The organism is Vibrio sp. TRT 21S02 (genome assembly GCF_050113675.1).
Classification (GTDB): Bacteria; Pseudomonadota; Gammaproteobacteria; order Enterobacterales; family Vibrionaceae; genus Vibrio.
Map to the genome: position 1 here is coordinate 1 of NZ_JBNJOI010000009.1, position 57,671 is coordinate 57,671.

Below are 57,671 nucleotides of genomic sequence, written 5' to 3' on the forward strand. Positions count from 1 at the left end.
GTCAACCTTGCAAGCCAAACTGGCTCAGCAAGCAGCGACGACTTTGGCACCATGGTGGTGACCACCGCTGATGGCACCGTTGTCAATCCAAATACAGATGGCAGCTACACCATCCCTGCGGGTGAAACCAACCTAACGGTGACCATCCCTACGACTAACGATACGGTCTTCGAAGGTAACGAAGACTTTACGGTTACCGCAACAGCGGGCACCGGCACTGTGGGTAGTGATACCGGCACCGCGACCATCACCGATGGTGGTGAGAACGGCGGTAATGACGATCGCCCAACTGTCTCAATCACAGAGACGGTGTCTGTCAGCGAAGGCGATGACGCGGTCTTTACCGTGAGCCTTTCACAAGCGGCGGATACCGATGTGACGGTCAACCTGGCAAGCCAAACAGGCACTGCAAGTAGTGACGACTTTGGCACCATGGTGGTGACCACGGCTGATGGCACGGTGGTGAATCCAAACACAGATGGCAGCTACACCATTCCAGCGGGTCAAACGAACCTAACAGTCACTATCCCAACCACGGATGACACCGTATTCGAAGGTAACGAAGACTTTACGGTTACCGCAACCGCGGGCGACGGTACTGTGGGCAGTGATACTGGCACGGCGACCATCACTGATGGCGGTGAGAACGGCGGTAATGATGACCGTCCGACCATTAGCATCACGGAAACCGTTTCTGTCAGCGAAGGTGATGATGCGGTCTTTACTGTGAGCTTGTCACAAGCGGCGGATACGGATGTGACGGTCAACCTGGGAAGCCAAACTGGCACTGCAAGTAGTGACGACTTCGGCACCATGGTGGTGACTACCGCTGATGGCACGGTTGTCAATCCAAATACAGATGGCAGCTACACCATCCCAGCAGGTCAAACGAACCTAACAGTCACTATCCCAACGACTAACGATACAGTATTTGAAGGTAACGAAGACTTTACGGTTACCGCAACCGCGGGCGATGGCACGGTGGGCAGTGATACTGGCACCGCGACCATTACTGATGGTGGTGAGGGCGGTAATGACGATCGCCCAACTGTCTCAATTACTGAAACCGTTTCTGTCAGCGAAGGCGATGACGCGGTCTTTACTGTGAGCTTGTCACAAGCCGCGGATACGGATGTGACCGTCAACCTTGCAAGCCAAACTGGCTCAGCAAGCAGCGACGACTTTGGCACTATGGTGGTGACCACCTCTGATGGTACGGTGGTGAATCCAAATACAGATGGCAGTTACACCATCCCAGCGGGTGAAACGAACCTAACGGTGACCATTCCAACGACTAACGATACGGTGTTTGAAGGCAATGAAGACTTCACGGTAACCGCAACAGCGGGCGACGGCACGGTCGGCAGTGATACCGGCACGGCGACCATCACTGATGGTGGTGAGAACGGCGGCAATGACGATCGCCCAACTGTCTCAATTACTGAAACTGTATCTGTAAGTGAAGGCGATGACGCGGTCTTTACCGTAAGCTTGTCACAAGCCGCGGATACGGATGTGACCGTCAATCTTGCAAGCCAGACTGGCTCAGCAAGCAGCGACGACTTTGGCGCCATGGTGGTGACCACCTCTGATGGCACAGTGGTGAATCCAAATACAGACGGCAGTTACACCATCCCAGCGGGTGAAACGAACCTAACGGTGACCATTCCAACGACTAACGATACGGTCTTTGAAGGTAACGAAGACTTTACCGTGACCGCAACTGCGGGCGACGGTACGGTAGGCAGTGATACTGGCACCGCGACGATTGTAGATAATGACGCGCCACCAACAATCACATCGATTCAAGGTAGTGTTGTTTCTGAAGAGGGATTGGCCGACGGTATTGCAGACAGTCAGGGTTCTTCTGATACGACTAACTCAGCCTCAGCAAGCGGTTCGTTTGTAGTAGGAGACGTTGATAGTGACACACTTTCTGTGTCTCTAACTGGTCCTACAGGATTAATGAGTGGTGGTGAATCTATCGTATGGAGTTGGGATGCGACATCTCAAACACTTGTCGGTTCGACAAGTAGTTTAGGAACCGTGGCAGAAATTTCATTATCTGAGCCAAATACGTCAGGTAAAGGGACGTGGAATTACGATATAGCTCTTTCTCACCCGATTGATCATCCAGATGCTACGGTTGAGGATACTGTTACATTTAACCTTGGCATCGTTGTTTCAGATGGGCAGGTCGCTTCTACGGGTGACTTAACCATTGTGGTAGAAGACGATAGACCAGTAGTAACAGACAGCTCTGCAGTTAATGTTTCCTTATTGGGGCCAAACGAAACACCTATAGCAAGTTCTGAGGGGAGCTTGCAGGTTGAATTTGGTGCAGATGGTTTTGGAAGCCTTAAGTTAACGGGTGCTGAAAGTGGTTTGCAAACTGCTGATGGTTCTAATATCACTATTTCAATCGACTCTCAAAACCCGAATCGTTTACTTGGTCGCGATGAAAACGGAGAATTGGTATTTGACGTCCAATTAACTCCAGCGACAGGTAAATGGGAATATCTCCAGTATAAACCTATGACCAATCCACAAGGTGATGGGGATATTGATTTTACGTTTACTGTAGTTGATGGTGATGGAGATAGTGTCACAGGAGCGTTTGCGGTTAATCCGTATATGCCTCCTTCAGTTGGTGATCTTGAGCTAAACGTCTCTGAAGAAGGGTTATCACTTGGAATCGTGGATGGTCAAGCATTGGAAGGTCATTCTGATACGACAAATAGTGTAACAGATGCTGGAACAGTTAGTTTAAGCGGTCATATTGCTGACGTTACGTTAGGCACTCCAACAGATACACTGACAAGTGATGGTGCTACGGTAACATGGACATTGTCATCGGATGGTAAAACGCTAACAGGTAGTGCGTCAGGTGAAGATGTTATTACTATTAGTGTTGACAATAATGGCCAAGTTTCTACGCAGCTAAGTGGCGGTATTGATCATTCTAACGCCAATGGTGAAGATTCATTAACCATTAATGTGCCTATTAATGTGGAAGATCAGGCTGGTATCAATGCTTCTGGTAATATTGCGATTAATGTCGAAGACGATTCGCCTGTTGCTGAGCGAATTCACCATGATGTTGATGCAGAAACCAAGGTTGGCGCAAATGTACAGCTTGTACTAGATACGTCCGGTTCAATGAAATTTGATGCTGGTAATGGAAAGACGCGATTGAGTGTAATGAAAGAAGCAGTTTCAGATTTATTACATCAGTATGAAGCATTAGGTGATGTTCAGGTTCAAATCATAATTTTTCATACCGCAAACAGGATATTTTACAATGGAGATAGTACGTGGTTTAGTGTTGATGAGGCTCTAGAACTTATAAATACGTTTGGTGCTTGGGGTAATACAGATTATGATGGAGCTCTAGCCTCTGCAGAGTTTGCATGGGAGCAAGGGATGCATGATAAAATTCCCAATGCTACTAATGTGAGTTATTTTATGTCTGATGGAGATCCCACGGGATATAATGCTCTTAACTCTGCTGAAGTTGCTAATTGGACAGAACACTTAAAAGAAAACGATGTCACTGCATTATCCTATGGAATAGGAACAGATTTGTATACTAGTCAACTAGATCTAGTCGCTTATGATGGCTTCTTAGAAGTTGATAGCGACGCAATTATGGTTCCAGATGTTAATGACTTACCTCCAGTCTTACTTCAGTCCGTAGTTCAAGACGTAGGTGGTAACTTGTTGTCTTCTCACTCTGGTGGTGATGGGGCTATCGTGAAATCAATTACGATTGAAGGGGTAACATTTACTTTTAATGGCTCTTCTGTATCGCAATCTGGAACGAGTTCGATGATTTCGTCGCACTTTGATAGCACGACAAACACACTTTCTATTTATGTTGACTCTAAGCATTCATTAGTAATCGATATGGACGATGGTAACTACACGTTCTATGGCGCAGCTGATGATAGACCTGTTGAAGTTAACTTCAATTACAAACTGGAAGATAACGACGGTGACAGCAGTGAAAGTATATTATCCTTCGAAATTGATGGCGTGAACGTTACGCCTGATATTAAGTCTGAAGGTGATGTAGTTGATACCGTTCAAATTGTTCACGCAAACTCGTCAAGCGAGTATGCGTATTGGTCAACTTCAGGAATCAGTGGCACAGGTGCGACAACTGAAAGCTTCACACATCAAGAAACGATCAATGGAATGGTGGTTGATGTGGGTGCTGCGGGTGATGACGTCTTTATGGGTTCGGGTGATGACACCATTTATCTTGGTGATAGCCATGCAAATATTGATGACCATGAACAAGCCAAAATCAAACAAGATAATGCCCAAACTGTGTTGGAAACATTCTCGAAAGGTAACGATAGTGATTTCCTTGAAGACTCCAATGTCGAAGACAGTGCTATGAGCATTTCCGGAACCAGCAATGCCTTTGTCGACTTAGGTCATGGAGGCGGTGGCGATGACCATATTTATGGTCAAGGCGGCGTTGACATTATGTTTGGTGGTTCGGGTGACGATGTGCTCGATGGCGGTGAAGGCAACGACGGTTTACGTGGTGGCAGTGGTAACGACAGGCTCGTTGGAGGAGCAGGTAACGACATCTTAATTGGTGGAACGGGTGATGACCTGCTCACTGGTGGTGAAGGGTACGACATTTTCAAATGGGTAGATGAACCATTCTCTGTTCATGAAGATGTCATCACAGACTTCAATCGTCAGCAAGATCAAATAGATTTGTCTGAACTTCTAACTGAAGACGAGACCATGGATGATCTATTGGCGAGTACTAATGTTTCTGTAGAAGGTGATATTAACTCATCATCAGCAGATCTGAAGTTAACGGTTGAACATGATGGGGATACACAAGTTATTGTTCTTCAAGATGCTGCGAGCCAATTCTCTGATTATATCAGTAGTAATGATATGGCTGGTTTGTTAAACGAACTGGTTTCAGTCAAAAATGTAGACTAAATAAAAAGGGCCGAAAGGCCCTTTTTATTGTTTATTCGTTCACTGCAACTTCCATTAAAGAACTTTGCACGCGAAGCCTTTTAGGTAAAAGCCTTCTGGATATGCGGAATCAGTCAAATGATCAGCCGCTTGTTCAAAACGTTCAACAAACTTAACACTTCTTCCTGCATCAACGGCGGCATCGGCGATAACTTTTTGGAACAGATCTGCACCCATCAAGCCCGAGCATGAGTAGGTTAGGAGGGTACCGCCAGGCTTTAGGATTTGCATAGCAAGCATGTTGATATCTTTATAACCATTAGCGCCTGATGTTAGGTTTTGTTTTCCTGAAACAAACTTTGGTGGGTCCATGATGACAACATCAAACTTAGTACCTTGATCTCGATATTCACGTAGCAGTTTAAATACATCAGCATTTAAGAACACAGCACGTTTTTTTGAAATATCAAATTCGTTCAGCTCGGCATTGTATTTTGCAGTATCAAGGGCTGGTTGAGATACGTCCGCATTAATAACACGTTTTGCTCCACCTTTAAGAGCATAGAGGCCAAAGCCACCCGTATAAGAGAAGCAGTTTAGTACTTCTTTACCTTCAACATATTTCATTGATTGCTGACGGCTGTCTCGCTGATCTAAATAGAAGCCAGTCTTGTGTCCCTCAACGATATCAACGCTAATCTTTACGCCATTTTCTTCGATAACAACAGATTTTGGGGGCTCATCGCCAAATAGTACGCCAGTCGTTTCTTTCAGTCCTTCTTTCTTACGTACTGCAACATCAGAACGTTCATAAACACTACAACTTGGGAAAACTTCTTTTAATGCTTCAACCAGTAGAGACTTATTGTACTCAGCGCCTGCACTTAGTAATTGGCAAACTAAAAAATCTTGGTACTTATCAATGGTTATCCCTGGTAAGCCATCAGATTCTGCTGCTATCAATCGGTATCCTGTTAGCCCATCTCGTTGAATAATATCTTCACGAAGAAGCTGTGCATCATGAATCCGTTTGATAAAAAATGCCTTATCGATTTGGCATTTTTCAAAACTCCATACGCGAGCTCGAATTTGTGAATGGGGTGAGTATGCTGCTTTTGCAAGCCACTTTCCGTCATGAGCAAAAACATCGACGGTTTGGCCTAATACAGGTTCGCCTTCGACTTTACTAATACCTCTTGAGAAAACCCATGGGTGTTTGCGACGAAGAGATTTATCACGGCCTTTTACTAGGTAGATTGCTGGCGTCATTGTTATGCTCGGTTGGTTGTTCGAAAAGGTGGGGTATTTTCATTGAACTGCTTATGAAAAGCAAATAAAAGAGCCACCTTAGCGGTGGCTCTTTTAGTTATGCTCGTAGTCCGGTTAAAAGTGATTCCATGGAATTGCTCTGAGCTCTTAGCTGCTCAATGTTATTGTTCGTGGAGCTGATCATGTCACAAATCATATTAGATTGATTCCGCACTTCTTCGACACTTGCTGCAATGTTGTCTGCTACGACGCCTTGCTCTTCTGCGGCAGTAGCAATTTGGATACTGCTATCAGAAATACTCTGGTTTTTATCTGCTAGTGAACCTATTTCAGTGTTAACTTCACTCATCAATTTTTGGCCAGTATTAGCACTCGTGACAGTTGTTTCCATTAAACGTGTCAGTGACTGACTGTTACGCTGAAGCGCCTCGATCATCGATTGGATTTCAACCGTTGACTGTTGAGTTCTACCTGCAAGCGCGCGAACTTCGTCTGCAACGACTGCAAATCCGCGCCCTTGTTCACCTGCTCGTGCTGCTTCTATTGCGGCATTAAGAGCCAGAAGGTTAGTTTGTTCTGAAATACCATTAATTGCTGTGATGACTTCATCGATTTGGGCTGCATTTGCATCAAGCTCTGCGACTGCTTCTGAGGCTGATTGTATTTCGCGAGACAGTTCTGAAATGGACCCTAAAGTGTGGCCGACTTTTTCTTGGCCTTGCTCAGCGACACGGCGAGCATCATCCGTTTGAGAGCTTGAATCATGCGCTAAGTTAGCCACTTCTCGTATGGTTGAAGCCATTTGCTCCGTTGCACTTGCTAGTGAATTGAGATGTTCCTGCTGATGGTTTGATACCTCGGAACTTTGTTGTGTCGATACATTTAAATCTGAACTAATTTGTTGCATCAATGCAATGGATTCTTGAATTGAACGGACTAAGTTCTGTTCGCGGTTTGCTACTTTATCAATGGTAATAGCGATGGTGCTGAATTCATCTCTGACAGCAAAATAGTTCATGCGATTTGTGAGATCACCTTCAGCCAATGTGTTGAGAGCTTTGTTCATCGCAAACATTGCACCACCAATGAATGTCATGATGTAGTAAACACCCATTGCGATGATACTTAGTGTAACGAGAATTATAGCGATATGTGTGGTATTCAGTGCACCCCATAAACTTTGTTTATGACTGGCAACTATACTAAAAGCACCATTGGAAACTGAAATTGCACCGGAACCACTACCAAGAGAAATCGTATCTGAAGTGGCTAAGATGTTTACAACTTGTTGTTTTGTCAGATCGCCAGCTTCAATGAGATCGCGCATCAATATGAGTTCATCTTTATACAGATAATCAATGAGTCCATTTGTGGCATTGTTTAGTACGGCAGTTAATATGATGAGCGCCAATACAGGGAGCAAGAAGAGCAAATAAAACTTTTCTTGTATTTTAAGATGAATGAGGTATTTGTCGATCCAACGAAACGATATTTCTTTCATAATATTTACTTCCAGGAGAGGCCCGCTTTCCTTCGCGGGTATTGATAAACGAAGCAAATATATCAAAGACTTATTCAGAGAGGTATACGGAATGGTTCAAAAGTGTGAAAAATTTATCGTATCAGGTCTAGTTCAGGGGGTGGGGTTTCGTTATCACACGTCGTATGAGGGAATGCGCCTTGGTTTAGTAGGCTACGCAAAGAATTTAAGTAATGGTGACGTAGAAGTTATAGTGAATGGTGATTCAGGGGCGATAGAGCAAATGGCAAAGTGGTTAGAGGCTGGACCACGAACCGCAAGGGTTGATACGGTCACAAGAGAATCAATAGATTTTATGACATTCAAAGGGTTTGAAATCCTGTAGCTACCAAGAGCTACAGGACCATATTATAAACACTTCGCTGGTTTTGGCAGACCTGCAAGTTTTGTTGCTTGTTTAGCTGGTCCTTGCTTAAACAGCTTGAATAAGTATTTGCTGTTGCCTTTCTCTGGACCATGTGCTTTTTCCATTGCTTTGACCAGCATTCGAACAGCAGGTGATGTATTAAATTCTTCATAGAAGTCACGCACAAAATGAATAACTTCAAGATGCGCTTCTGTTAACTCAATACCTTCTTCTTGAGCCAGCACCTCGATCATGCCTTCTTCCCATTGCGTATAGTCAAGTAAATAGCCTTGAGCATCCGTTTTGATTTGTTTGCCGTTGTATTCGAACATCTTCTTAAACCTAAAATCAACGATATGGAATAGGGTAGCTTAGCCAAGACCAGTTTCACAATATGCAAATAAAGAAAAAGCCCGAAAGAGTATTCTTTCGGGCTTTGTTTAATCAGTAAGACGTTAATCAGTCATCATTCATGATACCTAAAATACTAAGTAGGCTTGTGAACAGGTTCAGAATATTTAGGTACATAGAGATTGTTGCGCTAACGTAGTTGGTTTCTTCACCACGGACAATACGGCTTGTGTCATATAGAATGAAACCAGAAAACACTAGTGCAGACATGCTACTGATAGCAAGTTGGCCAATTGTCGAACCAACGAAGATGTTGATGATTGCCGCAACAATAACAATGATCAGACCTGCAATTAGGAAGTTACGCATGAAAGAGAAGTCTTTCTTACTGCTGATGGTGTAAGCAGATAGACCAAGAAACACCATACCCGTCAAACCTAGAGCCTGAGCGATAATTGTTGGGCCACTAGGAATAGATGCATAGTAGTTAAGCATTGGGCCTAAAGCACCACCCATAAGTGTTGTGAAGACAAATGTCCAAACAATACCCATTGATGAATTGATACTACGAGGTAGTGCAAAGAATAGAATACCAATTGCAGCAACTTGCATAACAATTGCCATTAGCGGAGAAATACCGATAGCCATCGTTGCCATAGCTGCTACCGCACTTGTTACTAACGTCATTGAAAGTAAGAAGTAGGTGTTCTTTAACGTTTTGTTGATCTCAAGTGTATTTGAAACACTCGCAGAGCGGGTAAACATAGGACTGTTCATAATCTTCCTCGTAAGGGTTTTATGTTTATATCTACATTTATGAGGTCGAAAGGCAAAAAAATCAAGCCCCAATTGGTGTAGCTGTAGATAAAATAATAATAGAAATAAAAACTTAAGTATTTTGAAAGATGTAACACAATATAACAATGCAAAAGGGGCGACATAAGTCACCCCTTGAGAGCAAATTCAATATTAGTGATGTAAGATTTGTGCCAAGAAGTTTTGAGTGCGGTCGGATTGAGGGTTCTCAAAGAAATCAACCGGGTTGTTCTCTTCAATAATCTCACCGGCATCCATAAAAATAACCCGATCAGCGACTTCCTTTGCAAATCCCATTTCGTGTGTCACACACAACATAGTCATGCCTTCTTCTGCAAGCTCTACCATAACATCTAGTACTTCACGTACCATTTCAGGATCGAGTGCTGAAGTGGGTTCGTCAAACAGCATGACTTGTGGGTTCATACACAGTGAACGTGCAATAGCTACGCGTTGCTGCTGACCACCAGAGAGTTGACCTGGGTATTTGTCTGCTTGCTCAGGAATCTTTACACGTTCCAAATACTTCATCGCAATGGCTTCAGCTTCGTCTTTAGGCATCTTCTTAACCCAGATTGGTGCTAGAGTGCAGTTCTCAAGCACCGTAAGGTGAGGGAAGAGGTTAAAGTGTTGGAAACACATGCCGACTTCACGGCGAACTGCTTCGATGTTTTTGAGATCGTCAGTAAGCTCATTACCTGAGACAATGATTTGTCCTTTTTGATGCTCTTCTAAACGGTTGATACAGCGAATCATCGTTGATTTGCCAGAACCAGAAGGGCCGCAGATAACTATTTTTTCGCCTTTCTTTACGTCGAGATTAATGTTTTTAAGGACATGGAACTCTCCATACCACTTATTCATGTCTTTAATTTGGATCATGTGTTCTTGTTGTTGCGTCATAATACGTCCTTGAGCTTTATGATTATCGTTTGTGACCGGTATGAAGTTTGTTCTCTAGCCATATCGAGTATCTCGACATGCCGAAACAAAATACCCAGAACACTAACGCGACAAATATGTAACTTTCAGTAGCAAAACCAAGCCATTCGGGATCTGTATTCGCAGCTTGTCCAATACCCAGTACATCAAACATACCGATAATAAGGACAAGGCTCGTATCTTTAAAGAGTCCGATAAAAGTATTTACAATCGATGGAATCGTGATTTTAAGCGCTTGTGGCAAAATAATAAGTCCCATCTTTTTCCAATAACTCAATCCAAGGGCATCTGCCGCTTCATATTGTCCTTTTGGAATCGCCTGAAGGCCACCACGTACAACTTCTGCCATATACGCTGCGCTGAACATAACGACACCAATTAGCGCTCGAATCAGCTTATCGGTCTCAGAACCTTCTGCGAGGAATAGTGGCAACATCACTGACGCCATAAACAGAACTGTGATCAACGGAACACCTCGCCAGATCTCAATATAGACCGTACAGATGCTGCGTATGATAGGCATTTCTGAGCGTCGACCTAGTGCCAGAGCGACGCCGATAGGCAGTGATACCACAATACCAACAAGGGCGATAATAAGTGTAACTAGTAATCCACCCCATTTATGCGTATCGACTACTTCTAATCCGAAGACGCCGCCATATAAAAGTGCGCCAATGATAAAGGGGTAGATATTGACGAAGAATAACCATATCCACATGCGTTTTGGCGTTTTTTCATAGGCTAGTAGTACGGTAAATATGGCAAGCGTGATATAGAACAAACGGGGGCGCCACAGCTCTTCTTGTGGGTAGAACCCATACATGAACTGTTCCCATCGAACGCTAATAAATACCCAACACGCGCCTTCACGACTACAAGCATCTCGTGTCGTTCCAATCCAGTCAGCTTTTAAAAATGCCCAATCAATAATTGCCCAAATTCCCATGAAGGCAAAATAAGCAATAATGACGGTCAAAACGGAGTTAATGGGTCCATTAAAAAGATTCTTACGCAACCACCCCACAAGTCCAACTGTATTTGATGGAGGTGGTAAATCAGGTTGAAATTGATGTACGTTCATATTACCTCTCCACCAGTGCGACTTTACGGTTATAGATATTCATCAGTGCAGATGTAAGCAGGCTTAACGTCAAATAAACACCCATTGTCATTGCAATGATCTCTATTGCTTGACCCGTTTGGTTGAGTGTTGTTCCTGCAAACACCGAAACCAAATCGGGGTAACCGATAGCCATGGCGAGTGAGGAATTTTTTGTCAAATTAAGATACTGACTGGTTAGTGGAGGAATGATAATCCGGAGGGCTTGTGGAATGACAACAAGCTTCAAAGTACGTGAGCGTGGCAGGCCCAGCGACATCGCTGCTTCTGTTTGTCCATGGCTCACCGCATTGATACCTGATCGCACAATTTCAGCAATGAATGATGCTGTATAAATGCTTAGAGCGATGAATAAGGCAGCAAGCTCAGGAATGATGCTTATGCCTCCACGGAAGTTAAACCCTTTTAAAACAGGGTACTCAGCGCTAATTGGAGATCCTGATAAGAAGTACACGACGGCAGGTAATGCGAAGCATAATCCGAAGATTATTCGCCCCATCGGAGTTTGTTGTCCGGTCAACCGTTGTTTGTTCTTGGCCCAAATTCCAATAAGGATCGAAGCAATTACTCCAATAATGAACGCGGTCAGTACGTATACTGAACCTTGCTCGAATACAGGAGCAGGGAAGTATAAGCCACGTACATTAAGGAAGATGGCTTCACCCAAACTCATACTTTGACGCGGGGAAGGGAGCGCTTGTAAGACAGCGAAATACCAAAAGAATATCTGTAAGAGTAGCGGTATGTTTCGGAATGTCTCGATATAGATTGCAGCAAATCGGCTCACTAACCAGTTCGACGATAATCTTGCAATACCCATAATGAAGCCGAGTATTGTGGCAAATATGATCCCCAATACTGACACGAGAGCGGTATTCAGTAATCCGACTACAAATGTGCGGCCATAAGAAAATGTTTCATCGTATTCAATTAGAGTTAGGCCAATCCCAAAGCCTGCTTCTTGTTGGAGGAAACCAAACCCCGTAGCGATGCCGCGAGATTCTAAGTTAGTAAGGGCGTTGTTGACGATTGTATAGAAGAAAAAGACTAATGCCGCGATGGCAACAATCTGAAATACAACCGAACGAAAGGCGGGATTATAAATAAGGCTAGCGTTTTTCACCGGTTTGTTTTCCGGCGTAGACGCAACTTTATCAGCAGGTTTCATACAGCTATAACCTCAAATCCATTTGTGTAAAAAAGGGCGGCCAATACCGCCCATTTTCTGATAATAGTTTTATTAGCGAATTGGTGGCGCGTACATGAAGCCACCCGCATTCCATAGCGCATTTACACCACGAGAAATTTGTAGCGGTGAGCCTTTACCGACTGTGCGCTCAAAGCTCTCGCCATAGTTACCTACTTGTTTGACGATCTGATAACCCCAGTCATCGCGAATACCTAAGCCTTGTCCTTTTGGACCATCAACACCAAGGATACGCTTAATGTTTGGATCTTTTGACTTCAGCATTTCATCTGCATTTTTTGAATTGATGCCATATTCTTCAGCATTCACCATTGCATTTAATGTCCATTTTGCAATGTTGAACCATTGGTCATCACCTTGGCGTACAACAGGACCAAGAGGTTCTTTAGAAATGATTTCAGGAAGAACTGCAGCAGACTTTGGATCTTGAAGGTTTAGGCGCAGGGCATAAAGGCCTGATTGGTCAGTGGTGAGAACATCACAACGGCCCGCATCAAAACCTTTAGAGGTTTGAGCTGCGGTATCAAATACCACTGGTTTATAGGTCATACCGCTATTACGGAAGTAGTCCGCAAGGTTTAATTCAGTCGTTGTGCCGGATTGAACACAAACGGATGCACCATCAAGCTCTTTCGCACTTGAGATGCCTAGATCTTTCTTAACCATGAAACCTTGGCCGTCATAATAGTTTACGCCGACAAAGTTGAGTCCAAGAGCAGTATCACGGTGTAATGTCCACGTCGTGTTGCGTGATAAAACATCAATCTCACCCGATTGAAGTGCAGTGAAACGCTCTTTTGCTGTTAGTGGTACATATTTTACTTTTGATTTGTCACCAAGCACAGCGGCAGCTAACGCCTGACAATACTCAACATCAATTCCTTCCCATTCACCTTTTGAGTTTGGGTTAGAAAACCCTGGTAGGCCGGTACTGACACCACAAGTTATAAAGCCTTGTTTGGTTACTTTATCCAGAGTGCTGTCTGCAGCCGCTGCATTTGTAGACATCAGAGCAGTAGATGCAGCTACAACCGAAGCTAGAAGTGTTAGTTTGTTTGTCATTTGTATCCTTCCTGTATGATCCGTGTTAAACCAGGTGACACCTGATACAACGTATAAAATATGTTGTGTTTTGTTGTTGGTTGATTCAAATCAGTGCATTACACACCCGTTAAATCAAACATTTATAAGCGTAGGTAAGGTTTTGAGTTTTCTCAAATGTATAATTTAAAAAGATTTTTGACTAAACTCACAAACCGCACAGTAGTTAGGATGACGAAATGTTACGTAAATGTAAATAGCAATGGGGTAGTGCCCAGCTTCAATTAGAATAGAAGGGTATAATCATGGTATTGTGTTAGTTGTTATTAAGGGTTTTTTACTACCTTTCCAAAATAATGTTTCGTAATGAAGTGTAAATTTGGTGTTATATTGCTTACTGGGCAAAAAGTTAGTGAGAATGATGTCCTAGCTTTGTTAAGCTAGCGTGAATAGTTATTTTTCTTTAACAGGGATAGAAATGCAGTATTTTCCACTTTTTTTAGATCTGAATAATAAGCCTGTTTTGGTTGTTGGTGGTGGGGAAGTTGCCTGCAGAAAAGTAGATAGTTTAGTAAGGGCAGGAGCAAGAGTTACATTAATCTCACCGAAAGTAGAATCACATTTACGGTCTCTGTCAGAACATGGCGAGATAGAATGGGTGCAGAATTTTTATTCAAAAGAACTGCTTAACTTTCGATATGTTCAGGTTTGGGCGACGACTGATAATCCAGATTTAAATCATCAGGTATATCATGATGCGAAAGCGTTAGGCATTTTGGTTAACGTGGTTGATGATCAACCTTATTGTGATTTTATTACTCCTTCAATGATTAACCGCGGTCGAATTCAACTGGCAATTTCAAGTGGCGGAGCGTCTCCCATTTTAGTGAGAAACATCAGACAGCAGTTGGAAAGTGTTTTACCACAAAATTTGTCATTACTCGCTGAGTTTGGCGCGTCTAAAAGAAATGATATAAAACAGTCTTTACCTGATGTTGATTCACGGCGCAAGTTTTGGGAAGTATTTTTTGCGACTTCAGAAGTTGAGCATGCGACGAATCGAGAATCATTGGAGGCGGTTTATCAAGCTCAGTTGGCAGGAAAGCAGGTGCACAGTCATTTTGTTACTTGGTTAGAGTATGGGAGTGATGTGGAACTTCTCTCGTTAAAGGCACTGCGATTGATGCAGCAGGCTGAACTGGTATTTTATGAAAAAGATTGTCCGTTTGAATTTGTCGATCTTGTTCGAAGGGATGCTGAACGTCAGAGTTTTAATGATGAAGGTGAACTCTCATCTAAGTTATCTTTGGCTAGAGAAGAGCAATTAAGGGTTTGTATATTTATACCCGCTTCAGTATCGAGATATCGCCTGTTGCAAGGAGACGACCTCTACTTACAACTGGCAAAATAAAAAAAACCGCTCATTGAGCGGTTTTTTGCCACTAGTCGCGGAAGTTTTCGAACTGGAAAGGTTGCCCCAGTTCTGCATCTCGCATTAGAGCAATGACAGATTGTAAGTCATCACGTTTCTTTCCAGTAACACGAACTTTCTCGCCTTGGATGGAAGCTTGGACTTTAAGCTTGGCATCCTTGATGAGTTTCACTACTTTCTTCGCTGTTGGTGTGTCAATACCTTGTTTGAAAACGACGATTTGATGCCAGTTTTTACCTGTTGCTTCTGCATCTTTAGATTCCATCGCGTTTACATCGACACCACGTTTAGTCAGGTTTGAACGCAGAATATCTCGCATTTGCTGGAGCTGAAAGTCACCCTCAGCGCTCATTTTAACTGAGTCGTCTTTTTGTAGCTCGAAGCTTGCTTCCACATTGCGGAAGTCAAAACGAGTAGATAGTTCACGTGCTGCATTGTCTACTGCATTGCGTAGTTCGACAGCATCGATTTCAGAAATAATGTCAAATGATGGCATTGGTTAGTTCCTCTACAAATTAACGGCTAGCTTTTACAGCGTCTGCTAGCAACTCAAGCATAGTCTCGGTATCTTTCCAGCTAAGACATGGATCGGTAATAGACTGGCCATACTTTAATGCGCCGATGTCATCCATCGGCTGGTTGCCTTCTTCAATAAAGCTTTCGGCCATGATGCCAGCGATGTAGCTTTTGCCGGATCTAAGCTGCTCACAAATATCTTTTGCAACGTCCAGCTGCTTTCGATGTTGCTTTTGGCAATTGGCGTGGCTGAAATCAACAATTAGCTTTTGTGGCAGATCAAACTCTGCAAGTTGCTTACACGCTAATTCTACAGATTCTGCATCAAAGTTTGGCCCTTTATCACCACCTCGGAGGATCACATGACCATAAGGGTTACCACTAGTGCGATAGACCGTCATTCGGCCATTCTTATCAGGAGAATAGAAGTAATGCGAAGCTTTAGATGCACGGATAGCATCGATTGCTATTTTGATATTACCGTTTGTGCCATTCTTAAAACCAACAGGGCAAGAAAGCGCAGAAGCCATTTCACGGTGAATTTGAGACTCTGTAGTACGAGCGCCAATTGCACCCCAAGTAATAAGGTCTGCGATATATTGGCCAGTGATCATATCTAGAAACTCAGTCGCAGTAGCTAAGCCAAGTTTGTTGATATCAAGTAGCAGTTTACGTGCCTTGTGTAAACCAGCTTCCAGTGCATAAGAACCATCGAGATTAGGGTCTGTAATGAGACCTTTCCAACCAACTACAGTACGAGGTTTTTCAAAGTACGTACGCATAACGATGAAAAGTTCATCTTTATACTGGTCTTGGATTGCAGCTAAACGCGCTGCGTAGTCGAGTGCGGCATCTGGATCGTGAACGGAACAAGGGCCTACGATAACCAGTAGACGTTCATCTTGCCCGATAAGAATTTTTTCGATTTGTTTACGAGATTGAGCTATGCGTTCTGCTACATCTTCCGTGATTGGATGTGCGCTTCCTAGCTCTGCCGGAGTAGGCATCGGACCCAAAGGTTGGGTTCTTAATTCATCGGTTTTAAGTGGCATACCATAGCCTGTTCTTTTTATTGCGAAGCGGTAAAGATAGCGGAAACGGCTAAAGGAATAAACTACTTATCTATAAACTTCTTTTCTTGCAGCTGTAAAAGTGAAAATTTATGCACTAATCCGTTGTAATAATGCGATTTTCTCTTGTGTTCGGTTATCTCAATCGGTATGTTCGAGTTAGGATCTCAATAATAATATCAATGGAGCAATAATGAGTTACGAGAATCATGGCGGTTTGCATCCTGATTTAGTGTTAGGCCAAGCATTGCCTTCGACTGAAACAACGATTACTGGTAAGCACCTATACGTTTCGATTGCAGACTTGATTATGGAGCATATTTTTTATCACCCAGCTTATGATCATGCCTCTTTGACTGACATTGAGCGTTCATCAATTGACGCAATACTTGGCTCACAGTCAGCATCAGAACATTTTGTCAGTACTTTAGTTACCAGCATTTCTAGCCAAATATCTGATGCTTATCAAGCGATTCGAGTTAGTTTAAATAATGCAGATAGCCTTGCCATGCGGTCATTACTTGGTGGCGGTGTTGAAGAAACAGAAGACAACCCAGCTCTTGGTGTTCGTGGTGTTTCTCGTTATGCATCTCTTTCATACAACAAAATTTTTGCATTGGAATGTAATGTTATCAAACAGCTTCAATCTCTTGGTCATCAGATTGAAATTGTTGTCCCTTTTGTTCGAACACTATCCGATGCGGCAAAGGTGATTGATTTACTTGCAGAGCAGGGGTTACCTAGAGGGTTGAATGGTCTGAAAGTACTTTATGTTGCAGAAGTTCCAGCAGCGGCTTTATTAACCGAACGATTATTGCATTACTTTGATGGTGTAGTGATCAATTTAGAGAACCTTACGCAATATGCATTGGGTGTAGATAGGCACTCAGAAAATCTTCAGTACCTGTTTGATCCACAAAATGAAGCTGTACTCTCATTGCTTGAACAAGTATTTAAAACGTCAAGCAGTAATAATAAACCAGCGATTTTGCTCAGTACTAACCTCGCTGAGTATCCTAAAGTACAAGAACTCGCTTTAGAATATAACAACATCCAAGTTGTTGTTACGATGTAACTTAGTGCGCAGCTTCAAAGTTATGTTAGGAATATGTTGATCTAATAAACTAAAAGCATTGAACTGGTCTTATTGTCACATGACATCGGACCAGTTTATGCTTTCACCGTTGAATAAAGCCAACTTATATCTCAAGTGTTTTGGATTCTTTAAAGTTCCTCTTATTTGGCTATGCCGGCCAAAGATTATTAAATTAAATTCGCAATCTGTTGAAGTGAAAATTCCTCTACGTCGCCGGACTAAAAATCATCTGAATAGCATGTATTTTGGTGTATTGGCGGTTGGTGCAGATGTTGCCGGTGGTTTTATGGCGATGAGTAAAGCACAGTCTAGAGGGAGCAAGGTTTCCCTTGCATTTAAGGTTGTGGAAGGACATTTTTTGAAACGACCTGAAGCTGATGTTCATTTTATTTGTAACGATGGCGCACTTATCGACGACATGTTGGATCAAACGATAAGCTCAGGAGAAAGGGTAAACGAAGTGGTAAAAATTACGGCCATTTGCCCCACACTACATGGTATGGAACCAATGGCCGAGTTTGATCTTACTTTGTCACTGAAGCGAATGGATTAAATGGGTCTTCAACCTCCATCTGCTCGATAGCGACAATCTTGCTTCGGTTAAGTACGATTTTCCAACGATAAAATTTTGGTTTACCGTCATGGTTGTCTTCTTTGGCAATTAGGTTAATCAGATGGCGTTTTTCTACAGATTCTTTGGTTACTTGCCCATTATTCAATGTATAAATCTTGCTTGAACCCTTATCCATCAGGCGAGTCAATGGGCGCATGCTGACCATTAATGATTCGCGTGTTTCTTCATAACCACTCAAAAACTTAGAGGTCGACATTTCAGCTTCAGATCGGTAATGCAGGATTTGCTCTTCTCGTTGAACGACTCGTTTCTTACGAATGGTTTTGATTCTATCAGGCAGTTTTGACAGCGAGGTATACTCTAGCCACTCCAGTTTCTGCCCAACGGCTTTATTGGTTGTTGGATCTTTATACCGCTTGCGCCATTTAGGTTTTCCTTTTCGAATAACGCGCCAAAGAACATCGCGCAGATCATCTTTGAATATTTCTCTCAGCGCGTAAACAAATGACATAGCAACAATGAAAGAAGCAGTAATTTCCCCCCAGTAATCTCGGGCGAGAATCACTGTAATGGTGACAAATAACATTACGAATCCAGTTGCTAAACCTTTCACCATCCGCTTCATGTTATTGCCAAGAGAAATCGTTTTCTCCTTCAAAACGATAGGGTGCTCAATTAAGCGTCTAAGGAGTCGCATTTTATTGCTCATTCGCGTTACGTCGTCACGTACACTTTGAGAATTATAGTTATTGAGTTTACGATGCGCTTTCTCACGCTCCACAATAGTGATGAGACGCTCTTTTACCGTCTTATAATCACCTTCACGCGGCATATGAGCAACAAGCGACATAAAACGCTGCTCTGTATACCAAGAGAGGTAATTGTCAATATTGGCATAGTAGCGTTTAAGACTCTCTTCGTAGGGAATACTACGTCTTAAACGTTTAAGAATATCGAGAGCAAGCTCTATGACTTCGTCGACTTCTTCGGTGGTGACACTGTCCTTATTGTGTTTATTAAGTTCATTAACCGCTTTGTCTAGCGCAATCACATATTGATAGGCGAACAAACTCAAACTGACTCGGTATTGAGTGGATGATAGCTGGCCACGTTTCGCTAATCGGCTGTGTACTAAGGGAAGTAGTGTTTTGTCACTGTAATATGCTCGTTTTTGGGTTATTGAGCTGTAGTAGAAATCGCTTTCCTTGAGAACTTCTGGTGAAAGTCCAAGTTCGCCTGGAATAAAAAAGTAGAGATCGAGGTCGGACTCCTTGGTCGAAGCCATGGCATGAGCGATTTTTAGTGTTATGCCGTCATGCTTGTCAACGGTGATCAATGAAAGCTCCAGAAAATATAGAATTATCTTTCGAAAGCATATCAGACTTTAGGTATAATCACCGCAAATTTGTAGCGTATAACCTTCCGCCTTCTAAGCACTTTTTAATATTTGAATGATCATGCATCGACAGACTGGATCGGTGGAATAAATGGGTAGAACGCTATAGTCAATGTAAGAGCTGCGATAGAGCTTTTTGAGAATTACCTTGTTGGTAGCAATGCTACGGACAAAAAAAGAGATAAATTGAAATGATTAAAGTAGGTCAGATAAATCATCTGGAAGTTGTGAAACGTGCTGATTTTGGCGTGTTTCTAGAAGCTGGCGACTATGGGATGACGCTGCTACCAAACCGATTTGTGCCTGAAGGGACCGAAGTCGGCCAATCACTTGATGCTTTCTTGTATTTTGACTCTGACAATCAGTTGGTTGCAACCACTGAAACACCTATTGCCCAAGTTGGAGAGTGGGGGCTAATGAAAATTGAAGGGGTTAATAGTACCGGTGCGTTCGTGAATTGGGGAATTAAGGGTAAAGACCTATTAGTGCCTTTTAGTGAACAACGTGGTCGGTTGAGTGCGGGCCAGAACATTCTTGTGTATGTCTATACGGATAAGGCTTCGGGGCGTATTGTTGGTACAACAAAATTCAACAAACTGTTGGATAAAACCCCTGCAAATTACCAACAAAACCAGCAGGTTGATTTACTTATTGCTGAACGAAGTGACCTTGGTTATAAAGCGATCATCAATGGTCAGCATTGGGGTGTGATTTTCAAATCGGATGTCTTTGGTAAGCTGTTCATTGGTAAAAAGGTAAAGGGTTATATCAAGCAAGTTCGTGAAGACGGTAAAATCGATTTGGCGTTGCAGAAAGTCGGTGTCGATAAAATGGATGATCTAAGCAGCAAAATTGTAGAGTTGTTAGAAAAGAAAGGTGGCTTCTTACCACTTAATGATAAATCTACACCGGAAGCGATCTTCTCTGCATTTCGTACCAGCAAGGGAACATTCAAGAAAACAATTGGTGGTCTGTACAAACAAGGTAAAATTGTCATCGAGAAAGATGGCATTCGCCTTGTTTAGAATTGATTAAGTTGAAAGGGCGCATTTAGCGCCTTTTTTATTGTTAAAAAAAGACCCAAAACGTCTTTGTTCTGGGTCTAGGGGAAGGGCTCCTACAGAGCCTGCGCTAACTTTTTGATATACTTCATGTAACCATGATTTAATTGTAGTACATCATATAGCGTATGCTGGCTTATGTAAGAATTTCATACTAACGTTTATCGATTAGAAAAGATTTTTATCTCTAACTAGCTCTCTTGGTAGACCGTTTTTTACACGATTTCCTACCCATTTACCTAAACCAATCACATCGTTACCGAGTTTAACAATCACTTCCCCTTTACCTGATTGCTGTTCTGGTCGAACATCTCGCCCCATATACCATTCTCTGGCTTCATCAACTGAAAGTGCTATAGCACAAGGCTCATTACCGGTTGCTAACGTTGTGGCTACTTGGTGCTGCCAACGGTAACCTTTCTTATGTGCTTCTGCGATTTTTATCCCCATCCGTGAGAAACGCAGTTCGCCAAGCATAGGTTCTAAATCTTCAGGAAACAGCCAAACATCATTGTCTCTTAACCAGACTGAGCTATTTGCTGGTAAAGCAATACCTAGTGTTTGCTCCAGCTGTGTCGCGATCTCTGAATGGATTTTTTTGGAAGCTTTTTCAAATGGGAATTTACCTAAACGCTTTTTTACTGCGGGAGGTGTCACGGATTGTTTTTTATTGATTTTAGCGACGAAAAATCCTTCACAGTCGTACACCTGAGGGAATATGTGCAAAAACCCTTCATCTGTTAACGCTTTTTCTGCTTGTGGGAATAAGCCTGTTAGAGGTTCAAAATCAACCGCTTCTCCAAACGTTTCTTTTAAGTGATTACAAACTTGTTGGTTCTCTTCTACGCTCAACGTACAGGTTGAATATACAAGGCTACCACCGGGTTTTAACGCGTGAAATGCACTTTCTATCAACGCTTTTTGAGTGTCTGAGATCGAAAGAACGGATGCTTTACTCCAATTTTTCATGGCGTCTGCGTCTTTACGCACAGTACCTTCACCAGAGCAAGGTGCATCGATAAGTACGGCATCAAATTGTTCAGGTAGCCACCCGCCAAAGACTCTTCCATCAAAGTTCGTCAGCGCGGCATTGCGGATGCCGCAGCGTTCGATATTCGCGTGGAGAACTTTGACACGGCTTGATGAAAACTCGTTCGCAACTAAAATGCCGTTGTTTTCCATCAACGCTGCTATTTGCGTTGTTTTGGAACCGGGAGCGGCTGCCATATCCAACACCGCGGTAAAATGTGCATCATCTGAGTTAAAAAGTGCCGAGACGGGCATCATCGAGCTGGCTTCCTGGATATAAAAAAGGCCTGCCATATGTTCTGCGGTATTACCCAGTGGTACCTTTGATTCATCTGCTTCAATCCAGAAACCTTCTTTACACCAAGGAACTGGGGACAACAGCCAACCTTTTAATTCCGCGCGTTGACAAAACTCCTCGACCGATATTTTTAAGGTGTTTACGCGGATACTTTTACGTAATGGGCGCTGACATGCCTGAATAAAGTCCTCCATATTTAGCTGTGATGGCAAGATGGACTCGATCATGGTGAGGAAGTCGTCTGGCAGATAAACGTTTTGGTGCACTGAGTTAATCTCGATTAGGTGTAAAGGAGTGGGATTATAGCGAAATGGATAAAAAAACGCAGCGGATATGCTGCGTTTTTAGTAACAATGAAGCGTGGCTTACGGCTTAGGAATTGCGGTTCGCCATTTAGGCCAACTTTCTTCCGGTGTTGGATACAAGTAGAAAGCATGACCTGAACGAGCAGGAGATTGCAGGTGTGCATTTTCCGGTGTTCCAAAGGTGATCCCACCTCGGACAATACTATCTAATGTGCCTGCTTTGATGTTTGCTCCAGACAAACCGATCGAAACATCAACGCCAGAGGTATTCCAGAACACACTGTTTTGTCTTACAAGGTATGCGTATTCAGGTTTAATAATAATGGTAGAGATAACGCGATCTGCGAAATCACCTAATTTAACATCCGCAACTTTTCCAACTTCAATTTCACGGTAAAGAACTGGCGTACCTACGGTGACAGAGCCTCGGCTTTCACTTTGAAGGGTAAATTTAACCCCTTTTGTAATTTGAGCTTGATGATGGAGCTCAAACTCACTGTGGGCAGCACCAGTGCCGGGAAGAACATTAATTGATTGCGATAACAAGTTCTGTAAATTCTTCACGCCATCTAAGCCAACTTTTGTCTTGGGAACCCAGAAATAGGAGCCTGCTTTTGCAAGTTTGGCGGCGTACTCCGGCATAATTCGGGCTTTAATCTCCACTTTATCATTTGTAAAGTTTGGAATGACAAGCGTGACTTCACCAACTTTTACACCGTTATATTTGATTGCGGTGCCTTGAGTGATGGTATTTTCACCCTTCGACATTAATGTAATCAGATGGCCAAATTTTCTTGCGGTATTGAAGTCTTCATAAAGTAGCCACTTTCCGTTTTGCTTGTTTTCCACACCCGGTAGGGAGTCGAAGGCAATTCCACCTTGAATCATGGTTTTTAATGGCGCAGCTTTGACACTTACACCAGCAAGGCTCGCGTTCACTTCCACACCGGAGCGGTTCCAAAACACGGTTTGTGCTGTAATTAAGTGCTGGTATTGTTTTTCGATACTTGCGGTGATATAGACGCCGCCATCAACCAAATGGAAGTCTGCCACATTACCCACTTGAAGGTTTCGGTAGAGTAGAGGACTGCCTTTCGAAATTGGTGGAAGCTCATGAGCAAACAGCGTGATTTTTGTTGATCCTGATAGGTTGTATTTGGCTAGCTCAGCTAGGGATTTACTTTGGAATAGACGGTATTCTTCCAGTGCGCTATTACTGCCTTCACTAACAAAGCTGATTGAACCAGTTAAAAGCTGTTTGGCTGGTGGAACAGTAATATTAAGTCCAGATTCAGTGAGCTCAGCGCTTGCACTGCCTGTCACAAAGAATCGGTTCTGTGACTTGATAAGATGAGCGTACTGGTTGTCAATGAGTGTGTCGAATCGAACCTTATCACCATCAAGTGAAACCTTAGTGATTGAACCAACAGTGATCCCTCGGTAGAGAATATTTGCCCCAACATCTAAACCAAATGAGTTATCAGAAACCAAGCTAACGCTTGTTGAGCGAGCTTGTTGCTTAGCGAAATCATTTTTGCGGACGGCAGTGAAGTATCTTGAACGGTCACCTTTACCCGGTACGAGTGTTAGGAAGTTACCTTTGACTAGATTGGATAAATTTTCTACCCCAGAAAGAGAAACTTTGGCTTCTTCGAGGATAAATCGGCTGCCTTTATTTAACATATCGTTAAATGCAGGTTGGATTGCTGCTGAAGCGATGATTTCTTTACGACCTTCACTGAGTTGCAAATCAGTCACTTGGCCAATTTCAATGCCGCGATACATGATCGGTGCACCTGAAGCACTAATTTGGTTTTCATCAGGTAAGGTGATTTTGATTGGAATACCGCGCCCAGCTGTTTTCAAATCTCGGTAGAGGCGAAATTGAGTATTATCTGCGACTGGTTGGCCGTCATCAGGAGAGTCAACAGCGATAGAGCCACCAATGAGAGCACTTAGGCTTTCAAGACGCACGTCAACGCCTTCGAACCCAATTTGCGCACCGATGCCACTGACGTTCCAAAAACGGCTTTCGTCGGTAATGATCTTACGATATTCATCTTTGATTGATGCTTGAATAATAACGCTCTTCGCATCGTTATTTAGCTGATAGTTGTATACTTCACCGATAGGGATCTTTTTGTACACAATCTGAGAGCCGACGGATATTCCACCAAGGTCACGTGCTTTCAGCGTAATGTTGAGCCCATTTTTAGTTAGAATGTCTGAAGGAGCACGTTCAAGAGCATGGAACACCGTTTCTGGCTCCGACTCTTCGGCTGAATCGCTTGGTTGAATGGCAATATAGTTACCCGAGACAAGCGTATCAAGGCCGGAAATACCCGATAAACTTGCGGTTGGCTTAACCATCCAAAATCGAGTTTCTTTTGAAAGCAATTTAGTCGCTTCAGGGTAGATATCGGCATCGACATAGATGCTTTCCAGATCTTCAGTCAGGTTAATTTCTCTTACCATCCCAACTTCTAAACCCTGATAGCGAATGGTCGTGCGACCAGCCACCAGCCCTTGCGCATCTGAGAAGTAGATTTGAACTCGTTGACCTGCGTCATGAATGGCCTTTGCCACGAGCCAGCCAGCCAGTAGCATCGTTAATATCGGGAGAATCCACAATGGAGATATGCCACGATTTCGTTTGATATCTGGCATATGGGATTTTTGGTTAGAAGATTGGTTACTCATTCAAAGTCTCTTCTTTTTCTGACGGTTGGGGATAGTTATCCCAAATAAATCTTGGGTCGATACTTTCAGCAGCAAGCATTGTAAGAACGACCACCATGCCAAAGGCTACGGCTCCGTATCCCGGCGTAAAGTCGAGTATTTGGCCTCTGTCGAGCAGGGTCATCATAATCGAGATCACAAACAGATCCATCATTGACCATTTACCTATCCATTTCACAAGGAAATAGATGGTCATGCGTTGTCTGTGGTATACCGAACGTTTGAATTTAATTGCGAGTAAGATGTAAGCCAAACCACAAATTTTAGCGACAGGGACAACGATACTTGCAACAAAAATAATGATAGCGATGCCTGTCATACCACTTTTTACAAGTGAGGCAACACCGGAAAAAATAGTGTCTTGCAGCCTTTGCCCATTCGTCAGCAACACAGATATGGCGATAAGGTTGGCTGGAAAAATAGCGATGGTAGCCGCGATTAAATAGGCCCATGTTTTTTGTAATGAACGGGGCTTACGGTGGTGAAGAGGGCTGTGGCATCGTATACATTGTTCCCCTTCAGGCTGTGACAGGTGACAGCTATGGCAATGGATTTCTTTCTTTTCGAACTGGTAGTTTTTCTCTTGATCCCAAGCTTCCCAATATCGCCTTACACTGACGCGACTGAGTAACAATACAGTAAATAGTTGCAGTAATAATAAACTGTATAACCCAGGCCCAACAAAAATATCGGAATAATCTTGCAGTTTAAAACAGCTGATAGCCACGCTCACTAAGAAAACATCAATCATTACCCAGTGTTTGAGGTGGTGGACTGTTTTTAGTGACCATTTGAGTAACTTGAAAGAGCGTATTTTAAGTGCGAAGTGCGCCCCAGTAACCGAAGAGCAGACCAAAAATGGTGCAATAGAGCTACAGAAAATAATGAGTAGAGATAGGAAGTAGAAACCTTCCTGAAGTAGGGTGAATACACCCGATGGGAGTGTTGCCGGTATCATCACTCCAAATAAACGAATTTTAATGAAATCAAAAAAGTGCGCTGGGAATAAAAGCAAAAGACAGGTGATGGATATTGCCAAGTTACCTGACAAGGATGGGCTGCCACCTCGATAGAGTTGGGTGCCGCATCGTGGACAATGAGCGCTTTTACCTTGCTTTACATCCAACACATCAACGGGTAATTCACAACCCTGACAAAGGCGAATGGAGGTAGGTGTGGCTTCATGAGAAACCAAAGGAGAACTATAGCGCTTCATAGTGCTGAAGCGCCTAAATAGATAGTTACATTGTCACAATTAAGCGTGAGATTGTGCACTGCCGTATAAGGTTTGATATAAGCCTTCTTGTTCAACTAGCTCTCCATGTGTACCAGCCTGACTCACTTGACCGTCTTCTAGTACATAAATTAAATCTGCTTGTTTTACCGCTGAAAGGCGGTGCGCCACAATCAATGTGGTTCTACCTTTCAAAAACTCCGATAGGGCTGTGTGTAAGGCTGCTTCTGTTGCAGTGTCCAAAGCGGAAGTTGCTTCATCTAGAATAACAAACTGAGGATTGCTCAAAATCATTCGAGCGATCGCTAAACGTTGTCGTTGACCACCAGATAGACGGATACCGCTTCGTCCTATTTGTGTATTAAGCCCATCACTCAGTTGAGTGATTACATCTTGCATTTGCGCAACTTCTAACGCTCGCCACAATTCAAGATCGCTGTAGTCGGAACCTAAGGTCAGATTATGCCTCAGGCTATCGTTAAATAGTATAGGTTGCTGTAATACGACAGCTATTTTATCGCGAATAATATCAAAAGTGATATCGTCGCTTGTTTCACCGTTGAAGCGAATTAAGCCTGAATCAGGTCTATAAACACCAATAAGTAGTTGAATTAATGTGGACTTACCACCACCACTTGCCCCGACTAATGCCACCTTCTTTCCTGCAGGAATAGTTAAGCTGAGGTTATTTAGTACTTTATGATCTTGGTTGTAGGAGAAATTTACGTTTTCTACTCGAACATCGACCTCTTTCTCTGGAGAGAACGGGTTCACTTTGCTATTAGGCCGGTACTCTTCTTCCAACTCCAACAGAGTATTGATTCTCGTTAACGCAGCTTTTGCACTATACCAAGAAAACTGGATACTTAAGATCTCTTGAACAGGACCGAGCATAAACCAAAGGTATCCAAAGACCGCAAAAATCTGGCCAATGGTTAAGTCGCTAAATAATACCATCAGCATTGCGACGGCTCGGAATAATTCGAAGCCTAGCAAAAAGAGTAAAAATGAAACCCGTCCCGCCGCTTCAGACTGCCACGCATATTTGTCTGCATCGGAGCGAATTTGGTCTGCATGAGCATTTAATTGGTTGAGAAATTCACGCTCTTTGTTTGCAGCGCGCAGCTGATAGATACCATCAAGCGTTTCAACTAAACGATTTTGAAAACGCTCGAAAGACTGGTTTTCTCTCTTTTTTAAGTGTTTAACCTTATTCCCAAGTTTGCGTGAGAAGTAGACGACGATTGGGTTGACCAGCAAAATGAACAGACCTAACCGCCATTCTAACCAAAGCAACACAGCAGCGGTGCCAATAACGGTTAACAGACTGATCAGAAATTTGCTTAATGTTGAGCCAATGAACTGATCAATTGTTTCGATGTCTGTAACCAAGTGGGCGTTGATACCACCGCTTCCTCTCGTTTCATATTGGCGAATACTGATCTTACCAAGCTTCTCGATCATTTTCTGACGCATACGACAGGTAATGGTTTTGGAAACAAGTGTAAACTGGCGGCTTTGTAGAATATTTAATGCTTGGCTAGCGCTACGCATTAAGATGACGAGGAAAAGAGTAAAAAAGATATATCCGGTTGGTGTGTGCCATGAAGCTGGGAGTACAGCATTCATGATTTCCAACCCAGTAGCGGGTTGGTTTAGTAGCACTTCATCAACCATTAATGGCATCATTAATGGAATCGGGACACTGATAAGCGTCGCGATGATGGCGATGATATTCGCTCCAATCAGTTTGCGCTTGTGTAATTTCACTTGTGTAATCAGCCAAGAGCGGCTAATTGTGTTATCGTTTTTATTCATTACTTAAATGAGAATGCTTAGTATTTAATGTCTGCGAGGGATTGTACGCACATCCGGCATGCAAGTCTCTCGTTTTCAAATGGAAGTTATTATGAAAATAGAGCATTACCAGCGCTTAACCAAGCAGGCTTTAGCATTGCTGGAAGATGAAACTGACTTAATCGCTAATTTATCTAACTTGAGCGCTTTGCTAAATATGGAACTCGAAGATCTCAATTGGGTTGGTTTTTACCTGATGAAAGAAGATGAGCTTGTTCTTGGTCCTTTTCAGGGGAAGCCAGCTTGTGTACGAATTCCTGTAGGTCGAGGTGTATGTGGTACTGCTGTCGCGTCTAATCAGGTGCAGCGTGTTCATGATGTGCATGAGTTTGAAGGTCACATTGCTTGTGATGCTGAAAGTAATTCTGAGATCGTGATTCCTTTTTCATTAAAAGGCACCGTTGCTGGAGTGCTCGATATAGACAGCCCAAAAGTTGGCCGATTCTCACAAGTTGATGAAGAAGGACTGACATTTTTGATGAAGGAAGTAGAAAACCTGCTTAATTCACACGCTATCAAGGCATAAATTAACCTTTCCCTGTGGTTTTTCGCTTGCAGGTCACTATAATACCTGAAATATTTATCTTAATGCTCGCGGAAAGGCCGCTATAACCAGGAATCCTCATGGAAAACACTGAAAAGTTAAAAAACAGCAAAGAAGTTATCGCATATATTGCTGAATGTTTCCCTAAGTGCTTTACTTTAGAAGGTGAAGCAAAACCACTTAAAATTGGTATTTTTCAAGATCTTGCGGAGCGTCTAACCGACGACCCGAAAGTAAGCAAGACACAGCTTCGTGCAGCGTTAAGACAGTACACTTCATCATGGCGTTACCTACACGGTGTTAAACCGGGTGTTGTACGTGTTGATCTAGATGGTAACCCATGTGGTGAACTTGAAGCAGAACATGTTGAACACGCGCAAACTGCACTAGCTGAAAGTAAAGCAAAGGTGCAAGCTCGTCGTAAAGAGCAAGCACAGAAGGCTCGTGAAGAAGGTAAGGCGAAAGCGAAACCAGCTAAAAAGCCACAAAACCGTCGCCCACAAGCGAATAAAGCACCAAAGGCCAAACAGCCAGTAGAAACACGTGCACTTAATGCTGATGAAATTACCATTGGTAACGAAGTGAACGTGAATATGGGCAAAGGAAATATGGCTGCGACTATCGTTGAAATTAATAAGGAAGATGTGCGCGTTCAACTGACTAACGGCCTACAAATGGTTGTTAAAGCGGAGCACCTGCGCGCATAAAGGAGATACTCCTACGCATGAAATGCCGTTCAAAAATGTCGCTGATTGCTGCTAGCCTATGGCTAGCAGCGTCTTCAGCTCACGCCGTTGATGCTAAAATCAAACTAGAGGACCTTCCGGTTCTTGTTCCTGAAGCTCAACACCAGACTGCTAGTAAGCGAGTTACTTCTCGTTTTACCCGTTCTCATTACAAACACTTTTCCCTTGACGACAAGTTTTCTCAAGCCATTTTCGAGCGTTATATCGAAATGTTGGATTACAATCGAAATGTGTTTACGCAAGCTGATGTCAATTCGTTTAATAAATACGCGGTTGCTATTGATGATCAATTGAAATCTGGTGATAACCAGATCGCATTTGATGTGTACAATTTATCAATGAAGCGTCGTTATGAACGCTTTAAATATGCGTTATCGTTACTCGACAAAGAAATGTCGTTTGATATCGATGAGTCCATCCAGCTCGATCGTAGTGAAGCGAATTGGCCGAAAGATAAAGCAGAGCTTGATGAGTTGTGGCGTAAGCGGGTGAAGTATGACGCGTTGAATCTCAAACTGACTGGCAAAGACTGGAAAGAAATCAAAGAGATTTTAGGCAAACGTTATAACAACGCATTAAAACGCTTGAGCCAAACGCATAACGAAGATGTATTTCAGCTCTACATGAATGCGTTTGCGCGTGAAGTCGATCCTCATACCAGTTACTTAAGTCCTCGAAGCGCAGATCAATTCCAAACAGAAATGAATTTGTCTTTAGAAGGGATTGGTGCTGTATTGCAAATGACGGACGATTATACCGTTATTCGTTCATTAGTTGCTGGTGGTCCTGCTTCTAAGAGCAAGCAGCTCGCTGAGGGCGATCGCATTATCGGTGTTGGTCAAGAAGGCGAAGAGCTTGTTGATGTCATTGGTTGGCGATTGGATGATGTTGTTCAGCTTATCAAAGGGCCTAAAGGTACAAAAGTTAACTTGCAGGTGCTACCTGAGGGTAAAGATGCGAAGGCGGAAGTGATTACGCTGATTCGCGACAAGATTCGACTGGAAGATCGCGCCGTTAAATCTGAAGTCTTTGAGAAGGACGGCAAAAAGGTTGGTGTCTTAGAGGTACCAAGCTTTTATGTTGGACTAGCAAAAGATACAGATAAACTGATCACTAAACTTAAATCAGATGGTGTTGAAGGCATTATTGTTGATTTGCGAAATAACGGTGGTGGTGCATTAACAGAAGCGACTGCATTATCTGGACTGTTTATCGAGAGTGGTCCTGTTGTGCAAGTCCGTGATAGTTACGGCCGGGTTAATGTTAACAGCGATACCGATGGCAAAATCAGCTACACAGGACCGCTAATGGTCTTGGTTAACCGTTATAGTGCTTCGGCTTCAGAGATTTTTGCGGCGGCAATGCAAGATTACGGTCGTGGCATTATTTTGGGTGAGAACTCATTTGGTAAAGGAACCGTACAGCAACATCGTTCTTTGAATCATATTTATGACCTGTTTGATAACGAATTAGGCTATGTTCAGTATACGATTCAGAAGTTCTACCGTATTAATGGTGGAAGTACACAGAACAAAGGTGTGGCTCCGGATATTGCATTCCCTACAGCAGTGGATCCAAGTGAAACTGGTGAAAGTGTGGAGGACAATGCATTACCGTGGGACAGTATTGATCATGCCAAGTATCTTAAGTTACAAGGTAACGAAGCACTTATTGGCAAACTGACGGCTAAGCATCAGGTACGAATTGCTAAAGATTTAGAGTTCCGATTTATTGCTGAAGATATCAAGCGCTACAAAGCAGAAAAAGACGACAATATGTTGTCTTTAAATGAAAAAATGCGCAAAGAAGAGAGTGATAAAGCGGATGATGAACGTTTAGAACGCATTAACCAGCGTCAAAAAGCACAGGGACTGAAAGCCTTTAAAACGCTTGATGACGTGCCAAAAGACTATGAAGCACCAGATGCGTATCTGGATGAGTCAGTTGCGATTATGGTTGATATGATTCGTTAATCTCTAACTTATTGAAATACAAAGCGAGCTTATATAGCTCGCTTTTTTTATGCCAATAATTAATGTGATTTAGATCGAAAATTTAGCGTTATTCAGAACGGCAACCTACGCTTAAAAGGTAAGTGAGGGATGCGCTATGAGATTCATTATTATTGTTTTAGCTTGCTTAAGCTTTTCGCTTTCAGCGAATGACACAAAGAAAAAGAATGATTTAACACAATTTGACTCGCCATTCTTGATTGGGGATTGGTATTTGATAAATCCAGAACCTGAAAAGTCTTCTGAGAATTTTTTGGCGATCAAATTAACACTGGACTCAAACTATAACTTCAAGATCGATATCCAGAAGAAAGATTATAGTGTGGATCATTGGGAAGGGCTCTACACTGCAAACGAGAATACAATTATCTTGGGAGTGGATTCATCAGAACCACAACTGTATGAATACTCAGTCAACCACAACTTGCTGAATCTGAATGGTGTAACGTTTACTAAAGCGTTATCCAACTCATTAGCAGGGATCTGGTCAAGTAAGCACCTTTCTGGCGAGGATATCCATGATGCACATCGGATGGATTTAGTGTTGCAACCAGACTTTATTTTTATGTTCAAAGTGAGAAATCAATCCGGTGATGAAGCGGTACATAGAGGTGTTTATTACACCGAAGGTAACCACTTGGTACTGCTGTATGAAAATGGAGAGCATGATACTCGCTACACTTTAAACAGTGATACTTTAACGCTAGAGATTGAGGAAGGCGGTATGTACGCAGTCCTAAATAGGATACGTTAACTATCTACAGTTGGATTAAAAAATAGTCAATATGATTGTTTGATAGAGCTTTGATAGCAAAATAACGAGGTATTTAAGGTTTATACCTCGTTTTTTTGCATTTAGAGTTGTAAGCTTCTTTGACATACTTTGTGTTCAGAAGGATTTAGACATGGCTCTAACACCACAAGCCAAATATCGTAAAGATTATCAATCACCAAGTCACACGATTACCGATATCGATCTAACATTTGATTTGCATGATACGGCAACAACCGTCACGGCAGTTTCTAACGTCAAACAAGTATCAGATAAGACCTCACTGAAATTAGACGGTGAAGGTCTTGTATTAAAGCGCGTAGAAGTTGATGGTGAAGAGTGGACGAACTACCAAGAGGCTGAAGGGTGTTTAGAGTTACACCAGTTACCTGAGCAGTTTAATTTAACCATTATTACTGAAATAAACCCTGAAGCGAACACGGCTTTAGAAGGGCTCTATAAATCAGGTGGCGCATTCTGTACTCAGTGTGAAGCCGAAGGCTTCCGCCGTATCACTTATTATATGGACCGTCCGGATGTGCTAGCAAAGTACACAACGAAAGTGATTGCTGATAAAGCTGAGTATCCATTTCTATTAAGTAACGGTAACCGAATTGCAGAAGGTGAACTTGAAGAAGGTCGTCATTGGGTTCAATGGCAAGATCCGCACCCTAAACCAGCTTATTTGTTTGCCCTAGTTGCTGGCGATTTTGATGTATTACGTGACAAATACATCACACGATCTGGTCGTAATGTTGAGCTTGAAATCTTCGTTGATAAAGGGAATTTAGACCGTGCTCCACACGCAATGACATCGCTGATTAACTCGATGAAGTGGGACGAAGAACGATTTGGCCTAGAGTACGATCTCGACATCTATATGATTGTTGCTGTCGATTTCTTCAACATGGGCGCAATGGAGAATAAAGGGTTAAACATCTTTAACTCTAAATTTGTCCTAGCAAATGATAAAACGGCAACAGATACGGATTATTTAGGCATTGAAGCGGTTATTGGCCATGAGTATTTCCATAACTGGACAGGGAACCGAGTGACATGTCGAGATTGGTTCCAGCTAAGCCTTAAAGAAGGTTTAACCGTATTCCGTGACCAAGAGTTTTCTTCTGACCTCGGTTCAAGGGCTGTGAATCGAATTAACAATGTTCGCATTATTCGTGGTCCTCAGTTTGCCGAGGATGCTAGCCCGATGTCTCATCCAATTCGACCTGAGAAAGTGATTGAGATGAACAACTTCTACACGCTAACCGTGTACGAAAAAGGCAGCGAAGTCATTCGAATGATGCACACTTTGCTTGGTGAAGAAGGGTTCCAGAAAGGCATGAAGTTGTACTTCGAGCGTCACGATGGTACGGCGGCTACTTGTGAAGACTTTGTTTCTGCGATGGAAGATGCTTCTGGTGTGGACTTAAAACAATTCCGTTTATGGTATAGCCAATCGGGTACACCAAAGCTAAAAGTGTCGAGTGAATACAATGAACTGGATAAAACTTATTCGCTGACGGTTGAGCAATCAACGGAAGCGACACAAGACCAAAATGACAAACAAGCATTACATATTCCGTTTGATATTGAACTGTATCAAGCAAATGGTGATGTAGTTGAGTTACGTCGTAACAATTCTCTAGTAAACAATGTTTTGAATGTGACTAAAGACAAGCAAACATTTGTTTTTGAAAACGTGAATGAAAAACCAATTCCATCAATGCTTAGAGAATTCTCAGCACCAGTCGTTATGGAATATGATTACAGTGATGAAGAGCTGACTTTCCTAATGGTTCACGCGCGTAATGAATTTGCGCGATGGGATGCAGGGCAGATGCTCTTGGCAAAATACATTCGCAGTAATGTACAAGCCGTTCAAAATGATGAACAATTTGATTTGCCAGACTCTGTTATCGATGCATTCCGCGGTGTTCTATTAAACGAAAACCTCGAACATGCGTTCATCGCGGAAATGTTATCGCTTCCAAGTCACAATGAAGTTTTCGGTTGGTATAAGCAAGTTGATGTTGATGCTGTAGCATCCGTCCTAAAGTCAATCAAAGTTAAATTGGCAACTGAGCTGGAAGACGAGTTCAGTGCAATTTACCACAGCTTGAAACAAGCGAACTATTCGATAGAACACTCAGCAATTGGTCAACGTTCGCTACGTAACACCGCACTTTCTTATCTTGCGTATACCGAGCAAGGAAATCAGTTAGCGAAAGCTCAATATGAGCAAGCAAACAATATGACAGATACGATTGCCGCAATGTCAGCAGTGAACAGCGCACAGCTTGAATGTCGTGAAGCGTTGATGGCAGATTACAGTGCAAAATGGAAACATGATGGTTTAGTCATGGATAAATGGTTTGCGTTACAAGGTGCAAACCCTTCAGAAGATGTTTTGGATGTTATTAAACAAACGATGGGCCATGAAGCATTCAGTTTGAAAAACCCAAATCGTACGAGAAGTTTAATTGGCTCATTCTTGAATATGAACCCTGTTCGTTTCCATGCGAAAAGTGGTGAAGGTTATAAGTTCGCGGGCGAAATTCTACGTGAACTTAACAGCAGCAACCCACAAGTGGCGTCACGTTTAATCGATCCATTGTTGAAATTCCGCAAATATGATGAAGAGCGTCAAGTTCTCATCAAGGCTGAGTTGGAATCACTGAAAGCATTAGATAACCTAGCTAAGGACTTGTTTGAAAAAGTGTCTAAAGCATTAGAATCTTAAAATATGACAGCCGGTAACTAAGGCAGTTACCGGCTCTTTATCTCGATGAACTATTACTATTTCTCACTGAACATTTCATATCAAACCTTCCTTTCTCATTATTCAGGGGCAGCAAGCTCAGTATTAGTGATTACAGACAATGGGTTACGGCTACAGCTTCCTGCAACCCGCTTTCGGCCTTTTTTAACCCAAATCGGAGTTAAAGGGCGTTTTCGACTGACAACTGACCAAGAAAACAAATTTATTAAGTTAGAAGTTCTGTGAGCAACTGATTTAATAGAGCTTTAAATAGAACCTTAATCACATTCTCAAACATTTCATCTTCTTAAAGGTTTAAATAATTAACCTTTTGTCAATAAAGCTTTTACAATAACCCTGCATTACCCGTGTTAAGCACTATGCTTACAACATCCCCAACAAAAACATACAATTCTAATTGTGGAGTGTGATTATGACCGCGCGTGAAACACTGATGCCGGTTCTGCTTGAAAAAGTATATAAGCTTATTCAAGACAAACTCGAGCTTGCTCATCAGCCTTTAGTCACTCAACTTGCTCAGCATCTTTTCAGCAATATTTCTCAAGATGATCTTGTGGAAAGAAATGAATCTGATTTGTATGGTGCCGTTGTTAGTCTTTGGCATCATATAAATGAAAAAAAACCGGAAGATATTTCCGTTCGAGTATTTAACCCATCAGTCAGTCGTCAAGGTTGGCAATCGACTCATACTATCGTTGAAATCGTCGTACCTGACAGCCCGTTCCTTGTTGACTCAACCAAAATGGCATTAAGCCGCCTTGGATTAGACTCTCACTTAATGTTGCATGGTCCAACACAAGTTGAGCGTTCAAAGCAGGGAGAGATCATCAACCTGAATAATGGTACTGGTGTAATGCAGTCCTTATTCCACGTAGAAGTGGATCGCTTAACGGATAAATCAGAAATGGCTTCTCTGAAAGAAGAGCTGTTATCCATTTTGCTTGATACGGGCCTTGTCGTTCAAGATTGGCTGCTGATGGTTGAAAAACTGGAAGAAGTAACGAACCAAGTTGAATCGAAACAAGGTAAGTTTGATATTGAGCGAGATCGTTGGGATGAAACTATCCAGTTTTTACGTTGGCTAGGGAATCACAACTTTACCTTTATGGGTTACAAAGAATATGACTTGGTTACGGTTGATGGTGACACCGAATTGCGCCCAACCAAAGAGAAAGGGCTAGGTCTTTTCGCGAATGAACATCGTGTTCGTAGCGTTAAACTTTCAAATTTCCCTGACTCAGCCAGACTTGAAGCGAAAAAGCCATTCTTACTTATTGTGACTAAAGGCAATACACCGAGTCGCATTCATCGTCCAGCGTATACCGATTATATCGGAATTAAAAAGTTTGATAAGAACGGTAAAGTGGTTGGGGAACATCGATTCACTGGTTTATACACGTCTGCGGTATATAACCAAAGTGTGTCCGGTATTCCGCTGATACGTGAAAAAGTAGGGCGAATTCTTGAAGCGAGTGGTTATCGTGAAGGTTCATATTCTTATAAAGCGTTACACAATATCTTAGAAAACTATCCAAGGGACGAACTGCTGCAAGCAAAAGAAGAAGAGCTGCTAGAAGTCGGCATGGGTGTCGTTCAGATGCAGGATCGTGACTTGCTTCGTTTGTTCGTACGAAAAGATCCGTTTGGTCGTTTCTTTAGCTGCATGGTTTATGTCACCAAAGATCGTTACAACACCGAATTACGACGTCAGACTCAGCGTATTTTGCAGCAGTATTTTGGTTGTGAACAAGAAGTTGAGTTCACCACATATTTTTCTGAAAGTCCTTTAGCTAGAACGCATTACATCGTCCGTGTCGATAATAACAACATGGATATCGACGTAAAAACAATTGAGCAAAACTTAATGGAAGCATCTTCTACATGGGATGATCGTTTGAAAGAAGCGATCATTGCGAACTTTGGTGAAAGCAAAGGATTACCGCTATCGAAAGATTATATGCGTGCTTTCCCCCGATCGTATAAAGAAGATGTGATGCCGGGATCGGCGGTTGCCGACATTGAACGACTTGAGTCACTAAGCGATGACAACAAATTGGGCATGTTGTTCTATCGTCCGCAGGAGTTGGGTAGTGATTCCAAAGCCGTCCGATTGAAACTCTATCATCGCGACGAACCTATCCATTTATCTGATGTCATGCCGATGTTGGAGAATTTAGGTCTTCGAGTGATTGGTGAATCACCTTATGAAGTAAGAAGTGCGAATGGACAGATTTATTGGATCCTAGATTTTTCTATGCTTCATAAGAGCGATAAGAGTGTTGATCTACGTGAAGCTCGCGATCGTTTCCAACAAGCTTTTGCTGCTATTTGGGCTGGTGAGCTTGAGAGCGATGGATTTAACCGCTTGGTGCTAGGTGCATCACTTACAGGAAGAGAGATCTCGATTCTTCGAGCTTATGCTCGCTACATGCGCCAAGTTGGTTTCCCGTTTAGTCAACATTATATCGAGGAAACCTTAAGTCATTATCCTGATCTTGCTAAAGGGTTGGTGGATCTTTTCGTTAAGCGTTTTGATCCGAAACACAAAGGAAGTGAGAAAGGACAAAAAGACCTGATCAAGAAAATGATGGAACAGCTTGATCATGTAGAAAGTCTTGATGATGACCGGATCATTCGCCGTTACATGGAAATGATTACGGCGACATTACGTACCAACTATTATCAGCTCGACACGAATAAACAGAATAAGCCTTGGTTGGCATTGAAAATGAAGCCAAGTGACATTCCTGAAATTCCTCAACCAGTGCCTGCATTTGAGATCTTCGTTTATGCTCCAGATATTGAAGGTGTGCATTTACGTGGTGGTAAAGTTGCTCGTGGTGGCTTGCGTTGGTCTGATCGCCAAGAAGATTTCCGTACAGAAATCCTCGGGCTGGTGAAAGCACAGCAAGTTAAGAATACGGTTATTGTCCCGGTTGGTGCTAAAGGGGGCTTTGTCTGCAAACGCCAACACATGCTGACATCCCGAGATGAGATTTTTGCTGAAGGACAACGCTGCTACAAGCGCTTTATCCGCGCATTGCTTGATGTGTCAGACAACATCATTGAAGGCGAAGTGATCCCTCCTAAAAATGTTGTTCGTCATGATGAAGATGATCCATACCTCGTGGTGGCGGCGGATAAAGGAACCGCAACGTTTTCTGATCTCGCTAACTCTGTGTCGGAAGAATACAATTTCTGGCTAGGAGATGCATTTGCCTCTGGTGGCTCAAATGGTTATGACCATAAAGCCATGGGCATCACGGCAAAAGGTGGTTGGGAGTCCGTTAAACGCCATTTCAGAGAAATGGGAATTAACTGCCAAACAACGGACTTTACTGCGGTAGGTGTCGGAGACATGGCCGGTGATGTGTTTGGTAACGGAATGCTGTTGTCGAAACATATTCGATTGCAAGCTGCGTTTAACCATTTACATATTTTCATCGATCCAAATCCAGATTCTGCTAAAGGTTGGGAAGAGCGTAACCGCTTGTTTAACTTGCCACGTTCGAGCTGGGAAGATTACAACCAAGAATTGATTTCAAAAGGTGGTGGCGTATTTTCTCGTAGAGCGAAGTCGATCAGTTTGACTCCAGAAATTCAGAAAATGATCGGTACGAAGAAGGCGTCGTTAGCTCCAAATGATCTTATTAAAATGATCTTAAAAATGGAGGTCGATCTTCTTTGGAATGGTGGTATCGGTACATACGTTAAAGCTTCCACTGAAACTCACACCGATGTAGGGGATCGTGCGAACGATGTCCTTCGTATTGACGGAAAAGAGCTAAAAGCCAAGGTTGTTGGCGAAGGTGGTAACTTGGGTATGACTCAGCTTGGGCGTATTGAATACGCGTTGACTGGTGGCCGAGTAAATACCGACTTTGTCGATAATGTGGGTGGTGTAGATTGCTCAGATAATGAAGTGAATATTAAGATCTTCCTGAATACCTTAGTTGCGCATGGTGATCTCACCGTTAAACAGCGTAACCAGATACTGGAATCAATGGAAGATGAAGTGGGTGAAATCGTTCTAGATGATGCGTACTGCCAATCAGAGTCAATTTCAGTCACTGAACAACAAGGGGTTTCTTTAGTTAAGGAACAAATCCGCTTTATCCATACAATGGAGAAAGCAGGGCATCTTGATCGTGCATTGGAGTATATTCCTGATGATGAAACGCTTCTTGAACGCGAAAAACAAGGCTTTGCTTTAACAAGACCTGAACTTTCTGTACTGGTTGCATACGGTAAGATGGTATTGAAAGAGGAGCTAGTCCACGATGACATCGCAAATGATGAATATCACGGTCAGCAACTCATTAATTACTTCCCAACCGAGTTACGCCGTAACTATTCTGTTCATATGCAAGAACATCCATTGCGTTCAGAGATCATTGCTACTGCGCTAGCAAACCAAATGGTTAATGAAATGGGCTGCAACTTTGTTACTCGGCTTCAAGAAGAGACAGGAGCAAATGTTGTTGATATCGCCAATGCGTATGCGGCATCCCGTGAAATATATGGGTTAGGGCGAATATTGGAGCAGGTCCGTGAATTAGATAACGACGCGGAAACCTCAGCGCAGTACGATATGATGTTTTATGTTCGACGCACTTTGAGAAGACTTTCTCGTTGGTTGTTGCGTAACCGAACTGGTAAGCAAAGTGTCAGGGAGTTAATTGAGTTGTACCAATCTGATGTTCATGCCATTACTGACAAACTGGATGACATGTTAGTTCCTGCTGAAGTAGAGGAGCACAATGACATGGCTAAAGCATGGATTGAGAAAGGTATCAGTGCCAATATTGCGAGTTATGTGGCTCGTCTATCAAGTCTGTATTCAGTACTGGATATATCTACAGTATCTCGTGAAAAAGGCAAGTCCATCGAGCAGAGTGCAAAACTCTACTACAATCTTGGTGATCGATTGTCCCTGCATTGGTTCCTAAAACAAATCAATACTCAAGCCGTTGATAACCATTGGCAGGCATTGGCAAGAGCGGCCTTTAGAGAAGATTTAGATTGGCAACAGCGTCAATTGACAGGTCAGGTGTTAAGCTGCAGTTGCTCGGCAGAAGATCTTGATGTGATGAAAGAACTGGAGCAATGGATCTCGAATAACGAACTCTCACTTCATCGTTGGGAAAATATTCTTAATGAATTTAAAGTGGGTTCCGTCCATGAATTTGCAAAATTCTCAGTCGCATTACGTGAATTAATGCTATTAAATTTGAATTGTTCCTCAAATGAGTAAATAATAAGGCCCCGTTTATACGGGGCTTTTTTCTTTCGGAGGCACAATGCTTTACCGCTTAGCCAGAACTGGCTTTTTCCAACTTGATGCCGAAAAGGCACATGATCTAGCAATTCAAAACTTCAAACGCTTTACCGGCACACCTCTTGATATTTTCTACCGTCAACAACTACCAAATCGACCAGTCGAATGTATGGGCATTACATTTCGTAACCCTGTAGGGCTTGCTGCGGGTTTGGATAAAAACGGCGAATGTATTGAAGCATTTGATGCGATGGGGTTTGGCTTCGTTGAAGTCGGGACTGTAACACCACGTCCTCAATCAGGAAATGATAAACCACGTTTGTTCCGCCTTGTTGAAGCGGAAGGAATTATTAATCGCATGGGTTTTAACAACCTTGGTGTAGATAACCTGATTGAGAATGTTAAGAAAGCTAAGTTTGATTGCGTACTTGGCATTAACATTGGCAAGAATAAAGATACTCCAATAGAAAAGGGCGCTGAAGATTATTTAATCTGCATGGAAAAAGTGTACGAGTATGCCGGTTATATTGCAGTGAATATTTCTTCACCCAATACTCCTGGATTACGTTCACTACAGTATGGTGAAGCTTTAGATGAACTTCTATCTGCGCTAAAAGAGAAACAAGCGGAATTAGCCGAGAAACACGATAAATATGTTCCACTTGCATTAAAGATCGCGCCGGATCTTAGTGATGATGAAATTAGTCAGATTTGTGAGTCTTTGATCAAAAACAACATTGATGGTGTGATCGCAACAAATACAACATTAGATCGCACAATGGTCGAAGGTATGAAGCATGCTTCAGAAGCTGGTGGTTTAAGTGGACGACCAGTACAGTCTCGCAGCACCGAAGTTGTGCGTAAACTTCATGAGGAATTGGGTGATAAGTTACCTATCATTGGTGTAGGTGGGGTAGATTCATTTGTGTCTGCAAAAGAGAAACTGCTTGCGGGTGCAAAACTTGTGCAAGTGTACTCTGGCTTTATTTACCATGGTCCTGGTCTAGTACGTGATATCGTCAAAAACCTAAATTAAATTGGTGACGCCGTCACACTGGCGTAACTATTAAAATCTAAGTATTTTCGAGAGGAAATGAGTAATCATTTCCTCTTTTTTTTTATTAATTCACCAATAGAATCTTCAGTACATTTGGAAAGGTAATTAAGCGTTTCAACCTTATAACGCACAATCAGGATATTGGAATTATGCTTAAACCCAGTGAACGATGGACATGGTATTACGAAGACAGGGAAGGCCACTTGATGCTGGACCTGGGCAATGACATGGTCTTCAAAACTAACCTTTCCAGAAAATTGATAGTCGATTGTGCGATCGGCATTAACGAATTCTCTGTTGATGATGCAGCTGCTTTCGAAGTATACAAAGAGCAAATTGCTCTATTAGATATTAGTGAGCCTCGTCAGGCAGAGTTGGCGTTGTATTGTGTCGCAGCTAAACGCTTTCATAAGCCTGTCCAACCTAAGAGCTGGTTTTTTGATTGCATTTCAGATGGTGCCGTTCCACAAGAAGGGGATTTCATTTATTTAAGCAATTCCTATGGTGGTGGCTACTTCTTAGTATTGGAAGTAGGAGAGAGTGCGAGTCTTTGTGCGTCAATTAATTTGGACACTTTTGTGCTCAGCAGCGCAAAAGAATTGGTTTTTGGTGAAGCAATTAAAGTCATGCATGATCGCATGGTTATCGCAAATCAGGATTTTATAGCAAGCCCGATGGCTCTCGTCGGGTAAACAGTTCCCTTTAAATGAACAATCGTTCCTTTGTTTCATTTCATTTCCCAGTCGGCCTTAGCGCCGACTTTTTTTTGCTTTATAAACTTTCCATCTTGGGGGAGTTGTTTACTCACTTATCAAACCAATTCGCTGGAGACCTAGTGTTTCATATGTGAGATAGATTCAATTATCTAAAGTCTAAAGCAGAAACATTTGCTTCATTTGCTGTTCATTTTATCTTCTAATTTATCCAAAATTCCTCTATTCAGGTGTTTCTGTAATTAACTTACATCCAAATTAGTCCGTTGGTATAGACCAATTTCAAGGTAAATAAGTATTCACTTTCTCCAGGAGTTTAGGAAAAAGGTTGTGATTACTCTTGAAGACCAAAAAATGAACTTTGTTGGTTGTTTTCAAAAAGCTGTTGAATTGATGAGCAGTTGAATGAGTGTTTTTCGAGATTTTCAGACTTTCGGTAACGATATTTATGTTTGTCAGGTATAATGCGGGGTCATTTTTTATCTAAATAAGAACGCTATGCATCAATATCTTGCGGTGACTTCAAACGGTCTGGAAAATCTATTAGTTGAAGAACTCACTTCGTTGGGAATTTCAAATGCTAAACCTGTGCAGGCAGGGGTGAAGTTCAAAGCTACAAATGAACAGGTTTATCGCTGTTGTTTATGGAGTCGTTTGGCGTCTCGTTTTGTTCGAATCTTGTCTGAATTTACATGTCAAGATGACATGGATCTTTACTTGGCGACATCAGCAGTCAACTGGGTGAATCACTTCCATAGCTCAAAGAAATTTGTTGTGGATTTCAACGGAACGAACCGCGAGATTCGGAATAGCCAATACGGGGCTATGAAAGTAAAAGATGCAATAGTTGATTGTTATAACAAAAAGAATCTACCTAGGCCGACGATCAGCAAAGATCATGCAGATCTTCGAATTCACGTTAGATTACATAAAGATAAAGCGCTGCTTGGTATTGATATGGTGGGTGGAGGCTTACATCAACGTGGTTACCGCCCAGCATCAGGCAAAGCTCCACTAAGAGAAACACTTGCAGCAGCAATAATCCTGCGTTCTGGTTGGGACTTTAGTAAATCATTACTCGACCCAATGTGTGGTTCAGGAACATTACTGATTGAAGCAGCAATGATGGCTGCAAACATGGCTCCTGGCGTTAATCGCAAGAAATGGGGCTTTGAAGCTCTCGAAGATTTTGAGCCAGAAACATGGGCTGAAATCAAATCTGAAGCTGCTGTGCAGGCACGAAAGGGTGTCAAAAAAGTTGACGCTAAGTTCTTTGGTTTTGATAACGATGAACGAGTTTTGCAAACAGCGAAAGATAATGCGCGTAGAGCTGGTGTTGAAACCTTAATTGAATTTCAACTTGGCGATGCAGCAAAAGTGGCTAAGCCAAAAGAGTTTAACTCTGGAGTTATCGTATGTAATCCTCCATACGGCGAACGTTTAGGAACACATCCCGGGCTTATCGCTTTATACACAGCGTTTGGCGCTCAATTAAAAGCTGAATTTGGGGGCTGCCAAGCGTCGATCTTCTCAAGTTCTGATGAATTGCTTAGTTGTTTAAGAATGAGGGCAGATAAGCAGTTCAAATTAAATAACGGTGCGTTACCGTGTCACCAAAAAAACTACAGTATTTCTGAACGATCAATAGAATCAAAAAGTGACGTTGTCACCGAATCTGTAATTGCACCAGACTTTTCTAATCGATTGAAAAAGAATATCGGTAAGATTGGCAAATGGGCGCGCAAAGAAGAGCTCGATTGCTACCGAATTTATGACGCAGACTTACCTGAATACAATGTTGCGATAGATATCTATCAAGACCATTTGGTAATTCAGGAATATGCAGCACCTAAAAACATCCCTGAAGAAAAAGCGAAGAGACGCCTAACTGATATTATTCGTGCTGCAATTCAAGTGACAGGCACTGAAGCGAATAAAGTGGTTTTAAAAGTTCGAGAGAAGCAAAAGGGTCGCTCTCAATACCAAAAGCTATCACAACAATCAGAAACACTAGTTGTGAATGAATATGGTGTAAACCTTACCGTTAATTTGCACGACTATCTGGATACGGGGCTGTTTTTAGATCACAAGATCACACGTCGTAAACTTGGTGAAATGGCACACGGAAAAGATTTTCTTAATCTCTTTGCTTATACCGGATCTGCCACAGTACATGCTGCGTGTGGCGGTGCTAAATCAACAACGACGGTTGATATGTCTAAGACTTATTTAGACTGGGCGAAAGAGAACATGAAGCTCAATGGCCAAGTTGGTCGCCAACATCAGTATGTACAGGCCGATTGTTTACAATGGCTTGAAAATGAGAAAGGAACTTACGACCTTATTTTTATCGATCCGCCAACGTTTTCTAACTCAAAGCGTATGGAGCAGAGTTTTGATGTTCAAAGAGATCATATCCAGCTCATGACGAATCTAAAGCGTTTGTTGCGTCCAAATGGGACAATTGTTTTTTCGAACAACAAACGTCATTTTAAGATGGATTTTGAACAGCTTCAGCAGTTGGGATTGCATGCCCAGAATATTTCCAGTCAAACGCTACCGTTAGACTTTTCGCGTAATAAACACATCCACAATTGCTGGTTAGTGAGCCATATAGAAGGGTAAATTTAACGTGTCTATCAAGCTATACAGTACTGAAGGATGCCATCTGTGTGAAAATGCATATGAGTTGACGAAGCAAGCAGGAATCGCTGAACTTATTGAAATCGTTGATATTGCACATGATGACACATTGTTTTCTCGTTACGGCGTCACGATTCCCGTGTTAAATACTAACGGTTCTGAGTTAAATTGGCCGTTTGACCTTGAAGAATTGCAGAAATGGTTAGAAGAAAATGGCATTACTTACCATAAATAATGGATTACTTGCGTTCGGTGATCATCCGTTGTTGGACAATGCAGATTTTGCACTGCAAGAGAACGAACGTGTTTGTCTCGTAGGACGAAATGGCGCTGGCAAATCAACACTGATGAAAGTGTTAGCTGGCGAGGTTTTGTTAGATGATGGCAAATTAACGGTTACCCAAGACGTAGTTGTGTCTCGATTGGAGCAAGATCCTCCACGAAATGAAGATGGAACGGTTTATGATTATGTTGCTGGTGGACTTGCGGAAGTAGGCGAACAGCTGAAGATCTACCAAGATCTGCTTGATTTAGTTGCTAATGAGCCATCAGAACAAAATATCAACAAGCTTGCTCGTACTCAGGAAAAGCTTGAGCATTCTGGTGCATGGCGATTTGAAGATCGGATCAAAAATGTTTTAACCGCATTGAAACTGGACGGTCACCCCAAACTTACCGATCTATCCGGTGGATGGCAAAGAAAAGCGGCTTTAGCCCGAGCATTAGCACGAGACCCTGATGTTTTATTGCTGGATGAACCAACGAACCACCTTGATGTTACAACCATCGAGTGGCTAGAAGGCTTTTTAAAAGATTTCCGTGGTTCGATTATCTTTATTTCTCACGACCGTGCGTTTATTAAATCAATGGCCACACGTATTGTGGATTTAGATCGTGGGGAATTGGCATCTTTTCCAGGGAACTATGAAAATTACTTAGTTGAAAAGGAAGAGATGTTACGTGTCGAAGAAATGCAAAATGCAGAGTTCGATAAGAAGTTAGCACAAGAAGAAGTTTGGATCCGTCAAGGGATCAAAGCGCGTCGCACTCGTAATGAAGGTCGTGTTAGGGCTCTTAAAAAGCTTCGAGAAGAGCGCCAGAACCGTCGTGAGGTTCAGGGCAAAGCAAATATCCAAATTGATGATGCCGCCCGTTCAGGCAAGATCGTCTTTGAAGCTGAGAACGTGAGTTATTCTATCGATGGTAAGTCAATTATTTCAGATTTTTCGTTTAACGTTCAGCGAGGCGACCGTATTGCCTTAATTGGTGCCAATGGTTGTGGTAAAAGCACACTGCTAAGACTAATGCTTGGAGAACTACAACCGGATTCCGGTAAGTTACATTGCGGTACAAAGATAGAAGTTGCTTATTTCGACCAATATCGTGAAGTGCTAGATCCAGAAAAGTCGGTGATTGATAACCTAGCTGATGGTAAGCAAGAAGTTATGGTCGGTGGGCGCCAGCGTCATGCTTTGAGCTACTTGCAAGACTTCTTATTCGCACCAAAACGCGCGCGTACGCCAGTCAAAGCGCTTTCTGGTGGTGAAAAAAACCGTCTTCTTCTTGCTCGGATCTTTTTAAAATCTAACAACTTGTTAGTTCTCGATGAACCGACCAATGATTTAGACATCGAAACATTGGAACTTTTAGAAGATTTGCTTGCCAATTACCAAGGCACATTGCTATTGGTTAGCCACGATCGTCAGTTTGTCGATAATACCGTAATGACAAGCTGGATTTTTGAAGGTGAAGGCAAAGTCGAGGAATTTGTTGGTGGGTATCATGATGCTCAGCAACAACGTGAGCAAGTGATTAAGTCTCGTGAGGCAGAAAAAGTTGTCTCAAAGACGAAAGTGGTTGAGGAAACTCCCAAAACTGTATCTCAGAAGACAAAACCTAAGAAGTTGTCTTATAAACTACAGCGTGAACTTGAGGTCCTGCCAGCTAAATTAGAACAGCTGGAAGTAGAAATTGAAACACTGCAAGAGCAGGTAAACAGTTCCGATTTCTTTAGTCAGTCTGTTGAGCACACACAACCCGTTTTAGATAAGTTAACTGCGCTAGAGCAGGAACTTGAAATTGCTTTCGAGCGCTGGGAAGAGCTTGAAGCAATGCAACAGGAAAGTTAAGAACAATGAGTAGTCAATTATTTAAAGTATCGACAATCGCAGCAACGGTTTTCTCTGCATTAAGTGCAAATGCTGCTATTTATCAAGTTGAAGATTTTGCTCCAGAAGGTGCATCAGTAAGCACATATGGCGTTGCAGTTCAGGCGTCTTCAGGTTCTGAGGATTGTTGGAACGGTACGTGTGGTAATTATGAAATCGCTGCAGAAACAAAAAAGAAAGAAGAAGGATACAACTATCGCGATGAAGCGCCTTTCTTCATGCCTTTTGGTTTCGATTATCTTAATGATAACAGGGATGGCTTCAGAAACTACTGTCGTTCATTCTTAGGATATTCAGATTCTTTGTGTGACAGTTGGGCTGATAAGCAATGGGACGGTTACTCTTATGAAGAAAGTGGTAACTATAATAATTCTCTTGCTTTCGTTAGCCCGTCGCAAAGTGAGATTTACCCAGAAAACACAGCAGTGAATGCATTGGACAGTGCGGGCAATGCGATCGGTAACCGCCGTGATAACACCAATAGAAATGTAGGTTTTGTTGAAGGAACCTATAGTGCTAGAGAATTGCTACCATCGGGTGCAGAAGCTTCTCATGTATGGGCTGAATTGGATGTTTCAGGCAAATCTTTTATTACAGGCAGTGTTTCTCGTAAACATAAGACTTCTGAGACTGAAGTAACCTCGAAAGCTACGGTTTGGGTAGATGGCGTCGCAAAGGAAATTTCGTGGCAACAAGGCGCAGAAGCCCGTGATTCTGTTCGACCACAAGGCAGTGCACGAGACTTAATGTCTGATGGTACAAATGTGTATGCCGTTGGTTACAACACGGATAGTGACGAGCGTTTTTTTGCATCTGTATTTAAATCTACAAACTCTGGGGCTACTTGGACCAATAAATTTGTTACAGGGTACCCATACGAAACCGACAAATATTTGAATTCTGTATTGAGCTCAGTAAACGACAACAATGTTGCAATTGGTACTGCTAAGTTAAGAGAAGCACAAAATGGTGCTTACGCGAATGGCTTATTCTACGTTACAAGCTTAACTTCTCCAGTTTATCGCTCATTTTCAGGCCCAATCTTCTTTACAGGAGCAAATGGGAAGGCTGGAGCGATCAACAACTTCAATGAAGTCGTTGGCCAGATTGATTTCGAAGATCACCGTGAAGTGAATGGTAAGCCACGGGCTCACCGAGGCTTTATTGCTCCGTTAAATGCTAGCAGCACGGATGATTCTCGAATGAGTCGCTTACAGTCACGTGCATGGTATTTAGATGACTTGACCAATGATGGCGTTGCTTCATCAACCAACAACCAGTACCGTATTATTGATGCCACAGACATCAACGATGCTGGTGTGATTTCAGGTACTGCATATAAATGTGCTGGTGGTTATGAAACAACAAATATTGACTCGCGTTGTGCGGGAACAGAATCTGTTGTTGCTGTGAAATTAACCCCAATCACAGGTGCTGCATCTTCCGATATTCAACCTCGTGGAATTACTCAAGAAACTGTAGAACGTAAGGGCGGAACCATTAGTTTATTGCTCTTAAGTGTTCTTGGTTTTATTGGGTTCCGTAGAAAATAGGTTAAATTTCATTCTATGGCGCAGGCTCACAAAAATGGGTCTGCGCTTTTTTTATGCCTTGAGAAAGGGAGCCATTTGATCGATTCTTAAAGGTGGAGTCATTAAATCTCCATAAAAATTTAATAGTAGTACGTTAGACACAATATATGTATGAGGACGACACTATGAAGAGACAAAAGCGTGACCGCTTGGAAAGAGCTCAATCTCAAGGATACAAAGCAGGTCTGAATGGCCGGTCCATGGAAACTTGCCCGTATCAACAGATGGATGCTCGATCCTATTGGCTAGGCGGTTGGCGTGATGCCAGAGAAGACAAACATATGGGTCTCTACAAATAAAACGACACTCTCCACATACACTAGAAGGAATACCGAGCCCCGAAAGGGGCTCACATTTTAAATCTTAATGCACTATAACTAAATCTATCGCGTACAAAAAAGCGACTCTATTGAGTCGCTTTATCATTAAAACTTGTATTAAAACGCAGAAGTGTCTTGGAACAGACCAACTTTTAGGTCTTTTGCTACGTAAATCTCTTTACCATCCACTAGAACGCGACCATCAGCTAATCCCATTACTAGCTTACGGTTAACAACACGTTTCATGTGAATTTCATAGGTAACTTTTTTCGCTGTTGGTAGGATTTGGCCAGTAAATTTCACTTCACCAACACCTAGCGCACGACCTTTGCCTTTGCCGCCAACCCAACCAAGGAAGAATCCAACCAATTGCCACATTGCATCAAGGCCTAAACAACCCGGCATTACTGGGTCACCAGGGAAGTGGCAGTCAAAGAACCATAAATCAGGTGTAATATCTAGCTCAGCAAGAATAAGACCTTTACCGTAGTCACCTTCAGTTTCAGACATCTTAGAGATGCGATCCATCATCAGCATATTTGGTGCTGGTAATTGAGGATAACCCGGGCCAAATAACTCACCTTGGCTTGAAGCTAGAAGATCTTCACGGTTATATGATTCACGTTTGTTTTGCATTATCAATGACTCCAATTTTTGATAGCAGCATGTTAGTGAACACGTGTACGCTAAACAACTCCGATCAGTACTAAACAAACCAGTTTTTGATACGGTCCACAATTCCTTGTGGTTGCTCATGAGCTGCAAAGTTTTCAATACGTTGTGCAATTTTAGCGATGACGCTGCTCTCGTCATCACCACGGAAAGGTTTATCCATTATGATTGGTATTGCTTCATCCACATTTGAAACTGACCAGATATGAAACTCGCCTTTTTTGATGCTTTCAGCAACATCTTTATGCAATGCAAGGTTCTTCAAGTTTGAGTTCGGCAGAATAACTCCTTGATTGCCGGTAAAGCCTTGGTGTTTACAGACATGATAAAAACCTTCAATCTTCTCATTTAAGCCGCCAACAGCTTGCACTCGACCAAATTGGTCAACAGCACCAGTAACGGCAATTTGCTGATTAATTGGATACTCAGATAGTGCACTTACAAAAGAGCAAAGCTCTGCAAGTGATGCACTGTCTCCATCAACTTCGCAGTAGGATTGTTCAAAAACAACGGATGCTGAATAAGGTAAAGGTTCATCCAAATTAAGCGCAGAACTTACAAAAGCTTGCATGATCATCATACCTTTGGCGTGCAAGTTTCCGCCTAATTCAGCTTTACGCTCAACGTCGGAGATATCGCCATCTCCAAAGTGGATAACGCAAGAGATACGAGCTGGCTCACCATAAGAAAGAGGGTGCCCAGGTAAATCTATAACCGTCAACCCATTCACTTGGCCAACACATTCCCCCTCAGTTTCGATAACAACTTGACCATCAAAAATATCAGAAAGAGCACGTTCTGGAAGGTAGGACTCTCTGTAGTAACGTTGGTCTATTGCTTTATCCAATGTATGGAAATCCAACTTGTCACTACTGCAGACGACTCTGGCTTCTTCGAAAAGAGCTCGGTACCAAAGGATGTCCAATGGCATATAGTTTTGATCTTCGGTGTGTCTAGCACCAGCGATCATCAAACGGTGAATTGCTTCAGAAGATAGGCTAGGTAAGTTGTAGTACTTGGTTAACCAGTTTAAGAAGGCAAGGTATGAACTTATGGTACGATTATTTAGAGCAATTTCAGTTTCAATTTCACTAAACAGTGACAAACCAGTGTGTAGCTCAGACTCTAAATACTCTAACTCAGACAGCTGATCGCGATCTCCAAGAACAATGATTTTGCCTTTAAAGTGATAGTCTAATGAAGTTGTTATTGGTTTCTTTAGATCTAAGTTTAATGGACTGATTGTTTGGCCAAGCAATGCGCTTTTGAGCTGTAGCCAACAAGTAGGGTTTGCGAGTAACAAATTTGCAGAAATAACGACATAACTATTTTCTTCCGATTGCAGAAACCCTGGATTGAAAAATTCAATTTCACCCTTACTGTCGGCTCGGTAGCTGCCTAAAAGCACTTTTTCGTCAATCGAATCAGTAGCAATTGCGCTAAGTTTCGTTTTATGAGTTATCGTGTTGGCAATTAGTTGACGATAAACCGAATTATCTGGACCATTTACAACGAGGAGCTTGTTAAACCCTTGTAATGATACAAAACAGTTTAATGCTTCATTTAAGCGAGGTTGAACGTTAATGAAGGAAGAGGGAGTGATGCCAATGACATCTTCTATTATTTCATTAAAGTGTGTGTACTGCGGAGTAACGGCTTCCCAGCTTTCTTGTATCATTAGCAACGTAGAGTTTTGTATAAAGGTGCAAGATTATATATACAAAGTTATACGAATAACACCTGAATCCTTTGAGTCACTCCCAAAAAGCAAATTAGACATAAGATAAGATGGTCAAAGCAAAAGTAGGGCGAGTGTATTGATCTTCCTCTGATTTTAAAGATCCTAATAATTGTATCACTTGTCAATTTGGGTTACGCTGTCACCATAATGAATGGAGTTTGCTTAAGACATGAAATATCAACAACTCGAGAACTTAGAATGTGGCTGGAAATGGAACTATCTGGTAAAGAAATGGAAAGATGGTGAGCAAATTACTCGTCATATAGACACGAGTGAGATTGATTCTGCAGTTCAATTGCTTAGGCAGTTAGAACATGAACCAACAAAGGTTCTTGAGTGGATAGATAATCACATGTCTCCGGAACTTGATAATAAACTTAAACAAGCGATTCGGGCAAAGCGTAAACGCCATTTTAATGCAGAGCAGGTTCATACTAAGAAAAAGTCGATTGATCTCGACTATCGTGTTTGGGAAAAATTATCGCAACGTGCGAATGACTTAGGTTGTACATTGTCTGATGCCATTGAATACTTGCTTTCTGAAGCGTCTCGTAGTGAAAAAGCGAGTAAAACGGTTAGTAGTCTGCGTGAAGATCTGTCTAAGCTTTTATCCGACTAAGGGGACGGTATGTTATATGTGATTTTGATAGCGGCAGGTGTTATTTTTTGGCTTGTTGCTATAGATCGACCAGTTTTGAAAGTTAAGTTTAAAGGCGGTGCAATAACAGAAGTGAAAGGGCACTTTCCTCCAAAATTCAAACACAACGTTACAGAGATTGGTGAAATCGTTCCTTTTGATGGAGAATTTAAAGTTTATCAAACTCGAAATGGCGCGAAATTGGTTTTTTCCAAAATTGTTCCTAAAAAGGTTCAGCAAAGGATTCGAAATGTCTTTCCTCACCAAGGTTTTAAAAAGGATCAGGGCAAAGTAAAAACAAGATAACAAACTTATCATTTCCATTCATTTATATACTCGCTCTCAAAAGGCTCTCTTCCTAGAGAAAGGCTGCACAAGCGCTGTTATCCTAAATAACAATAGGAGGCGCTATGAAACATCCAACATTTCTTATACTCATCTTATTTCTTCTGATCCCTGTTACTGGCCTTGCGAATGGTGATGACGCAACACGAAACGAAGTCGCTAAGAAACTTAAAGCAACAGCACTTAAGAAACTAAAAAATAAAGACTTAAATGGGTTTTGTGACATCTTTATAGAGATGGAATATGGCCACAAATATGGTCATGTAGTGAAGGTTACTAGTACAGGGAGTAGTCTATATTGCGCTAAAGTAAAGAAGTTTATAGATAAGCGAACACGTTATAAGTATGAGTATCCCGAAAAAATAATTCATCTACATATTTCAAGTTGATTGTTAGCCATACATCTACGGTGTGCTAGCCTTAAAATATGGCTTTTTTCCGAGTAAACGCACTTGCTAATAACTAATAAAACATATAATCAAGAAGCGAATGAGTTGGCTGATAAAATCACTTTAATGACGAAAGAGAGATATTCTAAGTGGTTGATAAGTCATAAATATATAGTTGATCAGTCTGATGTTGATGGCGTGTTAAGCCGACAAAGTGAATTTTGTGACACTGTAATTATAAAAGAGGCGGAAAGAGTTACAGAGAACCAAAGGTTATTACTAGAGTGTGAGAGTGCTCGTGTAGAAGAAAAGCAGAAAGCTTTGATCGATCGTCAAAAGGTTTTTCAATCTGTAGTTGATGAAGTGACACGCTATACAGAAGAATTAATGATCAACAGGTTGTCGGAACTTAATGTATTAAGGCTATTCGGTAAGTTCCCTGATTTTTCTTACTTTCTAGAGATGGCGTATTCTCCATCTTTAACGTACTCAAAACTAAGTACTTTAATAACTAACGATAATCAATTGAAGAACAACGTTGTAGAGCTCGTAAACAATCCTAAATTCTGTTCAAGAATTGGAAAGTCAGTTAGAGGAATAGCTGATCCTAAGGTGGCTTTGGGGGTTTTAGGTATCGATAATTGCAAAGTCCTTTTCCCAATCTTAATGGCCAAACCATTGTTGCGTTGGCATGAAAAAGTAACGAAAGCCATCGCACCTAAGCTATGGCAGCACATGATTTTAACCGCCAACGTGACGAAGTTAAGGCTACAGGACGCTGAATTAAAAAACTCTGAGCAAGGCATTGCGCTAGGTGTTTTGCGTACAATTAGTTATTTCGCGATCGTGAATCAATTTCCACAGCTTTTTGAAGATGCCTTGATCGAAAAGATGCAGGATTTTAGAAATAAAGACCAACGTGAACAATATTACGCTTGTGCGGAAATCAAGCCGACGTTAAAAGTTCTACCAAATGTCATCATCAAACTTGAAGAAAACCTGACGAGAAAGGTAGTTGAAAGTATTGAATGGACACCATTTAATATCCATTTGAAAAATGCATTGCTTGAAGATTTAGATCATGTGCCAGTGAAAGAACGCAGTGATCACGGTAAGGCATTGGCGCAAGCATTAGCGTATTCAGTGTATGACTCAATGGACAGAAGTAACGCATTTGTGGAAAAACATAAGCCGTTTTGGTTTGCAAGCGTACTGATGCCACCAGAGTCTTTGAAAAAGCTCCGAGCTGTTGGTGCTGGAAAAATTGAGTTAGTTAAGTAGCAAAAAGCTACTACAACGAGCCACATTTAAGTGCGTATTATTCTGTTTTATGTGAAATTAGTTTAAATACTGATTAAATACTCACTATGCCATTGGTAGACATTTTTTAACGCTGTCACACTTAATTAAAGTTAAGAAAATGCCTATACTGCTGTTTATTGTCACCAAAAGCCTTGAAAAATATGATTTTTGTTCCCTTTATAAGAATGAGAACAAGATCACATGAAAAAAGCAGTAAAAGACGAACTTTTCGACAATGGCCTATACAAAAATCAAATAAAGGATCTTCTCCTTTGGCACTTTGACGACCACAAAGAGGCCGCGGAATACTTCGGCGTTCATCCTAATACGGTTAAAAACTGGCTGGCTAAAGGCACATGGCCTTTGTCTGTCGTGCGCTTGCTCCTGATTATTCATCGAGGTTATTTGCCTACCTCTAAGGCTTGGCGAGGCTTTAAGATTCGTGGCGATAAGATGTTTACGCCAGGAGGCAGGGAGCTAACGGCGTATGATCTAATGGAGTTAGATATCAGGGTGTGTTTAAAGACGACTTCGAATGTGATCGAGTTCAGGCGTAAAAAAAAGAAACGTTATAGGCTTAAAAGTAAACAGGGCGGTCGTCGCCCTGTTTCTAGTGGTTAGCGGCTTATTTACGCTTTTTGCGTTTAGCCGGCTTTTTCTTGGCTTCGATGATTCGTCCACCTTTGCCCCAACGAAATCCCTTTTTCAGTGTTCCGTCTTTCTTCAGTGCTTCTTTCTTAGTCGCCATCTGGTTTCTGTCCTTTTTCAAGTAGTGTAATTCGTAGGTTGTGATTGCTTGTTACTCTGGTGAGCTGAAATGCTAGCCACAGACTGATTAATGTGTCGGGCGTTATTGTCCACCCGTTTAGAAAATCCATTTCTTATTTTCCCCTGAATTTGTGTGAGAAGAATTCGAGCAAGTAGCGAAGCATTGCGCGCATTCCGAGTGTATCTATCACTACCGCAGCTACCACGTACCAGTAATAATCAGGGATAGCTTGTAGTGCTTCGAATCCAGCGGCTACGGTCGGGGCGTAATTGGGGAAGAACGAGAGTACAAGAGGAATGAATACGGCCAATAGTATAAATTCATCTTTCCAGCCCCGGTCTTTGATAGAGAGTTCGTCCAGGTCTGCGGCTTTTTCTTCACCACTTGCTAAGCGTTTGACTTTAGCCTGGTGCTTGGCTTGCTCGATTTCATCTTTGCGTTTAAGTGCTTCAGCTTTGTTTTTGCCGTGCTGCTTGTACGCATCGATGCCGCCAGTAATGAGGTTTGCTATTGCTCCAATCATATGCTGTCCTCTGTGAGTGGTCGCCCAATCAAGTGCCGGTACTGAGGTTTCATGGCTCGGCCTTTGGTGCCAAATAGTTTGTAGAGAATTCCCTGGTATTCGGGAACTTTCCAAAATACGCGCTCCGCTTCACTGGTCAGGGTGTAATCCCAGTTAAGATGATGATCATCGATGACCAGGGCGGTCAGCTCGACGGGCTGATGTCCGTTGATACTGGACGTGATGTCACTAAGAACGTCACCCGCGGGTTTTGTCACATTATTTGCTGCACTGTCCAGGGCCTTAAAAGTACCTTTGGCCAGACTGCGCGCAATTAGATAAATGATGGTGATGATGGCAAGCACCATCACCAGGTTTAGCGTTGTACTACGCTGCTTCAATACCATCGCGAATAACCTTGCTATCGTATGGTTGAACTCCGTTCTCGTGCTTGATGATCACCTTAATTAATGGCTCATAATGTTGATAACCAATTGGGGTGTGCCGCGAAATCTTTAGGACTTTCTCCGCATGTGTGATGTAAGCATCTGTATCATTTTCATGAGGAGGTGCCCAACGATTGATGATGCCTTCAAGTGTATTGATGTTGTACTTGCTTTGGTATGTGTTGAGAATACGAGCTATGGCTCGAATACCATTTTCTGGTTTATCGAAGATGATAAAGCGACCATCGTTCCCAAGTCGGCCACGCCAAGGGGTTCCGTTGTCTTCAATGTTGCCAGGGTTCTTGTTTCGGATACCTCGTGGTGAGCTACCTGGCAATTTGTCAATGATATCTCGCGACATGATTGATTCTCCTTTTGTGATGAGTAAAGCGTATAGCGCAATAAGCGCGGCGATAATTATGTAAATTCTGTTCATAGGCTAAGCCCCGGGTAGCTTTGACGGGTCAAAGGCTGCTTGTGCGCTTGCGCCTGGTACGTTCATCAGAATCTCTTCTTCAGTCTCCTTGCGTCTGAATGCAACAAAACTGATGCCTACAGCGACGACCAGGAACACAAGCAGGTATCCGTGTTTCACACTGCCTCCTGTGTTGGGTCCGGGTCCGCGGGTTCGATAGTGCCGGCTTGTTCAGCGGCATCAATGCCCCATTGAGACCAAAAGCGATGGCCGCGAGGGATGTATGCTCTAACACCAGTTTTAGGGTTAGTTGCGATGACTGTATTTTTGTCCATGTTTGCGTATTTCATTGATTTCTTCCTTACGGCCGAGCATCAAAGGTAAGTCCAGGTTGGACCATCGAAAAGCCTGTACTTGTTGCCATCATCGTGACGCCTTGCGTTGATATCCATTGCGCTTTTAAATCAGACGCGTATGTGTCTTGGATGTTGTAGACGGCTGGAGTTGACGCCATTTCCACAGGAAGCTCTATCTGGCCTCTGCGATGTGACTCAGATGTATTGATTGGGTGTAACCAGTGATTACGCTTAGTGGCAAAATAGAAGCGCTGACACTGTTCAAGTTCATTAGCTGCCTGACAATAAACAGGCTTAACCTTGCTATCTGCGGCCACAACGCGGGTAAACTTAGAGTTGTCGCCACTGATTTCAATGGTGATGTATTCGCCGGCTCCAGCCAGGGCTTTATTGGCTCTACCGTTTACTTTGATAGCAGGTGACCCGGTCACAATATCCATATTGGTACGAATAAGGCGAGCGGCTTCTAGGTTGTTAGGTATCAACTGAATGATTGACCCACTGACCAGGCGAAAGCCATCCGCATCGATGTAAACTTCACATCCTGACGTGCCGGCTTTCCATCCATCACAGAAATAGTCACCCGCAGCAATCGTGCCGTCTGGCTCACTTGCCTGATTGATTTTTCCACGAGGGTTAATCAGCAAGTTCTCTGCAATGGCCTGACGAGGAGGAAGGTAACCAAAGTGCATTACATTTCCTCCCCAACGTAAAGGGCATCACCGACTGTGCCGGCTAATGAGATCTGGTTTGATGCTGGAAACGGCACAATTGCACCAGGCGCAACACGTAAGAAACCTTGCACAACAATGTCACCTTGATTGGTTTCAGGTGCTTGCAGTATCAGACCCTTACGGCCAGCTTTGGCAGCAATGGTTTTGTTGGCCACATCAAAAGAGATGTCTGCCAGTCCGTTAATGACAGGATCTTTTTGCTGCACGGTTTGCACTGCTGGCCAGTTGCTCACCTCAAAAGAAGACGGAAAAGCAGGGAAGTTACTCACCTGGAAAGAGGCCGGGAAATTTCCCACATTAACCGATTGATTAGCCGCAAAATTAACCGGAGGCATCGAGTTGATGTCAGCGGGCATTTGCAGATAAACAGGCAACGCAATACTGGTTGAAGCGATATTGACGCTTGAACCAATCCCCGCAGCTGCGGCCACAAATGCATCTTCGCCAGCTTCGATATCAACGTTATTGTCCACGCCTGTAGTGTTGTAGACTTCTAAACGAGTAAAGCGGTTTGATGGGTCGTTTCGACCTACATCATACTGCTCACCAA

At 42.5% G+C, this 57,671-nt stretch carries 50 protein-coding genes (1 of these 50 running past the window's edge); 25 read left to right on the top strand and 25 right to left on the bottom strand.

The genetic code is table 11. The annotated features are described in order from the left end of the window. The coding region (locus tag ACQEXU_RS12960; protein ID WP_427011124.1) for a Calx-beta domain-containing protein at window positions 1-4,971 on the top strand (4,971 nt) is incomplete at its 5' end. Window positions 4,972-5,025: 54 nt separating this feature from the next. Here ACQEXU_RS12960 and ACQEXU_RS12965 read toward each other — a convergent pair. Beyond that, entirely contained in the window at window positions 5,026-6,219 is a 1,194-nt protein-coding gene (locus ACQEXU_RS12965; protein WP_427011125.1) for a class I SAM-dependent methyltransferase, read from the bottom strand. A gap of 97 nt (window positions 6,220-6,316) precedes the next feature. Then, on the bottom strand, window positions 6,317-7,720 hold the full coding sequence (locus ACQEXU_RS12970) for a methyl-accepting chemotaxis protein (RefSeq protein WP_427011126.1): 1,404 nt from the start codon (window positions 7,718-7,720) through the stop codon (window positions 6,317-6,319). A gap of 91 nt (window positions 7,721-7,811) precedes the next feature. On the opposite strand from ACQEXU_RS12970, the gene yccX reads away from it, so the two are divergent. Then, window positions 7,812-8,084: an acylphosphatase gene (yccX, locus tag ACQEXU_RS12975; protein WP_427011127.1), complete on the top strand. Its 273-nt coding sequence runs from the start codon at window positions 7,812-7,814 to the stop codon at window positions 8,082-8,084. Between the two features lie 23 nt (window positions 8,085-8,107). Here the strand turns inward: yccX and ACQEXU_RS12980 are convergent, their stop codons facing one another. From ACQEXU_RS12980 to ACQEXU_RS13005, 6 genes are all read right to left on the bottom strand, one after another. Continuing rightward, window positions 8,108-8,437, bottom strand: a complete 330-nt coding sequence (locus ACQEXU_RS12980; protein WP_427011128.1) for a TusE/DsrC/DsvC family sulfur relay protein — start codon at window positions 8,435-8,437, stop codon at window positions 8,108-8,110. A gap of 127 nt (window positions 8,438-8,564) precedes the next feature. Further along, window positions 8,565-9,233 carry a Bax inhibitor-1 family protein gene (locus ACQEXU_RS12985; RefSeq protein WP_427011129.1) on the bottom strand — a complete coding sequence of 223 codons (669 nt, stop codon included), beginning with the start codon at window positions 9,231-9,233 and terminating at the stop codon, window positions 8,565-8,567. 192 nt (window positions 9,234-9,425) lie between these two features. Beyond that, a complete protein-coding gene (locus tag ACQEXU_RS12990) occupies window positions 9,426-10,175 on the bottom strand; it encodes an amino acid ABC transporter ATP-binding protein (protein ID WP_367986473.1) in 750 nt (249 codons plus the stop codon). Window positions 10,176-10,197: 22 nt separating this feature from the next. Then, window positions 10,198-11,295, bottom strand: coding sequence for an amino acid ABC transporter permease (locus ACQEXU_RS12995; RefSeq protein ID WP_427011130.1), 1,098 nt, complete (start codon window positions 11,293-11,295; stop codon window positions 10,198-10,200). A 1-nt stretch (window position 11,296) separates the two neighbouring features. Continuing rightward, window positions 11,297-12,502: an amino acid ABC transporter permease gene (locus ACQEXU_RS13000; protein ID WP_427011131.1), complete on the bottom strand. Its 1,206-nt coding sequence runs from the start codon at window positions 12,500-12,502 to the stop codon at window positions 11,297-11,299. Window positions 12,503-12,574: 72 nt separating this feature from the next. Continuing rightward, on the bottom strand, window positions 12,575-13,603 hold the full coding sequence (locus ACQEXU_RS13005) for an amino acid ABC transporter substrate-binding protein (protein ID WP_367986468.1): 1,029 nt from the start codon (window positions 13,601-13,603) through the stop codon (window positions 12,575-12,577). A gap of 457 nt (window positions 13,604-14,060) precedes the next feature. Here ACQEXU_RS13005 and ACQEXU_RS13010 point away from each other — a divergent pair, with 457 nt between their 5' ends. Beyond that, complete coding sequence (locus ACQEXU_RS13010; protein ID WP_427011132.1) at window positions 14,061-14,993, top strand: NAD(P)-dependent oxidoreductase; 933 nt, start codon at window positions 14,061-14,063, stop codon at window positions 14,991-14,993. Between the two features lie 31 nt (window positions 14,994-15,024). Here ACQEXU_RS13010 and ACQEXU_RS13015 read toward each other — a convergent pair whose 3' ends face one another. Continuing rightward, window positions 15,025-15,510 (bottom strand): YajQ family cyclic di-GMP-binding protein, encoded by a 486-nt coding sequence (locus ACQEXU_RS13015; protein ID WP_427011133.1) that lies wholly within the window; start codon window positions 15,508-15,510, stop codon window positions 15,025-15,027. A gap of 19 nt (window positions 15,511-15,529) precedes the next feature. Continuing rightward, window positions 15,530-16,582 carry a 3-deoxy-7-phosphoheptulonate synthase gene (locus tag ACQEXU_RS13020; protein WP_427011134.1) on the bottom strand — a complete coding sequence of 351 codons (1,053 nt, stop codon included), beginning with the start codon at window positions 16,580-16,582 and terminating at the stop codon, window positions 15,530-15,532. 211 nt (window positions 16,583-16,793) lie between these two features. Here ACQEXU_RS13020 and ACQEXU_RS13025 point away from each other — a divergent pair, with 211 nt between their 5' ends. Both ACQEXU_RS13025 and ACQEXU_RS13030 read left to right on the top strand, forming a co-directional pair. Next, window positions 16,794-17,675 (top strand): putative PEP-binding protein, encoded by an 882-nt coding sequence (locus ACQEXU_RS13025; protein WP_427011135.1) that lies wholly within the window; start codon window positions 16,794-16,796, stop codon window positions 17,673-17,675. Between the two features lie 97 nt (window positions 17,676-17,772). After that, window positions 17,773-18,249 carry a PaaI family thioesterase gene (locus ACQEXU_RS13030; protein WP_427011136.1) on the top strand — a complete coding sequence of 159 codons (477 nt, stop codon included), beginning with the start codon at window positions 17,773-17,775 and terminating at the stop codon, window positions 18,247-18,249. Here the strand turns inward: ACQEXU_RS13030 and ACQEXU_RS13035 are convergent. Then, entirely contained in the window at window positions 18,221-19,606 is a 1,386-nt protein-coding gene (locus ACQEXU_RS13035) for a hypothetical protein (RefSeq protein WP_367986461.1), read from the bottom strand. The genes ACQEXU_RS13030 and ACQEXU_RS13035 overlap by 29 nt on opposite strands. Window positions 19,607-19,857: 251 nt before the next feature. Here ACQEXU_RS13035 and ACQEXU_RS13040 point away from each other — a divergent pair, with 251 nt between their 5' ends. After that, window positions 19,858-20,691: a CvfB family protein gene (locus ACQEXU_RS13040; RefSeq protein ID WP_427011137.1), complete on the top strand. Its 834-nt coding sequence runs from the start codon at window positions 19,858-19,860 to the stop codon at window positions 20,689-20,691. 204 nt (window positions 20,692-20,895) lie between these two features. On the opposite strand, the gene rsmF is transcribed toward ACQEXU_RS13040, so the two are convergent. From rsmF to ACQEXU_RS13060, 4 genes are all read right to left on the bottom strand, one after another. Then, window positions 20,896-22,320 (bottom strand): 16S rRNA (cytosine(1407)-C(5))-methyltransferase RsmF, encoded by a 1,425-nt coding sequence (gene rsmF / locus ACQEXU_RS13045; RefSeq protein ID WP_427011138.1) that lies wholly within the window; start codon window positions 22,318-22,320, stop codon window positions 20,896-20,898. A 99-nt stretch (window positions 22,321-22,419) separates the two neighbouring features. Next, window positions 22,420-25,059, bottom strand: a complete 2,640-nt coding sequence (locus tag ACQEXU_RS13050; RefSeq protein WP_427011139.1) for an MlaD family protein — start codon at window positions 25,057-25,059, stop codon at window positions 22,420-22,422. Further along, complete coding sequence (locus ACQEXU_RS13055; protein ID WP_427011140.1) at window positions 25,052-26,314, bottom strand: PqiA/YebS family transporter subunit; 1,263 nt, start codon at window positions 26,312-26,314, stop codon at window positions 25,052-25,054. The genes ACQEXU_RS13050 and ACQEXU_RS13055 overlap by 8 nt, the downstream gene beginning before the upstream one ends. Window positions 26,315-26,353: 39 nt before the next feature. Further along, on the bottom strand, window positions 26,354-28,150 hold the full coding sequence (locus ACQEXU_RS13060) for an ABC transporter ATP-binding protein (RefSeq protein ID WP_427011141.1): 1,797 nt from the start codon (window positions 28,148-28,150) through the stop codon (window positions 26,354-26,356). Window positions 28,151-28,241: 91 nt separating this feature from the next. Between ACQEXU_RS13060 and ACQEXU_RS13065 the strand changes: the two genes are divergently transcribed. The 14 genes from ACQEXU_RS13065 (at window position 28,242) to rmf (ending at window position 48,792) form a co-directional block, all read left to right on the top strand. After that, window positions 28,242-28,715: a GAF domain-containing protein gene (locus tag ACQEXU_RS13065; RefSeq protein ID WP_427011142.1), complete on the top strand. Its 474-nt coding sequence runs from the start codon at window positions 28,242-28,244 to the stop codon at window positions 28,713-28,715. Window positions 28,716-28,813: 98 nt separating this feature from the next. After that, on the top strand, window positions 28,814-29,440 hold the full coding sequence (gene proQ / locus ACQEXU_RS13070) for an RNA chaperone ProQ (RefSeq protein ID WP_427011143.1): 627 nt from the start codon (window positions 28,814-28,816) through the stop codon (window positions 29,438-29,440). A 17-nt stretch (window positions 29,441-29,457) separates the two neighbouring features. Then, entirely contained in the window at window positions 29,458-31,452 is a 1,995-nt protein-coding gene (gene prc, locus ACQEXU_RS13075) for a carboxy terminal-processing peptidase (protein ID WP_427011144.1), read from the top strand. Window positions 31,453-31,588: 136 nt separating this feature from the next. Further along, window positions 31,589-32,245 carry a hypothetical protein gene (locus tag ACQEXU_RS13080; protein ID WP_427011145.1) on the top strand — a complete coding sequence of 219 codons (657 nt, stop codon included), beginning with the start codon at window positions 31,589-31,591 and terminating at the stop codon, window positions 32,243-32,245. Between the two features lie 151 nt (window positions 32,246-32,396). Then, window positions 32,397-35,003 carry an aminopeptidase N gene (gene pepN, locus ACQEXU_RS13085; protein WP_427011146.1) on the top strand — a complete coding sequence of 869 codons (2,607 nt, stop codon included), beginning with the start codon at window positions 32,397-32,399 and terminating at the stop codon, window positions 35,001-35,003. A 45-nt stretch (window positions 35,004-35,048) separates the two neighbouring features. Then, complete coding sequence (locus ACQEXU_RS13090) at window positions 35,049-35,267, top strand: DUF2835 domain-containing protein (protein WP_367986448.1); 219 nt, start codon at window positions 35,049-35,051, stop codon at window positions 35,265-35,267. Window positions 35,268-35,454: 187 nt separating this feature from the next. Further along, window positions 35,455-40,296: an NAD-glutamate dehydrogenase gene (locus ACQEXU_RS13095; protein ID WP_427011147.1), complete on the top strand. Its 4,842-nt coding sequence runs from the start codon at window positions 35,455-35,457 to the stop codon at window positions 40,294-40,296. Between the two features lie 46 nt (window positions 40,297-40,342). After that, window positions 40,343-41,356, top strand: coding sequence for a quinone-dependent dihydroorotate dehydrogenase (gene pyrD, locus ACQEXU_RS13100; RefSeq protein WP_367986446.1), 1,014 nt, complete (start codon window positions 40,343-40,345; stop codon window positions 41,354-41,356). 170 nt (window positions 41,357-41,526) lie between these two features. Continuing rightward, window positions 41,527-42,069, top strand: coding sequence for a cell division protein ZapC (locus ACQEXU_RS13105; RefSeq protein WP_427011148.1), 543 nt, complete (start codon window positions 41,527-41,529; stop codon window positions 42,067-42,069). Between the two features lie 519 nt (window positions 42,070-42,588). Next, on the top strand, window positions 42,589-44,715 hold the full coding sequence (rlmKL, locus tag ACQEXU_RS13110; RefSeq protein WP_427011149.1) for a bifunctional 23S rRNA (guanine(2069)-N(7))-methyltransferase RlmK/23S rRNA (guanine(2445)-N(2))-methyltransferase RlmL: 2,127 nt from the start codon (window positions 42,589-42,591) through the stop codon (window positions 44,713-44,715). Window positions 44,716-44,722: 7 nt separating this feature from the next. Beyond that, window positions 44,723-44,968 (top strand): glutaredoxin family protein, encoded by a 246-nt coding sequence (locus ACQEXU_RS13115; protein ID WP_427011150.1) that lies wholly within the window; start codon window positions 44,723-44,725, stop codon window positions 44,966-44,968. Continuing rightward, window positions 44,946-46,862 carry an ABC transporter ATP-binding protein gene (locus tag ACQEXU_RS13120; RefSeq protein ID WP_427011151.1) on the top strand — a complete coding sequence of 639 codons (1,917 nt, stop codon included), beginning with the start codon at window positions 44,946-44,948 and terminating at the stop codon, window positions 46,860-46,862. Before ACQEXU_RS13115 ends, ACQEXU_RS13120 begins: the two co-directional genes overlap by 23 nt. Before the next feature lie 5 nt (window positions 46,863-46,867). After that, complete coding sequence (locus tag ACQEXU_RS13125) at window positions 46,868-48,454, top strand: DUF3466 family protein (RefSeq protein ID WP_427011152.1); 1,587 nt, start codon at window positions 46,868-46,870, stop codon at window positions 48,452-48,454. Window positions 48,455-48,618: 164 nt separating this feature from the next. Beyond that, window positions 48,619-48,792, top strand: a complete 174-nt coding sequence (gene rmf, locus ACQEXU_RS13130) for a ribosome modulation factor (RefSeq protein ID WP_367986440.1) — start codon at window positions 48,619-48,621, stop codon at window positions 48,790-48,792. Between the two features lie 138 nt (window positions 48,793-48,930). Here rmf and fabA read toward each other — a convergent pair whose 3' ends face one another. After that, a complete protein-coding gene (fabA, locus tag ACQEXU_RS13135) occupies window positions 48,931-49,449 on the bottom strand; it encodes a bifunctional 3-hydroxydecanoyl-ACP dehydratase/trans-2-decenoyl-ACP isomerase (protein WP_367986439.1) in 519 nt (172 codons plus the stop codon). Between the two features lie 70 nt (window positions 49,450-49,519). After that, the gene (locus tag ACQEXU_RS13140) at window positions 49,520-51,163 is read right to left on the bottom strand and encodes a S16 family serine protease (protein WP_427011153.1); all 1,644 of its coding nucleotides are present in this window, start codon (window positions 51,161-51,163) and stop codon (window positions 49,520-49,522) included. Window positions 51,164-51,395: 232 nt separating this feature from the next. Between ACQEXU_RS13140 and matP the strand changes: the two genes are divergently transcribed. From matP to ACQEXU_RS13165, 5 genes are all read left to right on the top strand, one after another. After that, window positions 51,396-51,845 (top strand): macrodomain Ter protein MatP, encoded by a 450-nt coding sequence (gene matP, locus ACQEXU_RS13145; RefSeq protein WP_367986436.1) that lies wholly within the window; start codon window positions 51,396-51,398, stop codon window positions 51,843-51,845. A gap of 9 nt (window positions 51,846-51,854) precedes the next feature. Next, a complete protein-coding gene (locus ACQEXU_RS13150) occupies window positions 51,855-52,169 on the top strand; it encodes a DUF3634 family protein (protein ID WP_427011154.1) in 315 nt (104 codons plus the stop codon). 104 nt (window positions 52,170-52,273) lie between these two features. Then, window positions 52,274-52,597: a hypothetical protein gene (locus ACQEXU_RS13155; RefSeq protein WP_427011155.1), complete on the top strand. Its 324-nt coding sequence runs from the start codon at window positions 52,274-52,276 to the stop codon at window positions 52,595-52,597. Between the two features lie 63 nt (window positions 52,598-52,660). Next, complete coding sequence (locus ACQEXU_RS13160; RefSeq protein WP_427011156.1) at window positions 52,661-53,878, top strand: HDOD domain-containing protein; 1,218 nt, start codon at window positions 52,661-52,663, stop codon at window positions 53,876-53,878. Between the two features lie 222 nt (window positions 53,879-54,100). Next, on the top strand, window positions 54,101-54,520 hold the full coding sequence (locus ACQEXU_RS13165; protein ID WP_427011157.1) for a DUF3653 domain-containing protein: 420 nt from the start codon (window positions 54,101-54,103) through the stop codon (window positions 54,518-54,520). Between the two features lie 4 nt (window positions 54,521-54,524). Here the strand turns inward: ACQEXU_RS13165 and ACQEXU_RS13170 are convergent, their stop codons facing one another. From ACQEXU_RS13170 to ACQEXU_RS13205, 8 genes are all read right to left on the bottom strand, one after another. Next, window positions 54,525-54,647, bottom strand: a complete 123-nt coding sequence (locus ACQEXU_RS13170; protein WP_427011158.1) for a hypothetical protein — start codon at window positions 54,645-54,647, stop codon at window positions 54,525-54,527. A 133-nt stretch (window positions 54,648-54,780) separates the two neighbouring features. Then, window positions 54,781-55,191: a hypothetical protein gene (locus ACQEXU_RS13175; protein WP_427011159.1), complete on the bottom strand. Its 411-nt coding sequence runs from the start codon at window positions 55,189-55,191 to the stop codon at window positions 54,781-54,783. Then, window positions 55,188-55,577: a hypothetical protein gene (locus ACQEXU_RS13180; protein ID WP_427011160.1), complete on the bottom strand. Its 390-nt coding sequence runs from the start codon at window positions 55,575-55,577 to the stop codon at window positions 55,188-55,190. Before ACQEXU_RS13180 ends, ACQEXU_RS13175 begins: the two co-directional genes overlap by 4 nt. Further along, window positions 55,558-55,977, bottom strand: coding sequence for a structural protein (locus ACQEXU_RS13185; RefSeq protein WP_427011161.1), 420 nt, complete (start codon window positions 55,975-55,977; stop codon window positions 55,558-55,560). The genes ACQEXU_RS13180 and ACQEXU_RS13185 overlap by 20 nt, the downstream gene beginning before the upstream one ends. A gap of 78 nt (window positions 55,978-56,055) precedes the next feature. Then, on the bottom strand, window positions 56,056-56,190 hold the full coding sequence (locus tag ACQEXU_RS13190; RefSeq protein ID WP_427011162.1) for a hypothetical protein: 135 nt from the start codon (window positions 56,188-56,190) through the stop codon (window positions 56,056-56,058). A gap of 17 nt (window positions 56,191-56,207) precedes the next feature. Beyond that, on the bottom strand, window positions 56,208-56,381 hold the full coding sequence (locus ACQEXU_RS13195; RefSeq protein ID WP_427011163.1) for a hypothetical protein: 174 nt from the start codon (window positions 56,379-56,381) through the stop codon (window positions 56,208-56,210). A gap of 11 nt (window positions 56,382-56,392) precedes the next feature. After that, window positions 56,393-57,079 (bottom strand): hypothetical protein, encoded by a 687-nt coding sequence (locus ACQEXU_RS13200; RefSeq protein WP_427011164.1) that lies wholly within the window; start codon window positions 57,077-57,079, stop codon window positions 56,393-56,395. Further along, window positions 57,079-57,671, bottom strand: the 3' portion of a protein-coding gene (locus tag ACQEXU_RS13205; RefSeq protein WP_427011165.1) for a hypothetical protein. Its footprint extends 127 nt past the window's final position; only the last 593 of its 720 coding nucleotides appear in the window; its start codon lies beyond the right edge, outside the window; it ends in the stop codon at window positions 57,079-57,081. The genes ACQEXU_RS13200 and ACQEXU_RS13205 overlap by 1 nt, the downstream gene beginning before the upstream one ends.

What these genes read in the sequence shown, in the direction of transcription:
- ACQEXU_RS13080 (WP_427011145.1), top strand. Translation starts at nt 31,589, where the DNA reads ATGAGATTCATTATTATTGTTTTAGCTTGCTTAAGCTTTTCGCTTTCA.
- ACQEXU_RS13165 (WP_427011157.1), top strand. Translation starts at nt 54,101, where the DNA reads ATGAAAAAAGCAGTAAAAGACGAACTTTTCGACAATGGCCTATACAAA.
- proQ (WP_427011143.1), top strand. Translation starts at nt 28,814, where the DNA reads ATGGAAAACACTGAAAAGTTAAAAAACAGCAAAGAAGTTATCGCATAT.
- ACQEXU_RS12980 (WP_427011128.1), bottom strand. Translation starts at nt 8,437, where the DNA reads ATGTTCGAATACAACGGCAAACAAATCAAAACGGATGCTCAAGGCTAT.
- ACQEXU_RS13030 (WP_427011136.1), top strand. Translation starts at nt 17,773, where the DNA reads ATGCTTTCACCGTTGAATAAAGCCAACTTATATCTCAAGTGTTTTGGA.
- ACQEXU_RS13170 (WP_427011158.1), bottom strand. Translation starts at nt 54,647, where the DNA reads ATGGCGACTAAGAAAGAAGCACTGAAGAAAGACGGAACACTGAAAAAG.
- prc (WP_427011144.1), top strand. Translation starts at nt 29,458, where the DNA reads ATGAAATGCCGTTCAAAAATGTCGCTGATTGCTGCTAGCCTATGGCTA.
- ACQEXU_RS13185 (WP_427011161.1), bottom strand. Translation starts at nt 55,977, where the DNA reads ATGTCGCGAGATATCATTGACAAATTGCCAGGTAGCTCACCACGAGGT.
- ACQEXU_RS13050 (WP_427011139.1), bottom strand. Translation starts at nt 25,059, where the DNA reads ATGAGTAACCAATCTTCTAACCAAAAATCCCATATGCCAGATATCAAA.
- ACQEXU_RS13040 (WP_427011137.1), top strand. Translation starts at nt 19,858, where the DNA reads ATGATTAAAGTAGGTCAGATAAATCATCTGGAAGTTGTGAAACGTGCT.
- ACQEXU_RS13005 (WP_367986468.1), bottom strand. Translation starts at nt 13,603, where the DNA reads ATGACAAACAAACTAACACTTCTAGCTTCGGTTGTAGCTGCATCTACT.
- ACQEXU_RS13140 (WP_427011153.1), bottom strand. Translation starts at nt 51,163, where the DNA reads ATGATACAAGAAAGCTGGGAAGCCGTTACTCCGCAGTACACACACTTT.
- ACQEXU_RS13175 (WP_427011159.1), bottom strand. Translation starts at nt 55,191, where the DNA reads ATGATTGGAGCAATAGCAAACCTCATTACTGGCGGCATCGATGCGTAC.
- ACQEXU_RS13010 (WP_427011132.1), top strand. Translation starts at nt 14,061, where the DNA reads ATGCAGTATTTTCCACTTTTTTTAGATCTGAATAATAAGCCTGTTTTG.
- ACQEXU_RS13015 (WP_427011133.1), bottom strand. Translation starts at nt 15,510, where the DNA reads ATGCCATCATTTGACATTATTTCTGAAATCGATGCTGTCGAACTACGC.
- ACQEXU_RS13090 (WP_367986448.1), top strand. Translation starts at nt 35,049, where the DNA reads ATGAACTATTACTATTTCTCACTGAACATTTCATATCAAACCTTCCTT.
- yccX (WP_427011127.1), top strand. Translation starts at nt 7,812, where the DNA reads ATGGTTCAAAAGTGTGAAAAATTTATCGTATCAGGTCTAGTTCAGGGG.
- ACQEXU_RS13195 (WP_427011163.1), bottom strand. Translation starts at nt 56,381, where the DNA reads ATGAAATACGCAAACATGGACAAAAATACAGTCATCGCAACTAACCCT.
- ACQEXU_RS13155 (WP_427011155.1), top strand. Translation starts at nt 52,274, where the DNA reads ATGAAACATCCAACATTTCTTATACTCATCTTATTTCTTCTGATCCCT.
- ACQEXU_RS13105 (WP_427011148.1), top strand. Translation starts at nt 41,527, where the DNA reads ATGCTTAAACCCAGTGAACGATGGACATGGTATTACGAAGACAGGGAA.
- ACQEXU_RS13055 (WP_427011140.1), bottom strand. Translation starts at nt 26,314, where the DNA reads ATGAAGCGCTATAGTTCTCCTTTGGTTTCTCATGAAGCCACACCTACC.
- fabA (WP_367986439.1), bottom strand. Translation starts at nt 49,449, where the DNA reads ATGCAAAACAAACGTGAATCATATAACCGTGAAGATCTTCTAGCTTCA.
- ACQEXU_RS13060 (WP_427011141.1), bottom strand. Translation starts at nt 28,150, where the DNA reads ATGAATAAAAACGATAACACAATTAGCCGCTCTTGGCTGATTACACAA.
- ACQEXU_RS13025 (WP_427011135.1), top strand. Translation starts at nt 16,794, where the DNA reads ATGAGTTACGAGAATCATGGCGGTTTGCATCCTGATTTAGTGTTAGGC.
- ACQEXU_RS12990 (WP_367986473.1), bottom strand. Translation starts at nt 10,175, where the DNA reads ATGACGCAACAACAAGAACACATGATCCAAATTAAAGACATGAATAAG.
- ACQEXU_RS13020 (WP_427011134.1), bottom strand. Translation starts at nt 16,582, where the DNA reads ATGCCACTTAAAACCGATGAATTAAGAACCCAACCTTTGGGTCCGATG.
- ACQEXU_RS13065 (WP_427011142.1), top strand. Translation starts at nt 28,242, where the DNA reads ATGAAAATAGAGCATTACCAGCGCTTAACCAAGCAGGCTTTAGCATTG.
- ACQEXU_RS13200 (WP_427011164.1), bottom strand. Translation starts at nt 57,079, where the DNA reads ATGCACTTTGGTTACCTTCCTCCTCGTCAGGCCATTGCAGAGAACTTG.
- rlmKL (WP_427011149.1), top strand. Translation starts at nt 42,589, where the DNA reads ATGCATCAATATCTTGCGGTGACTTCAAACGGTCTGGAAAATCTATTA.
- ACQEXU_RS12995 (WP_427011130.1), bottom strand. Translation starts at nt 11,295, where the DNA reads ATGAACGTACATCAATTTCAACCTGATTTACCACCTCCATCAAATACA.
- ACQEXU_RS13125 (WP_427011152.1), top strand. Translation starts at nt 46,868, where the DNA reads ATGAGTAGTCAATTATTTAAAGTATCGACAATCGCAGCAACGGTTTTC.
- ACQEXU_RS12970 (WP_427011126.1), bottom strand. Translation starts at nt 7,720, where the DNA reads ATGAAAGAAATATCGTTTCGTTGGATCGACAAATACCTCATTCATCTT.
- matP (WP_367986436.1), top strand. Translation starts at nt 51,396, where the DNA reads ATGAAATATCAACAACTCGAGAACTTAGAATGTGGCTGGAAATGGAAC.
- ACQEXU_RS12985 (WP_427011129.1), bottom strand. Translation starts at nt 9,233, where the DNA reads ATGAACAGTCCTATGTTTACCCGCTCTGCGAGTGTTTCAAATACACTT.
- ACQEXU_RS12965 (WP_427011125.1), bottom strand. Translation starts at nt 6,219, where the DNA reads ATGACGCCAGCAATCTACCTAGTAAAAGGCCGTGATAAATCTCTTCGT.
- ACQEXU_RS13180 (WP_427011160.1), bottom strand. Translation starts at nt 55,577, where the DNA reads ATGGTATTGAAGCAGCGTAGTACAACGCTAAACCTGGTGATGGTGCTT.
- ACQEXU_RS13095 (WP_427011147.1), top strand. Translation starts at nt 35,455, where the DNA reads ATGACCGCGCGTGAAACACTGATGCCGGTTCTGCTTGAAAAAGTATAT.
- ACQEXU_RS13120 (WP_427011151.1), top strand. Translation starts at nt 44,946, where the DNA reads ATGGCATTACTTACCATAAATAATGGATTACTTGCGTTCGGTGATCAT.
- pepN (WP_427011146.1), top strand. Translation starts at nt 32,397, where the DNA reads ATGGCTCTAACACCACAAGCCAAATATCGTAAAGATTATCAATCACCA.
- pyrD (WP_367986446.1), top strand. Translation starts at nt 40,343, where the DNA reads ATGCTTTACCGCTTAGCCAGAACTGGCTTTTTCCAACTTGATGCCGAA.
- ACQEXU_RS13000 (WP_427011131.1), bottom strand. Translation starts at nt 12,502, where the DNA reads ATGAAACCTGCTGATAAAGTTGCGTCTACGCCGGAAAACAAACCGGTG.
- ACQEXU_RS13150 (WP_427011154.1), top strand. Translation starts at nt 51,855, where the DNA reads ATGTTATATGTGATTTTGATAGCGGCAGGTGTTATTTTTTGGCTTGTT.
- rmf (WP_367986440.1), top strand. Translation starts at nt 48,619, where the DNA reads ATGAAGAGACAAAAGCGTGACCGCTTGGAAAGAGCTCAATCTCAAGGA.